General features: G+C 56.0%; 58 protein-coding genes and 1 tRNA gene (2 of these 59 running past the window's edge). 23 read left to right on the top strand and 36 right to left on the bottom strand.

Annotated features, from left to right (window positions below; genetic code table 11):
- Positions 1-217, top strand: partial view of a hypothetical protein gene (locus tag BGP77_RS04695; protein WP_108163569.1) — the 3' portion only. 50 nt of this gene lie to the left of the window's left edge; only the last 217 of its 267 coding nucleotides appear in the window; its start codon lies off the left edge, out of view; its stop codon occupies positions 215-217.
- Between the two features lie 4 nt (positions 218-221).
- Here the strand turns inward: BGP77_RS04695 and tatC are convergent, their stop codons facing one another.
- From tatC to ubiE, 7 genes are all read right to left on the bottom strand, one after another.
- Positions 222-980 carry a twin-arginine translocase subunit TatC gene (gene tatC, locus BGP77_RS04700; protein WP_233252300.1) on the bottom strand — a complete coding sequence of 253 codons (759 nt, stop codon included), beginning with the start codon at positions 978-980 and terminating at the stop codon, positions 222-224.
- Positions 961-1,287, bottom strand: coding sequence for a Sec-independent protein translocase protein TatB (gene tatB, locus BGP77_RS04705; RefSeq protein WP_108163570.1), 327 nt, complete (start codon positions 1,285-1,287; stop codon positions 961-963). Before tatB ends, tatC begins: the two co-directional genes overlap by 20 nt.
- A gap of 12 nt (positions 1,288-1,299) precedes the next feature.
- On the bottom strand, positions 1,300-1,557 hold the full coding sequence (gene tatA, locus BGP77_RS04710) for a twin-arginine translocase TatA/TatE family subunit (RefSeq protein WP_108163571.1): 258 nt from the start codon (positions 1,555-1,557) through the stop codon (positions 1,300-1,302).
- A 66-nt stretch (positions 1,558-1,623) separates the two neighbouring features.
- Positions 1,624-1,953 (bottom strand): phosphoribosyl-ATP diphosphatase, encoded by a 330-nt coding sequence (locus tag BGP77_RS04715; protein WP_370446826.1) that lies wholly within the window; start codon positions 1,951-1,953, stop codon positions 1,624-1,626.
- 34 nt (positions 1,954-1,987) lie between these two features.
- Positions 1,988-3,613, bottom strand: a complete 1,626-nt coding sequence (gene ubiB / locus BGP77_RS04720) for a ubiquinone biosynthesis regulatory protein kinase UbiB (RefSeq protein WP_108163573.1) — start codon at positions 3,611-3,613, stop codon at positions 1,988-1,990.
- Positions 3,610-4,263 (bottom strand): SCP2 domain-containing protein, encoded by a 654-nt coding sequence (locus BGP77_RS04725; RefSeq protein WP_108163574.1) that lies wholly within the window; start codon positions 4,261-4,263, stop codon positions 3,610-3,612. Before BGP77_RS04725 ends, ubiB begins: the two co-directional genes overlap by 4 nt.
- A complete protein-coding gene (gene ubiE, locus BGP77_RS04730; protein ID WP_108163575.1) occupies positions 4,260-5,009 on the bottom strand; it encodes a bifunctional demethylmenaquinone methyltransferase/2-methoxy-6-polyprenyl-1,4-benzoquinol methylase UbiE in 750 nt (249 codons plus the stop codon). The genes BGP77_RS04725 and ubiE overlap by 4 nt, the downstream gene beginning before the upstream one ends.
- A gap of 147 nt (positions 5,010-5,156) precedes the next feature.
- Between ubiE and hemB the strand changes: the two genes are divergently transcribed.
- The 3 genes from hemB (at position 5,157) to rho (ending at position 8,047) form a co-directional block, all read left to right on the top strand.
- Positions 5,157-6,155: a porphobilinogen synthase gene (hemB, locus tag BGP77_RS04735; protein ID WP_199224196.1), complete on the top strand. Its 999-nt coding sequence runs from the start codon at positions 5,157-5,159 to the stop codon at positions 6,153-6,155.
- 151 nt (positions 6,156-6,306) lie between these two features.
- Positions 6,307-6,633 (top strand): thioredoxin TrxA, encoded by a 327-nt coding sequence (trxA, locus tag BGP77_RS04740; protein ID WP_108163576.1) that lies wholly within the window; start codon positions 6,307-6,309, stop codon positions 6,631-6,633.
- 157 nt (positions 6,634-6,790) lie between these two features.
- A complete protein-coding gene (rho, locus tag BGP77_RS04745; RefSeq protein WP_108163577.1) occupies positions 6,791-8,047 on the top strand; it encodes a transcription termination factor Rho in 1,257 nt (418 codons plus the stop codon).
- 150 nt (positions 8,048-8,197) lie between these two features.
- Here rho and BGP77_RS04750 read toward each other — a convergent pair whose 3' ends face one another.
- Both BGP77_RS04750 and BGP77_RS04755 read right to left on the bottom strand, forming a co-directional pair.
- Positions 8,198-8,773, bottom strand: coding sequence for an ATP-dependent Clp protease proteolytic subunit (locus BGP77_RS04750; RefSeq protein ID WP_108163578.1), 576 nt, complete (start codon positions 8,771-8,773; stop codon positions 8,198-8,200).
- Positions 8,774-9,007: 234 nt separating this feature from the next.
- A complete protein-coding gene (locus BGP77_RS04755) occupies positions 9,008-10,915 on the bottom strand; it encodes an ABC-F family ATP-binding cassette domain-containing protein (protein ID WP_108163579.1) in 1,908 nt (635 codons plus the stop codon).
- A gap of 62 nt (positions 10,916-10,977) precedes the next feature.
- Here BGP77_RS04755 and BGP77_RS04760 point away from each other — a divergent pair, with 62 nt between their 5' ends.
- The gene (locus BGP77_RS04760) at positions 10,978-11,406 is read left to right on the top strand and encodes a DUF2390 domain-containing protein (protein ID WP_146171193.1); all 429 of its coding nucleotides are present in this window, start codon (positions 10,978-10,980) and stop codon (positions 11,404-11,406) included.
- Positions 11,407-11,416: 10 nt separating this feature from the next.
- Here the strand turns inward: BGP77_RS04760 and BGP77_RS04765 are convergent, their stop codons facing one another.
- The 4 genes from BGP77_RS04765 to rsd form a co-directional block, all read right to left on the bottom strand.
- On the bottom strand, positions 11,417-12,562 hold the full coding sequence (locus BGP77_RS04765; protein ID WP_199224197.1) for a histone H1-like repetitive region-containing protein: 1,146 nt from the start codon (positions 12,560-12,562) through the stop codon (positions 11,417-11,419).
- A 194-nt stretch (positions 12,563-12,756) separates the two neighbouring features.
- Positions 12,757-13,497 (bottom strand): ParA family protein, encoded by a 741-nt coding sequence (locus BGP77_RS04770; protein ID WP_108163581.1) that lies wholly within the window; start codon positions 13,495-13,497, stop codon positions 12,757-12,759.
- 101 nt (positions 13,498-13,598) lie between these two features.
- Positions 13,599-14,582, bottom strand: coding sequence for a WD40 repeat domain-containing protein (locus tag BGP77_RS04775; protein ID WP_146171194.1), 984 nt, complete (start codon positions 14,580-14,582; stop codon positions 13,599-13,601).
- A 19-nt stretch (positions 14,583-14,601) separates the two neighbouring features.
- Positions 14,602-15,066, bottom strand: coding sequence for a sigma D regulator (gene rsd, locus BGP77_RS04780; RefSeq protein ID WP_108163583.1), 465 nt, complete (start codon positions 15,064-15,066; stop codon positions 14,602-14,604).
- A 217-nt stretch (positions 15,067-15,283) separates the two neighbouring features.
- On the opposite strand from rsd, the gene BGP77_RS04785 reads away from it, so the two are divergent.
- The gene (locus BGP77_RS04785; RefSeq protein ID WP_108163584.1) at positions 15,284-15,712 is read left to right on the top strand and encodes a flagellar basal body-associated FliL family protein; all 429 of its coding nucleotides are present in this window, start codon (positions 15,284-15,286) and stop codon (positions 15,710-15,712) included.
- Positions 15,713-15,732: 20 nt separating this feature from the next.
- Here BGP77_RS04785 and rmf read toward each other — a convergent pair whose 3' ends face one another.
- The 3 genes from rmf to BGP77_RS04800 form a co-directional block, all read right to left on the bottom strand.
- Positions 15,733-15,945, bottom strand: a complete 213-nt coding sequence (gene rmf, locus BGP77_RS04790; RefSeq protein WP_108163585.1) for a ribosome modulation factor — start codon at positions 15,943-15,945, stop codon at positions 15,733-15,735.
- A gap of 156 nt (positions 15,946-16,101) precedes the next feature.
- Positions 16,102-17,652, bottom strand: coding sequence for a glutamate--cysteine ligase (gshA, locus tag BGP77_RS04795; RefSeq protein WP_233252301.1), 1,551 nt, complete (start codon positions 17,650-17,652; stop codon positions 16,102-16,104).
- A 113-nt stretch (positions 17,653-17,765) separates the two neighbouring features.
- Entirely contained in the window at positions 17,766-20,084 is a 2,319-nt protein-coding gene (locus BGP77_RS04800; RefSeq protein WP_108163587.1) for a Tex family protein, read from the bottom strand.
- A gap of 189 nt (positions 20,085-20,273) precedes the next feature.
- Between BGP77_RS04800 and selD the strand changes: the two genes are divergently transcribed.
- The gene (gene selD, locus BGP77_RS04805) at positions 20,274-22,436 is read left to right on the top strand and encodes a selenide, water dikinase SelD (protein ID WP_108163588.1); all 2,163 of its coding nucleotides are present in this window, start codon (positions 20,274-20,276) and stop codon (positions 22,434-22,436) included.
- Positions 22,437-22,465: 29 nt separating this feature from the next.
- Positions 22,466-23,563: a tRNA 2-selenouridine(34) synthase MnmH gene (mnmH, locus tag BGP77_RS04810; protein ID WP_108163589.1), complete on the top strand. Its 1,098-nt coding sequence runs from the start codon at positions 22,466-22,468 to the stop codon at positions 23,561-23,563.
- On the opposite strand, the gene BGP77_RS04815 is transcribed toward mnmH, so the two are convergent.
- Together BGP77_RS04815 and BGP77_RS04820 are read right to left on the bottom strand one after the other, a co-directional pair.
- Complete coding sequence (locus BGP77_RS04815; protein ID WP_108163590.1) at positions 23,542-24,039, bottom strand: acyloxyacyl hydrolase; 498 nt, start codon at positions 24,037-24,039, stop codon at positions 23,542-23,544. The two genes, mnmH and BGP77_RS04815, sit on opposite strands and share 22 nt — an antisense overlap.
- A 91-nt stretch (positions 24,040-24,130) precedes the next feature.
- Positions 24,131-25,321 carry an aminotransferase class V-fold PLP-dependent enzyme gene (locus BGP77_RS04820; protein WP_233252302.1) on the bottom strand — a complete coding sequence of 397 codons (1,191 nt, stop codon included), beginning with the start codon at positions 25,319-25,321 and terminating at the stop codon, positions 24,131-24,133.
- Positions 25,322-25,471: 150 nt separating this feature from the next.
- On the opposite strand from BGP77_RS04820, the gene BGP77_RS04825 reads away from it, so the two are divergent.
- Positions 25,472-26,824, top strand: a complete 1,353-nt coding sequence (locus BGP77_RS04825; protein ID WP_108163591.1) for an FAD-binding oxidoreductase — start codon at positions 25,472-25,474, stop codon at positions 26,822-26,824.
- 81 nt (positions 26,825-26,905) lie between these two features.
- Here BGP77_RS04825 and pdxH read toward each other — a convergent pair whose 3' ends face one another.
- From pdxH to radC, 5 genes are all read right to left on the bottom strand, one after another.
- Complete coding sequence (gene pdxH, locus BGP77_RS04830; protein ID WP_108163592.1) at positions 26,906-27,547, bottom strand: pyridoxamine 5'-phosphate oxidase; 642 nt, start codon at positions 27,545-27,547, stop codon at positions 26,906-26,908.
- Positions 27,548-27,567: 20 nt separating this feature from the next.
- Positions 27,568-28,386: a bifunctional DNA-formamidopyrimidine glycosylase/DNA-(apurinic or apyrimidinic site) lyase gene (gene mutM / locus BGP77_RS04835; protein ID WP_108163593.1), complete on the bottom strand. Its 819-nt coding sequence runs from the start codon at positions 28,384-28,386 to the stop codon at positions 27,568-27,570.
- Between the two features lie 137 nt (positions 28,387-28,523).
- Complete coding sequence (rpmG, locus tag BGP77_RS04840; protein WP_108163594.1) at positions 28,524-28,679, bottom strand: 50S ribosomal protein L33; 156 nt, start codon at positions 28,677-28,679, stop codon at positions 28,524-28,526.
- 11 nt (positions 28,680-28,690) lie between these two features.
- Positions 28,691-28,927 carry a 50S ribosomal protein L28 gene (gene rpmB / locus BGP77_RS04845; protein WP_108125694.1) on the bottom strand — a complete coding sequence of 79 codons (237 nt, stop codon included), beginning with the start codon at positions 28,925-28,927 and terminating at the stop codon, positions 28,691-28,693.
- 218 nt (positions 28,928-29,145) lie between these two features.
- Positions 29,146-29,823 carry a DNA repair protein RadC gene (gene radC, locus BGP77_RS04850; protein ID WP_108163595.1) on the bottom strand — a complete coding sequence of 226 codons (678 nt, stop codon included), beginning with the start codon at positions 29,821-29,823 and terminating at the stop codon, positions 29,146-29,148.
- A 91-nt stretch (positions 29,824-29,914) separates the two neighbouring features.
- Here radC and coaBC point away from each other — a divergent pair, with 91 nt between their 5' ends.
- Both coaBC and dut read left to right on the top strand, forming a co-directional pair.
- Complete coding sequence (gene coaBC, locus BGP77_RS04855) at positions 29,915-31,141, top strand: bifunctional phosphopantothenoylcysteine decarboxylase/phosphopantothenate--cysteine ligase CoaBC (protein ID WP_108163596.1); 1,227 nt, start codon at positions 29,915-29,917, stop codon at positions 31,139-31,141.
- A complete protein-coding gene (dut, locus tag BGP77_RS04860) occupies positions 31,138-31,596 on the top strand; it encodes a dUTP diphosphatase (RefSeq protein ID WP_108163597.1) in 459 nt (152 codons plus the stop codon). The genes coaBC and dut overlap by 4 nt, the downstream gene beginning before the upstream one ends.
- A gap of 19 nt (positions 31,597-31,615) precedes the next feature.
- On the opposite strand, the gene BGP77_RS04865 is transcribed toward dut, so the two are convergent.
- The 3 genes from BGP77_RS04865 to chrA form a co-directional block, all read right to left on the bottom strand.
- A complete protein-coding gene (locus BGP77_RS04865) occupies positions 31,616-32,476 on the bottom strand; it encodes a hypothetical protein (protein ID WP_146171195.1) in 861 nt (286 codons plus the stop codon).
- Between the two features lie 269 nt (positions 32,477-32,745).
- Positions 32,746-34,668 (bottom strand): bifunctional 2',3'-cyclic-nucleotide 2'-phosphodiesterase/3'-nucleotidase, encoded by a 1,923-nt coding sequence (locus BGP77_RS04870; protein WP_108163599.1) that lies wholly within the window; start codon positions 34,666-34,668, stop codon positions 32,746-32,748.
- A 163-nt stretch (positions 34,669-34,831) separates the two neighbouring features.
- The gene (chrA, locus tag BGP77_RS04875; protein WP_108163600.1) at positions 34,832-35,998 is read right to left on the bottom strand and encodes a chromate efflux transporter; all 1,167 of its coding nucleotides are present in this window, start codon (positions 35,996-35,998) and stop codon (positions 34,832-34,834) included.
- Positions 35,999-36,152: 154 nt separating this feature from the next.
- On the opposite strand from chrA, the gene BGP77_RS04880 reads away from it, so the two are divergent.
- From BGP77_RS04880 to BGP77_RS04890, 3 genes are all read left to right on the top strand, one after another.
- Positions 36,153-37,541 carry an ATP-binding protein gene (locus BGP77_RS04880; protein ID WP_108163601.1) on the top strand — a complete coding sequence of 463 codons (1,389 nt, stop codon included), beginning with the start codon at positions 36,153-36,155 and terminating at the stop codon, positions 37,539-37,541.
- Positions 37,538-38,212, top strand: a complete 675-nt coding sequence (locus BGP77_RS04885; RefSeq protein WP_108163602.1) for a response regulator — start codon at positions 37,538-37,540, stop codon at positions 38,210-38,212. The genes BGP77_RS04880 and BGP77_RS04885 overlap by 4 nt, the downstream gene beginning before the upstream one ends.
- Before the next feature lie 113 nt (positions 38,213-38,325).
- On the top strand, positions 38,326-38,775 hold the full coding sequence (locus BGP77_RS04890; RefSeq protein WP_108163603.1) for a hypothetical protein: 450 nt from the start codon (positions 38,326-38,328) through the stop codon (positions 38,773-38,775).
- Between the two features lie 147 nt (positions 38,776-38,922).
- Here the strand turns inward: BGP77_RS04890 and BGP77_RS04895 are convergent, their stop codons facing one another.
- From BGP77_RS04895 to BGP77_RS04910, 4 genes are read right to left on the bottom strand one after another with little or no spacing between them, the layout of a single operon-like run.
- Positions 38,923-40,110 (bottom strand): AGE family epimerase/isomerase, encoded by a 1,188-nt coding sequence (locus tag BGP77_RS04895; RefSeq protein ID WP_108163604.1) that lies wholly within the window; start codon positions 40,108-40,110, stop codon positions 38,923-38,925.
- A gap of 10 nt (positions 40,111-40,120) precedes the next feature.
- Positions 40,121-41,071: a carbohydrate kinase gene (locus tag BGP77_RS04900; RefSeq protein ID WP_108163605.1), complete on the bottom strand. Its 951-nt coding sequence runs from the start codon at positions 41,069-41,071 to the stop codon at positions 40,121-40,123.
- Positions 41,068-42,084 carry a substrate-binding domain-containing protein gene (locus BGP77_RS04905; RefSeq protein ID WP_108163606.1) on the bottom strand — a complete coding sequence of 339 codons (1,017 nt, stop codon included), beginning with the start codon at positions 42,082-42,084 and terminating at the stop codon, positions 41,068-41,070. Before BGP77_RS04905 ends, BGP77_RS04900 begins: the two co-directional genes overlap by 4 nt.
- Before the next feature lie 60 nt (positions 42,085-42,144).
- Positions 42,145-44,583: a glycoside hydrolase family 2 protein gene (locus tag BGP77_RS04910; protein ID WP_108163607.1), complete on the bottom strand. Its 2,439-nt coding sequence runs from the start codon at positions 44,581-44,583 to the stop codon at positions 42,145-42,147.
- Between the two features lie 251 nt (positions 44,584-44,834).
- On the opposite strand from BGP77_RS04910, the gene BGP77_RS04915 reads away from it, so the two are divergent.
- The gene (locus tag BGP77_RS04915) at positions 44,835-45,482 is read left to right on the top strand and encodes a hemolysin III family protein (RefSeq protein ID WP_108163608.1); all 648 of its coding nucleotides are present in this window, start codon (positions 44,835-44,837) and stop codon (positions 45,480-45,482) included.
- Positions 45,483-45,548: 66 nt separating this feature from the next.
- Here the strand turns inward: BGP77_RS04915 and BGP77_RS04920 are convergent, their stop codons facing one another.
- The 4 genes from BGP77_RS04920 to BGP77_RS04935 form a co-directional block, all read right to left on the bottom strand.
- Positions 45,549-45,737 carry a (2Fe-2S)-binding protein gene (locus BGP77_RS04920; protein ID WP_108163609.1) on the bottom strand — a complete coding sequence of 63 codons (189 nt, stop codon included), beginning with the start codon at positions 45,735-45,737 and terminating at the stop codon, positions 45,549-45,551.
- Between the two features lie 167 nt (positions 45,738-45,904).
- The gene (locus BGP77_RS04925; protein WP_108163610.1) at positions 45,905-47,431 is read right to left on the bottom strand and encodes a tripartite tricarboxylate transporter permease; all 1,527 of its coding nucleotides are present in this window, start codon (positions 47,429-47,431) and stop codon (positions 45,905-45,907) included.
- Entirely contained in the window at positions 47,419-47,877 is a 459-nt protein-coding gene (locus BGP77_RS04930) for a tripartite tricarboxylate transporter TctB family protein (protein WP_108163611.1), read from the bottom strand. Before BGP77_RS04930 ends, BGP77_RS04925 begins: the two co-directional genes overlap by 13 nt.
- Positions 47,874-48,851 (bottom strand): tripartite tricarboxylate transporter substrate binding protein, encoded by a 978-nt coding sequence (locus BGP77_RS04935; RefSeq protein WP_108163612.1) that lies wholly within the window; start codon positions 48,849-48,851, stop codon positions 47,874-47,876. The genes BGP77_RS04930 and BGP77_RS04935 overlap by 4 nt, the downstream gene beginning before the upstream one ends.
- Before the next feature lie 310 nt (positions 48,852-49,161).
- Here BGP77_RS04935 and BGP77_RS04940 point away from each other — a divergent pair, with 310 nt between their 5' ends.
- From BGP77_RS04940 to BGP77_RS04950, 3 genes are read left to right on the top strand one after another with little or no spacing between them, the layout of a single operon-like run.
- The gene (locus tag BGP77_RS04940; protein WP_108164364.1) at positions 49,162-50,748 is read left to right on the top strand and encodes a sensor histidine kinase; all 1,587 of its coding nucleotides are present in this window, start codon (positions 49,162-49,164) and stop codon (positions 50,746-50,748) included.
- A complete protein-coding gene (locus tag BGP77_RS04945; protein ID WP_108163613.1) occupies positions 50,745-51,440 on the top strand; it encodes a response regulator in 696 nt (231 codons plus the stop codon). Before BGP77_RS04940 ends, BGP77_RS04945 begins: the two co-directional genes overlap by 4 nt.
- Positions 51,441-51,477: 37 nt before the next feature.
- Complete coding sequence (locus BGP77_RS04950; protein WP_108163614.1) at positions 51,478-51,807, top strand: DUF3301 domain-containing protein; 330 nt, start codon at positions 51,478-51,480, stop codon at positions 51,805-51,807.
- A gap of 117 nt (positions 51,808-51,924) precedes the next feature.
- Here the strand turns inward: BGP77_RS04950 and BGP77_RS04955 are convergent.
- Positions 51,925-52,001: transfer RNA gene (locus BGP77_RS04955), tRNA-Pro, on the bottom strand.
- A 196-nt stretch (positions 52,002-52,197) separates the two neighbouring features.
- Between BGP77_RS04955 and BGP77_RS04960 the strand changes: the two genes are divergently transcribed.
- The gene (locus BGP77_RS04960; RefSeq protein ID WP_108164365.1) at positions 52,198-52,704 is read left to right on the top strand and encodes a winged helix-turn-helix transcriptional regulator; all 507 of its coding nucleotides are present in this window, start codon (positions 52,198-52,200) and stop codon (positions 52,702-52,704) included.
- A gap of 28 nt (positions 52,705-52,732) precedes the next feature.
- Positions 52,733-53,410 (top strand): OmpA family protein, encoded by a 678-nt coding sequence (locus BGP77_RS04965; protein ID WP_108163615.1) that lies wholly within the window; start codon positions 52,733-52,735, stop codon positions 53,408-53,410.
- Positions 53,411-53,485: 75 nt separating this feature from the next.
- On the opposite strand, the gene maoP is transcribed toward BGP77_RS04965, so the two are convergent.
- Positions 53,486-53,866: a DUF413 domain-containing protein gene (gene maoP, locus BGP77_RS04970; RefSeq protein WP_108163616.1), complete on the bottom strand. Its 381-nt coding sequence runs from the start codon at positions 53,864-53,866 to the stop codon at positions 53,486-53,488.
- A gap of 119 nt (positions 53,867-53,985) precedes the next feature.
- On the opposite strand from maoP, the gene BGP77_RS04975 reads away from it, so the two are divergent.
- The 3 genes in view from BGP77_RS04975 to BGP77_RS04985 are tightly spaced (at most 55 nt apart) and all read left to right on the top strand, a layout consistent with a single transcriptional unit that may run on beyond the window.
- Positions 53,986-54,843 carry a LysR family transcriptional regulator gene (locus tag BGP77_RS04975; protein ID WP_158269273.1) on the top strand — a complete coding sequence of 286 codons (858 nt, stop codon included), beginning with the start codon at positions 53,986-53,988 and terminating at the stop codon, positions 54,841-54,843.
- Positions 54,844-54,882: 39 nt separating this feature from the next.
- Positions 54,883-55,605 (top strand): gamma-glutamyl-gamma-aminobutyrate hydrolase family protein, encoded by a 723-nt coding sequence (locus BGP77_RS04980; RefSeq protein WP_108163618.1) that lies wholly within the window; start codon positions 54,883-54,885, stop codon positions 55,603-55,605.
- A gap of 55 nt (positions 55,606-55,660) precedes the next feature.
- Positions 55,661-55,998 carry the 5' portion of a hypothetical protein gene (locus BGP77_RS04985; RefSeq protein ID WP_108163619.1) on the top strand. The gene runs 7 nt beyond the window's last position, so the window shows 338 of its 345 coding nt (coding positions 1-338); it begins with the start codon at positions 55,661-55,663; the stop codon falls past the right edge of the window.

Consider the following 55,998-nt stretch of genomic DNA (forward strand, 5'->3'; position numbering starts at 1 on the left):
GGTCTTTCTGTTTTGGATTGGCTTATTTGTTTTTATGGCCGCTCTGGCCATAGGCATTGGCCTGGCGGCAATCAATGCCATTAAATTGAAACTGACGGGTCGCCCGCTATTTGCCAGCCGCTTCCGTCGTTTTTACGAACAACAGCAGCGCCGGCAATCATCACAAAAGGGCAATGTTATCGAAGGTGAAGTGGTCAATCACAACGACGATCGCTAAGCGGTTAACTCTCCGCGCTGATGTCTTCTGCCGATTTCTTCGGAATAAAGCGGCTGAACAATAAACCCAGCTCAAACAACAACCACATCGGCACCGCCAGAATTGACTGTGAAACCACATCTGGCGGTGTCACCAGCATGCCCACCACGAAGCAACTGACAAAAACGTACGGACGCTTCTTACCCAACGATTCAACCGACGCAATGCCCGCCCGGACCACCAAAAAGGTAGCGATGGGAATTTCAAACGCCACGCCAAACGCAAAAAACAGCTTCAGACAAAAATCCAGGACATTGCCGATATCCGGCATCAGGTTGATGTCTTGCGGGCCTACCGACGTAAAAAATCCAAACACCAGCGGCAACACCACAAAATAAACAAAGGCCACGCCGGCATAAAACAAAAAGACGCTGGAGATAAACAGCGGCACGGCCACCATGCGTTCGTGCTTATATAAAGCCGGTGCGATAAAACCCCAGATCTGATGCAACAAATACGGTACAGAGATAAAGATGGCCAATACAATGGTCAGTTTCAGTGGTACGAAGAAGGGTGAGGCAACACCCGTCGCGATCAGCTGACCACCTTCGGGCAGCAATATCTGCAACGGCCGGGCAAGGATCATATAAAGATCGCCGGCCAGAAAATACAGACCCAGAAACACGACAAACACCACCAGCAGCGAACGAATCATCCGGTCGCGCAATTCCTTCAGGTGCGCCACCAGCGGCATGGAAGAATCTTCAGGGTTTTCCGTCGTCATCATTACTGCCTGAGGGTGTCGACGACGGCTGCGATTGAGCCGTCGAGGTGGATGAGGGCTGACCGGTGTCGGCCGGCTCATCATTATTACGGAATGTCTGACCGCGTGTTTCGGCCATGATCTTCCGGTTCAATTCATCCAGCTTCACTTCCTGTTCCAGCTGGGTCTGCATGGAGCGCATAAACCGGCGCAGATTGCCGACCTGTCGACCGACCGTACGAGCCACACCCGGCAATCGCTCAGGACCAATGACCACCAAGCCAATCACGGCAATCAACAGCAGCTCGCTAAAACCCATGTCGAACATCGGTGAAGCCTCTTAGCGGGTTTTATCGCTTTCCTGCTTAGCTTCAGAAGCCGCCGTTTCCGAGAACTGTGCGTCCTTGGATTGCTCTTCCAGCCCTTTGGTTTCGTCGGCCTTTTCGGCTTTTTCTTCTTCGTTCATCGCCGATTTAAACGACTTAATCGCACCGCCAACATCGCCACCTAAGCCTTTCAGTCGCTTGGTGCCGAAAATCAGCACGACGATGGCCAATACGATCAGCAATTGCCAAATGGAAATTCCACCTAAACCCATCTTCCACCTCACTCGGTATTAAAGCGCTTTGGCACGGCAGCCAAAGTGCGGGATTCGTGCGCGCCCTCAGTTGGAACGGGCGGCTTTTTCATCGTGTCCGGACAGGCCGAACCGTCGCTGTAATTCTTCCAGTACCGCTTCCGGGCCTAAGCCCAGATCTGCCAGCATTACCAGGCTGTGAAACCAAAGATCGGCTGTTTCGCTGATCAGTCGATCCGCCGGATCGGTACCTGCTTTAACGTTCTTAGCGGCAAGAATAGTTTCAACCGCTTCCTCGCCCACTTTCTCAAGGATCTTATCCAGACCTTTAGCGTATAACGAAGCCACGTAGGAATCATCCGCCGCGGCACCTTTACGTGCTTCCAGCGTCGCCGCCAATTGTTGCAAAACATCCATTATATGACACCGCCGTTAACGAATTATGTCGGTCCTAAGGCCACAGCAGCAAGAGAGCGCCGACACCCAACCCGGCCCACTGCCCCGGCGACAAGCTAAGCAGCCAGGCACCTGGATCACCGGTCCAGAACACAAAGAGTAACAAAACCGTCGCCAGCAGTCGGCGCGTCAATTTGCGATTGGCGCGCTGCTGGCTGACCTGAATATCGGCCAGACGCTGCTGCAAACGCTGCTCAACCTGGCCGACTTGCCGCAAGTTAAGCAAGGTATCGTGTACCAGGTCCGGCATTTGTGGCGCCTTAGCCAGCCAGCCCGGGCCATGTTGCTGAATGGCTTTGAGCAACCGCTTGGGTCCGACCTGCTCACGCATCCAGCGTTCCAGAAACGGCTTGGCCGTCGCCCATAAATCGAGCTGCGGATACAGCTGTCGTCCCAGACCTTCAACATTCAGCAAGGTTTTTTGCAGCAAGACCAGCTGGGGCTGAACGTGCATGTCAAAACGCTGTGCGGTCTGGAACAGACGAACCAGCAACAAGCCGAAGGAAATTTCCGCCAGTGGTTTTTCGAAGATCGGCTCACACACCGCACGAATGGCCGCTTCAAACTCGTTCACTCGAGTATTGGCGGGCACCCAGCCGGACTCAACATGCAATTCGGCAACGCGATAATAATCGCGGTTAAAAAACGCCAGCAGATTCTGAGCTAAGTAGTTCTGATCTTCGCGCGACAACGAACCGACAATGCCACAATCGATACCAATATATTGTGGCGATTCCGGGTGTTCGCGACTGACAAAGATATTGCCCGGATGCATGTCAGCGTGGAAGAAAGAATCGCGGAACACCTGCGTAAAGAAAATCTCCACGCCGCGTTCAGCCAGAATTTTCATGTCAACGCCAATGTCGTTGAGTTCATCCACACTGGAGACGCCAATGCCATTGATGCGCTCCATCACCAGCACATTACGGCGGGTGTACTCCCAATGAACCCACGGAATATACAACAGCTCGGAGCTTTCAAAGTTGCGTCGAAAAGCGGCGAGGTTAGAGCCTTCACGCATCAAATCGAGTTCGTCGAGAATGGTTTTGCGGAAGTCTTCAACCACGGCCTGTGGCCGCAAGCGATGACCGTCTGGCAACATATTGACCAGCCAGGCCATCACTTCCATCAAGCGCACATCTTTGATGATGCCACTTTTAATACCGGGACGGATCACCTTAACCACAACGGAGCGACCGTCCGGCAATATCGCACTGTGAACCTGAGCAATGGACGCAGACGCCAGCGGCTCAGCATCGAATTCCAAAAAAAGTTCATCAACGGGTTGGCCTAACGCTTCTTCAATCAACGCACGGGCTTTTTTACTGGCAAAGGACGGCACGTTGTCTTGCAAATACGCCAGTTCGACGGCCATTTCCGGCGGCAGTAAATCGCGTCGAGTGGAGAGAATCTGGCCAAACTTAACAAACACCGGACCCAGGGTTTCCAGCGCACGGCGCAGCCGATAGCCTTCACTGCCACGTGCCGGAATGATCCAGCGCAACGGGAAAAACCATTGTGCCACCCGAATCGGCCAGGGAATCTGCTGGTAGCGCAGCAACGTATCCAGACGATAGCGGCTCAGCACCCAGGCGATGCGGATCAAACGAAAAATGGTCAAGAGCGCGACGTCTCCGTGTCCAGGCGTTTGGATAACCGTTCCAGACGCGCAGCCAAACGATCTGCAGCCAAACGTGTGTTATGCACCTGTTCGCTGTGTGCTTGCCACAGTGAGTTCGGTACCAGAGCGTCACTTTCTTCACGCAGGTAATTGTTCAGTGTTCGTTCGGTCGATTCACCCTGAACGCGCGCCCAGCCGGCGAAACTGCGTAAGCCTTCGGCCAGCCAGTGCGCCGGCAGATCGCCCAAACGATCACCCAACGCCATTTCCCAGTCGATTTCCAGCTCGGCAAGAATGGATTGCAAGGTAAAGAAGGTGCGGGTATCGCCTTGAATATCGATCTGATGAGCCATCATTGCCTGAGTGCGGTCGGTCGAACGCAATACCGCCAGCAAGTCTGTGGCACGACCACTGACGCGAGCGTTAACCAGTTCCGGCTCCGTGAACGCTACATCGATATGGGCGGTTTGGGTCTCAGTAGTGTCTTCTGCACCGTCGGCTTCAATCGACAAGGCAATCTTCAATGCTGGTTCGCGCATTTCCAACACCAGGCTTTGGCCAGCCAGATCGGCCAGACGACGTCCCGCATTCGGATCGTAGTGCAGCGCGTCGTTGATCAGTCGTTGCAGCGGCAAGGCCAGCAGGCTCATGGCTTGACGCCTCGGTGCAAGGCTACGATGCCACCGGTGAGGTTGTGGTACTGCACTCGTTCTAAGCCCGCATCGCTCATCATCGATTTCAGCGTTTCCTGATCAGGATGCATGCGAATGGATTCGGCCAAATAGCGATAGCTGTCGGCATCGCCAGTCACCATACTGCCCATGCGCGGTAACGCCTGGAACGAGTAAAAATCATAGGCGCGACTGAGCAAATCATTGCGTGGTTTGGAAAATTCCAACACCAACAAACGACCACCCGGCTTTAATACACGCTGCATTTCCGCCAGCGCTTTTTCTTTGTGGGTGACGTTCCGCAAACCAAAAGCGATGGTAACGACGTCGAAGCGGTTGTCATCGAACGGCAGTGATTCCGCATTGGCTTGAACGGTTTCCAGGTTACCGGCAATGCCGCGATCGGCCAGACGATCACGCCCCACCTTGAGCATGGATTCATTGATGTCCGCTAATACTACCTGACCTTCGGCGCCGACTTTGCGGGCAAAGGCATAGCTCAGATCACCCGTACCACCGGCGATATCGAGCACACTGTTACCGGCGCGAACACCAGACAGCTCAATGGTGTAGCGCTTCCACAGCCGATGAACACCAAACGACATCAGGTCGTTCATCAAGTCGTATTTGCTGGCAACCGAATGAAACACATCGGCCACCTTTTTTTGCTTATCGCCGGTCGCGACTTCTTGGTAACCAAAATGGGTGGTGTCTTTATCGGCCATCCGAACTCCGCAGCAGTAACAGGGCAGGCCGCATTGTAACGATTTCGCCTGAGCGGGGCGACCGCGCTGGCCTTGGAAACTGACCTTTACGCCCGGATAATGACGTCAGTCAAATTGCCTGCCACCCACATCAGGAGTTCCGCTTCCATGCGTCATTACCCTCAAACCCGCCTGCGCCGACTGCGCGCCCATGACTTTTCGCGTCGACTGGTGCGGGAAAACCAACTGACGGTGGACGACCTGATTTACCCGGTCTTTGTGCTCGAAGGCGAACAACAGCGCGAAGCGGTACCCTCCATGCCGGGAGTGGAACGCCTCTCAGTGGATCTGCTGGTGGTGGCGGCCGAAGAATGGGTGCAACTGGGCATTCCCATGGTGGCCTTATTCCCCGTCGTACCGGCCGAGAAGAAATCACTCGATGCCGCCGAAGCTTACAACCCAGATGGCCTGGCCCAACGCGCGACCCGCGCTTTAAAAGCGGCTTACCCGGCATTAGGCGTGATGACCGATGTGGCGCTCGACCCATTCACCACCCACGGTCAGGATGGGATCATTGACGACAGTGGCTATGTGATGAATGACGTCACCGTCCAGACGCTGGTCCGCCAGACACTGTCGCACGCCGAAGCCGGCGCCGATGTGGTCGCACCCAGCGATATGATGGATGGGCGGATTGGCGCCATGCGTGAAGCGCTGGAAGACGAAGCGTTCCACAACACCCAGATCATGGCGTATTCGGCCAAGTATGCGTCCAACTACTACGGCCCTTTCCGCGATGCCGTGGGTTCGGCTGCTAACCTGGGCAAAGGCAATAAATCGACGTACCAGATGGACCCGGCCAACAGTGATGAAGCGTTGCATGAGATCGCGCTCGACCTGGCAGAAGGTGCGGATATGGTGATGGTCAAACCGGGTATGCCGTATCTGGATATCGTGCGTCGCGTTAAAGACGAGTTCCGCGTGCCCACCTTTGCCTATCAAGTCAGCGGTGAATACGCCATGCATCAGGCGGCTTTCGCCCAAGGTTGGCTGGATAAAAACAGCGTAATGCTGGAAAGCCTGATGGCGTTTAAACGCGCCGGCGCCGACGGCATTCTCACCTATTTCGCCGTCGATACCGCCCGTTTACTGGCAAATCGGACTTGAAAACCGACGTCTAAGCGTTCATGTTAGGCGCTTCCTGAGGGAGCACCGTCCGGTGGCTCCCGGTCAATACCGCCAGTTTTGCCACTTAATCGCCAGGGCCACTGCACCCTGACTGGTCAGGAACGATTTCATTTAACGAGTACGGAACCCAATGAGCGAACAAATCAAAAACGTAACCGACGACAGCTTCGAATCTGAAGTACTGGGCAGCGACAAGCCCGTCCTGGTGGACTACTGGGCGGAGTGGTGTGGCCCCTGCAAAATGATTGCGCCGGTTCTGGAAGAAGTCGCCGATGAGTACGCCGAGCAACTCGATGTTGCCAAACTGAACATCGACGACAATCCCAACACGCCGCCTAAGTTTGGTATTCGCGGCATTCCGACACTGATGATGTTCCGTGGCGGTGAAGTTGTTGCCACCAAGGTCGGTGCGTTATCCAAAACTCAATTGATCGAGTTTATCCAGGGTAACCTGTGATGCGGTTCCGGGCCGGGAATTCCGGCCCGAATCTTTTCTGGACAGGCTAAAAAGCACCCCCTATAGTGTCTTTAATTCCAATTTCCAACGCTTCCCAACCACGTCTCTGGGCACCCCGCCCGCCCATCATCCCTATACAATCAAAACCGCTAATCCTATGAATCTGAGTGACTTAAAAACCAAACCTGTGCCTGAGCTCCTGGAAATCGCCAAGGACATGGGCCTGGACAACCTGAACCGTTCACGCAAGCAAGACCTGATTTTCACCATCCTTAAACGTCACGCCAAAAGCGGTGAAGACATCTGGGGTGATGGAGTTTTGGAAATTCTGCAGGACGGCTTTGGTTTTCTGCGATCGGCAACCGCTTCTTATCTGGCCGGCCCGGATGACATCTATGTCTCTCCCAGCCAGATCCGCCGCTTTAACCTGCGCACCGGCGATACCATCTCCGGCAAAATTCGCCCGCCGAAAGAAGGTGAGCGCTACTTCGCGCTGCTCAAAGTTGACAAGATCAACTACGAATCCCTGGAGAGCGGCCGCAACAAGGTTCTGTTTGAAAACCTGACGCCGCTGTTCCCGCAAGAGCGACTGCTGCTGGAATCCGGCAACGGCTCAACCGAAGATTTGTCCGGCCGGATTCTCGACCTGGTATCACCGATCGGTAAAGGTCAGCGTGGCCTGATCGTATCGCCACCCAAGGCCGGTAAAACGCTGATGCTGCAGCACGTAGCACAGGCGATTACCCGCAATAATCCGGAAACACACCTGATCGTATTACTGATCGACGAACGTCCGGAAGAAGTGACCGACATGCAGCGCTCAGTACGCGGCGAAGTGATCGCGTCAACCTTCGATGAGCCACCCGCGCGTCACGTTCAGGTCGCCGAAATGGTGATCGAAAAAGCCAAGCGATTGGTCGAGCACAAGCAGGATGTGGTCATTCTGCTCGACTCCATCACTCGTTTGGCACGTGCTTACAACACCATCGTACCGAGCTCCGGCAAAGTACTGACCGGTGGTGTCGACGCCCATGCTTTGGAACGCCCGAAACGTTTCTTCGGCGCAGCACGGAACATCGAAGAGGGCGGTTCACTGACCATTATGGCCACCGCTTTGATCGACACTGGCTCGAAAATGGACGAAGTGATCTACGAAGAATTCAAAGGCACCGGCAACATGGAAGTGCACTTGGATCGCAAAATCGCTGAGAAGCGCATCTTCCCATCCATTAATGTGCGCCGTTCCGGTACTCGCCGCGAAGAGTTGCTGACCAGTCAGGACGAGCTGCAACGGATGTGGATTCTGCGCAAGCTGCTGGCGGAAATGGAAGACGTTGCCGCCATCGACTTCCTGATCAACAAACTCAAGCAGACCAAGACCAACGACGAATTCTTCAAGTCGATGAAGGGGTAAAAACCCGATTGGGCCGCTACGCGGCCAAATCGGGTTTTTACGGCCGACATGGATGTCGGCCTGGACCAGTTAACAGGGATGTCCTGCCTGCCAAGTCAGCCAGCACAAAAAAATCCCGGCCAATGCCGGGATTTTTTAAATCTAAAACAGTTACACCATCTCAGAGCTGGAACGAACCACCTTACTGACGATGCCATACTCAATGGCTTCATCGGTCGTCATCCAGCGATCGCGCTCAATGTCCTTACGCACCTGCTCGATGCTCTGGCCGGTCGCTTCGCTGATGATGCGCGCCAGGCGTTCACGCATACGCAAAATCTGCTCCGCCTGAATGGCGATATCGCTGGCCTGACCACCCACACCGCCGGTCGGCTGATGAATCAGAAAACGGGTATTGGGCAGGCAGTAACGATCTTCTTTATCTGCCGCTAAAAAGATGTGCGTACCCGCGCTGGCCACCCAGCCCGTACCGATCACTTTAACGCGTGGCTCGATAAACTGAATGATGTCGTGAATGGAGTCACCCGCTTCTACATGACCACCCTGGCTGTTAATGAACAACTGAATGTCATCGCTCGATTCTTCAGCCAGGGCCAATAACTGACCAATCACTTTCTTAGCCATGGTTTGGTTGATCTCTTCACAGATCAAAACCTTACGCGCTTTTATCAGTCGATCACCGACAGGATCCAGAATTTCTTTGGTGTCTTTCTTATCGTCGCTCATCTATGTCTCCTTGGGCTGGGTCAGGTTCGCAGCGTGACAACCCAGCTTATACACAAAGTGGTTGTCTATGACGGTTAGCTGTCTTTGTTATGACAACCTCTGAAGATATATCTCTAACTTATTGATTTTCTATGTAAATTTGTCTTCTATCGAGCTTCACTGATAATGGCTCTCAACGCTGCATCCTCACGCTCTGGCAGTTGATACGAGCTTATCCAACAACTTATCCACAGCTTAGAGTGACGCTTCTGCCGCTTCTACGGTTTCACTCAATGTCAGCCATTGCGCTTCCGACTCCTGCTGACTCTGACTCAAGTTGGACTGCTCTTTGAGTAATGCCTGGAGTTCGTCTTTGCGCGAATCTTCATATAAATCGGTATCCGCAAGGTCGCTTTCAATGGCTGACAGACGTTGCTGTCGTTTTTCCATCTCTTTTTCCAGCTGCTGCAACTGACGCTTGATCGGTTTGAGCCGTTCACGTTCCGCCGCCTTTTGCTGACGCAGCTGTTTTTTATCCACCGATGCTGTGTTCTGAGCATTCGGGCTGTTTTCTTTGCGACCTTTCAGTTGCTCCGGTTGTTTCAACAGCGCCTGGAAATAATCATCCAGATCGCCACTGTATTCATCGACGCGACCTTGGTTAACCCACCAAAACACCTCAGCGGTGTTGTTCAGCAAATAGCGGTCGTGCGAGACCAAGATGACTGCACCTTCATAAGCCTGAAGCGCCAAATTTAACGACGCACGTACTTCCAGATCCAAGTGGTTGGTCGGTTCGTCCAATAGCAAAACATTCGGCTTACGCCAGGCAATTAACGCCAATGCCAGGCGTGCCTTTTCGCCACCGGAAAAATGCTCGATGCGTTCATCCGCACGATCACCATTGAAACCGTAACGACCGATAAAATTCCGCAACGTCTGGTCGCGTTCGCGAGGATCGAGCCGCTTAAGGTGCTCCATCGCGCTGGCATGACTGTCCAATGATTCAAGCTGATGCTGGGCAAAATAGCCAATGCGCAGATGCTGGCCCGAGGTCAGCTCACCGGCCATCGGCTTCAGCTCACCGGCCAGCGCCTTCACCAAGGTGGATTTACCCGCACCATTCACACCCAGCAATCCGACGCGCATGCCCGGATGCAAACTCAGGCGGATGCCTTCAATGACCGCGCGCTCACCATAACCCAGACTGACATTGCTGAGACTGAGCAATGGATCGGACACTTTATCGTGGCAGGGCAGGCTGAGGTCATAGCCGTTATCGATATGCACTGGCGCTTCCAGCGTCATGCGCTCGAGCATCTTAACCCGGCTTTGCGCCTGCTTGGCTTTACTGGCTTTGGCTTTAAAACGATCGACAAAGGACTGAATTTCAGCAATACGCGCCTGCTGCTTTTCATACTGCGATTGCTGCAGTCGTTCGTGCTCGGCGCGCTGACGTTCGTACTGACTGTAATTACCACGCCACAAGGTCAGTTGGCGCTGACTTAAACTGAGTACCTGAGTGGCAACACCGTCGATAAAGTCGCGGTCGTGCGAAATCAGCAAAACGGTACCGGGGTAACGACGCAGCCAGTTTTCCAGCCAATAACAGGTGTGCAGATCCAGGTGGTTGGTCGGTTCGTCGAGCAGCAGCAAGTCAGCCGGTTTCATTAGTGCGCGCGCTAAATTCAGCCGCACCCGCCAACCACCAGAAAAATCGGCTACGGCGCGCTCATAATCACTGGTGACAAAACCCAAACCCAGCAACAACTGTTCGGCCTGACTGGTTTTGGCGTACGCCTGATAATTGTCCAACTCGCCCAGCACGTGCGCCAAGCGGTCGTCATTGCCCGCGGCTTCGGCATCGGCCTGTTCTGCCTCCAGAGCACGAAGCTTATCGTCGCCATCGAGTACAAAATCGCGCGCCGAACGAGCGCTGGCATCCACTTCCTGCGCCATATGGGAAATACGCCAGGATGCTGGGATGGAGACACTGCCACCGTCGACCGCAAGTTCACCCTGCAAGACCTGAAACAAGGTTGATTTACCGCTGCCATTGGCACCGATCACAGCCACTCGCTCGCCCGGGTACAGAGTGATGGTGCTGTCTTCAATCAGGGGGACGCCACCGCGTTGGAGGCTGATTTGGTTAAGCTGAATCATGGCGCGGAGTTTACCAACGCTGTGTGATACTGTCTTCGTTCAATACCATCAGACTCATCAATATGACGTCTTTACGGCCAGCGCTTTGGGATTATGCCCTGTCGGTGTATTCCGCTCACAAAGAAACACTGCTGCAATGGCAGGCTGATGGTGCGGGCGTCAACGACATTCTGCTGTGCGGCTTTGCACGACACCACCAATGGTGTCTGGACTGGGGTGCCTGGCAAGCGGTGGAATCAGGGCGACCTCGACAGGTTCTGCGCCGGGTACGACACCTTCGCTTTCAACTGCCACCGAATCACCCGACACGAACACTGGCTCTACAATGGGAGTTAGCGCTGGAGCAATGGGATTTGGCGTTGTTGGCAGATTGCCTGAGACAACAAGACAGGGCGATCTCAGTCGAAAGCGCCGTCGAAGCGCTTTGCCAACACTGGCAGATAACAAGAACCCATGCGCTGCACGAGCTCGTGCAACGCCTGGGTTCTTAGGACGGCCGGATTAGGCGTCTTTTTTCGGATCGAACAGACTGCGGCCATCGCCCGATGGGACGGTATTAACCAGCGGTTTGTTCTCAGCTGGCTTGGACGGACTCTCTTCACGCTTAGGCTCTGCAGGCTTAGGCGCTTCCGGTTTCGGCGTGCTGGTAGCCGCTGGCGCCGGTGTCGGCGTAGGCTGAGCCGGTTTCGGCGCTGGCGCTGCTGGCTTCGCGCTAGTAGCTGGAGCGGCTGGCTGCTTCACCGGTGCTTTTTTGGCGGCTGTTTTCTTCGGTGCTGCGGCCTTTTTAGCCGGTGTCTTCTTCGCAGCTGACTTCTTGGCAGCGGTTTTCTTCGGTGCCGCTTTCTTAGCTGCGGTTTTCTTCGCCGTGGTCTTCTTGGCGGCTACCGACTTTTTAGCCGTCGTTTTCTTAGCAGCGGTCTTTTTAGCGGTGGTTTTCTTCGCAGCCGTTTTCTTGGCGGCGGTTTTCTTAGCTGTCGTCTTTTTCGCTGCGGTCTTTTTGGTCGCTGCTTTTTTAGCTGTCGACTTCTTCGCCGTGGTTTTCTTAGCGGCTGCCTTTTTAGCAGCGGCGGTTTTCTTCACGGCTGCCTTTTTAGCTTTCGCTGCACTTTTCTTGCTGGCTTTAGCGGCCGCTTTCTTAGCCTGAGCGGCCTGCTTCTTCTCCGCTGCCTGGCGGGCTTTGTCGACCGCCTTGTTCACCGCATCGGCTGATTTTTTCTCAGCCAGCGCAGCCGACAGGTTGTCTTTGGCAATATCAAATTCCAGCTTCAGGTCTTCAACCACTGCTTTGCTTGACGCCAAGGTGGCTTCAGCTTTCTGCAACTGTGCCTTAGCAGTTTTGGTCGCACTGGCCTTGGCACGGGCAGCGGCCGCTTTACGCTTAGCTTGCGCGGTGGCCATCTGCTTCTTGGCGGTATCCAGCTTTTTCTTCAATTGGTTGCGCAGCTTCTCGGATTCAGAAACGGCTTTGCCGCGCGCTTTTTCCAATTCGGTTTGCAGTTTTCCCAGTTCAGTTTTGAGCAACTCAACCGGTGAACTCATCGTAGCTTTCGGTGCTGCTTTACGCTTCGGTGCTGCTTTACGCTTCGGTGCTGCTTTGCGTTTGGCAGTTGTTTTACGGGCAGTTGTTTTCTTTTTTGCGGCGGCCATGAGTCTTTCCTCTCATTTAATCCCCAGTGCCCTGTACTATTGTCAGGGCGCCTTAAAAATTCAAGCCAAGACGTTCAATTCGACAACATTATTGCGCTTTTTATTCGACTATTTCCGATATTTCCGCTCGTGGTATTTGCTGAGCTCTTTTATCGAGCCTTTACTGAGCAGTAACGCACTTCTCAATCTAATTATTATTTATCTTGATCAATCCAGTCGATTAATTGCTGCCAGTCCGTTAAGTCTGCTTGCTGGGCATTATCCAGATCGTACAACCCCATGCCGTATTCCGATGCCCGGACATAAAACTGGGTATCACGGAAAGTGGCAATAAACGGAATTTTCAGGCTGCGTAAAAACAGCTCCAATTTGGAATACACCAAGGTGTTCTTGCGAGCCCGGTTCGCCAATACCGCAACACGGCGTGGCGATGAGCGATAAGCCGGGCACAGCAACAAATCTTTGATAAAGACGGTCGTGGCGCGAATATCGATTGGTGAGGGTGTTACCGGGATCAAGACCACATCGCACTCCCGGACCAGCTCATTGAGCAATGACCCGGTCAAACCAGACGGCGTGTCGATAATCACTTTGGAAGTATCGGCGGGCATATTGCGCAGATGCCAGGACCGCGTAATCTGAGTAGCGGCCCGACGAAACGCAGCAACGCCGTGAATATAGCGCTGATCGGCCTGACGCGATTGCAGCCATTGGGTTGATGAGGCCTGGGGATCGTAATCGATTAAAACGGCGGTTTCGTTGCGGCTGGCAAACAAACTCGCCAAGTTAGTCGCAACGGTGGTTTTTCCGCTGCCGCCTTTGGCATTGGCGACAAGAATTCGAACCGGTTGTGGTGCCGAAATAACGCGAGCGCTGGGTGAGGATGCCTCAGCGTTTTCGGTATTCTCCGGATTTTCTGAAGGATCAGCAGACATTCATCAGACCCCGACTAACTCCCTGGTTATTTTGCTTTTCAATGATCATTAACTGGCACACAGCGGCCACGCTTTTTGACCATTGTTGGCCTAAATCCACTTTAGAACGCATACAGATATCCATCCGAACCTAACACCAATAGTCGGTCATTCTGCCATGTCATATCAAGTACTGTCGCACTGCGGAAGGCATTTTGCCAAAAAGAACCGATTCGCCAAACGGACTGTCGTTCACCGCTGTCCAAATCATATTGCAAAATTTCACGATGCGTTGTGCCGAGCAACAACTGATTGGAGCCGACAAATCGAGCACTGTATAAACGATGCTGCTCGGTCGGTAAATCAGCCACTTTACGACGGCTCGCCAGGTTCCAAACGGACGCTATCTCGCTGGCAGGCGCCAATAACGCCAGGCGACCATCGTCACTGAGCGTCACCAGTGTCACCTGATTGGGCAGGTTAAAACGCTGGATCATTGAATTGTCACGCACGTCCCAAAGCCGCGCAGTGAGGTCTTCAGAACCGGTCAGAGCACGACTGGCATCGGCGGTGAGCGACACCGACAACACCGGACCATCGTGCAAAAATTCACGCAACACGCCGCCATTCACGGTGTCGAATAGTACGGCCTTATTGTTATTCAGTCCCAGCAACGCGAAGCGACCATCCGCGGATAAATCGACCGCCTCAATGCGTGCGGGTGCCGTCCAGAAAGACAGCGATTCGCCATTGCGGGTATCCCAGGTGACCAGGTTGTAATAGTCCGCTGTCAGAGCAACCTGACCATCGCTGGAAAACTGACTGTAGAGGATTTCGTTGTAGGCGCCGGGTTGGTGATTCCAGTCGTATTGGCGCGCGGGCGGCCGCGTTGTCCAATAACTGCCCCCTTGATGGATGGAACCCACCACCAGCCGACTGCCGTCAGCACTGAGCCCACCGCTGTAAGCCCCCTGAGTCGCCACTTCCCAGCGCTCCTCAGGGGCGTCATACCAACAGCCGGCCAAACAGCTGATCACCACGAGCAGACTCAGGTCTCTCAGGCGGGACGACCCTACCGGACGTTTCATCGCGATCAAGCGGAGCACGCGATCACAACCCGCCGTTTCAGGCGACTTGCCCACGGTGAATGTTGTGCAATCGCTCAATCAAATGATCTTCCAATTCAAAGCGTTCGGTCATTTGTTCACCCAGCTTGGACAGGTCGTCTGGCAGATCATCCGCGTGGGTCGCGCATTGCTCCGGCGTGTCGTATTTGTCGTTAAAGTAGAGAATAAATTCGGTGGTGGTTTCTAAGGCAGGGTAGAGCTTGTGGGCTAAATCCAGGCCGCCGTCGTCAAACTCACGCGCTTCACGAATAAGCTGCTCATAAATCTCAAAATGCCCGGCGGAAACATAATCCATCAGCGTTTCGCAAAAATCTTGCAGTGGTTGTGCTTGTTGGTCAGCAGCAATGTCTTTCTTCAGTTTGAAATAAGCGATCAGCGTCCGTTTGCGGTTCTCCAGCCAACGGTCGATCATTTCGTGAGTGCCGCCCCAACGCTCATGGGCTGTTTTGCAATCTTCGAGCATATTGTTTCCCACTGTCAGAGATTCGGCCGGCAACCCGGCCGTTTATTGCTGGGTTTGCTTCCTAGAAGACTCACTATAGGTCAGCCACCCACACCCGACAACTGCCCGCCGTTTCCCAGTGGGCAGTCTGCGATGTGAGCGCTAGAATAACTGGACTGATTCATATCGACGGGCCAGGATGTGACCCGTTTACATCCGTTCAGGAGACGTTGCCGACATGACAGCTCAGCCTATTTATCGACGTTACTCTGCCGCTTTATTGGCCAGCTTGACGATGCTGTTGGCGGTTATCAGCCTAACGGCATACGCAGAAGAAGAGCCGCTGGGACCCAATTATGTGGCGCTGGAACCCGAGTTCACGCTGAACTATGGCCAGGGTGATCGGCTTAAATATGTCCAGCTGTCGGTCACACTGGAAGTGGACGACAACAACGCCGCGTTGGAAGTCAACGCTCACGCCGATTCGATCCGACACGCCGTCATCATGCAGTTTGCTCGTGAAGAAGAAAGTACATTACGCAGCATCGAAGGACGTGAATTGATCCGTGAACGCTTGCTGGACCGACTGCGGGAAGTCATGGAACGCGAAGTGGGTGAGGCGATGATTCGTAAAGTGCTGTTCACCTCTATTGTGGTTCAGGGCTGACCTGAACTCGAGGGACAGACTTAGGCGGAGCGGTGGGTGTTCGACTGAGTGGCATCCGTTTCCTGCTGCTTCTGGTACTGCTCAAAACCATCATCCCAGCCGGATTCCCAAGCGGCTACCAGCACATCCATCTGATAACAGCAGTCTTCCGCACCACGACCGGTCAAACCCACCATATACCCTTGTTGGTAGGCTTTATTGAGGCTGTCCAGCGTCCAATGCGAGCGCTCCATGCGGTGCTAACCCTCTGTGCGCCTTTGCGCGATGAGCGGTAATCAGATATCAGCCGCCCGACAGGTTTAGCGCGGCCACATCGAAACAGTGATGAAGCTCACAATACTACCTCGCCCAACCGCTCAAATGTAAGGTCTTTTGCTACCAATTCTCATTTATTGGCGCAGATAACGGCTTAAAAAGGCATCAAAGTCGTCCTGACTATCTGCTTCCATCTGCGCTTGTGACGCCAGGCTGGTGGCTGCGGCCTCGCGCAGCGCGTTGAACGCTGCCCGATCGTCGGGGTCGTCCTGACTCCGATTGCTATGCAACCCCGCCAAAGCCATGCTGGCTTTGCGGAAAGACCCGGCTTCCTGAACCTGACTGAGAAACTTGGCCGATGGGGTTAAATCGGCATCGATCAACTTGGCGCGTTGCGATTCCACCGCCTCGACATACCCCGATCCAGGCGCCAGCGAATCCAGTTCGGCCGCCAGCGTTGACAGAGAATCAAGCACGCGCTTGCCTTGGTCACGCAGCCCGATGGCCTGACCGTTAAAGACCAGCTCCAGCTTGGGGTCACGCCCGGCCGCCGCAACGCGCTGATTGTTTTCCCGCAGCCGGAAACAGTCTTCGCGCTGAATCAGTGAATTGTCCTGGACCAAACACCAGAACAAGAAGAGGTCGACGAAACGCATGCGCTCGACATCGATGCCATAAGGCGCAAAGGGATCAACATCGAGACAACGCACTTCGATGTATTCAACGCCACGTTCGTTCAAGGCGTGGATCGGTTTCTCACCGCTGCGCGCCACCCGCTTGGGACGCAAGTCGCTGTAGTATTCGTTTTCAATCTGCAGGATGGCCGTACTCAGCTGGCGGTATTCACCATCTACTTTGGTGCCAATGGCTTCATACGGCGCGTAGGGCGTATGAATGGCCTCCGACAGCGTCTCAGCGTAGGTCTCAAGACTGTTAAAGCAAACATAGAGACTGCTCTGGGCGTTGTTTGAATACCCCAGGTCACTCATCCGCAAACTGGTGGCGTAGCGACCAAAGAGGGTGTCATCGCCCAGGGGCTCCAAGCCGTGATTGTCTTTAGGCAAGAAGCTGCGATCAGCCGCCGGAGACGCGCCGAACAAATACAGCAACAACCACGAATGACGCCGGAACCCGCGGATCAGACTGAAATATTCACGGTTGATAAATGCCTGCAGCGAGCCGTTCCAGCCCGAGCGCTGCGCCCAATCGGCCCAGAAATCACTCGGCATTGACCAGTTGTAATGTACCCCGGCGATGGTTTGCATGGTACGGCCGTAGCGATGCCAAAGACCGTGACGATAAATGGTTTTTAAGCGGCCAATATGGCTGCTGCCGTACTGAGCAATGGGAATCTCCGTCTCAGCAGGTAGACGAGTCGGCATCGATGCCGGCCACAATTGCTCGCCGTTAAGCTGGGTGAGGGTGTAACGATGTAACTGACCCAACTCGGCCAACGCCGCTTCGGGCTGATCGTGCACACCGGTAATAAATTCCAGCAAGGCTTCAGAATAATCGGTGGTAATTGACGCATGCGTCAGCGCCGAGCCCAGCCCAATAGGGTGCGGGGTTTGAGCGATATCGCCATCGGTGGTGGCGCGCAACGTTTCGCGTTCAATGCCACGCTGGAACTTAAGCCAGGCGGGGTTTAAATCGGTCAGCTGGCCCAAGCGAGTGAGGGTAGGCAAGGGGAATTCCTCTGTCAGGGCCCGCTCGCAACATCGCTCAGGCCATTATTCTTCGCCGTCATTGGGGCCGGTAGTGATGTTTTCCAAGCACGGCCCGCTACGTGTTCAGCCTATCAGAGCCGTCCACCCTTTTTCTGCAAGGCCTGTTGCAACTGCGCACCCATAGCCGTTTGCTGAGGCTCGGGCTGGCGTTGCCGGCGCGGTTGGCCACCGCGACTGTTCGCTGATGAGCGGCCACCATCGTTACGTTCCTGTGCGACACCCGCTTCGTCATCCAGGCGCATCGACAAAGCGATGCGTTTACGGGCGACATCGACTTCCATCACCTTCACCTTAACGATATCACCGGCTTTCACCAGCGCCGACGGGTCTTTGATAAAGGTGTGGCTCATCGCCGAAATATGCACCAGACCATCCTGATGCACACCCACATCCACAAAGGCGCCAAAGTGCGTCACGTTGGTCACGACACCTTCGAGAATCATATTCAGTGTCAGGTCAGACAGCTTCTCGACGCCGTCCTGGAAGCTGGCGGTTTTGAATTCCGGACGAGGGTCGCGACCGGGTTTTTCCAGTTCACGCAGAATATCGGTCACGGTCGGCACACCGAAGGTTTCGTCGGTGTAGTCCTCAGCCTTAAGGCCACGCAGAAACGCCGCATCGCCGATCAAATCCGTCACCTGCTTCCGCACGCTGCTGAGAATACGCTCTACCAGCGGATAGGATTCCGGGTGAACCGCAGAGGCATCCAAAGGATTGTCGCCGTTCATCACCTTGAGGAAGCCCGCCGCCTGTTCAAAGGCTTTCGGGCCGAGCCGACTGACGTCTTTCAGATCCTTACGACTGCGGAAGGCACCGTGCGCATCGCGATGCGCGACAATGTTGCCCGCGATGGTGGCGTTCAGACCGGAAACCCGGGTCAGCAACGGAATAGACGCCGTGTTCAAATCCACACCCACGCCGTTCACACAGTCTTCGACCACCGCATCCAGCTGCCGCGCCAACGCCACCTGGGAAACATCGTGCTGGTACTGACCCACACCGATGGATTTCGGATCGATCTTCACCAGTTCCGCCAGCGGGTCCTGTAAGCGACGGGCGATGGAAATAGCCCCCCGTATGGTCACGTCCAGATCGGGGAATTCCTTGGCGGCGAATTCTGAGGCTGAGTACACCGATGCACCGGACTCATTTACCATCACGGCCTGTGCGTTTAACTGCGGATGATCTTTGAGCAAGTCTTTGACAAAGCGCTCGGTTTCGCGGCTGGCGGTGCCGTTGCCAATGGCAATCAGCTCAACCTGATACTTGGCGCATAAAGCCGCCAGTACCTGCGCCGATTCCCGCGTTTTATTCTGCGGCGGGTTGGGAAAGATGGCGCCGTGATCAACCACCTTACCCGTGGCATCCAATACCGCCACCTTCACACCGGTACGCAAACCCGGATCCAGACCGATGGTCGCTTTAGGCCCGGCGGGTGCCGCCAACAGCAGGTCTTTCAGGTTCTTGGCAAATACATCGATCGCGGCCTGCTCGGCGTCTTCGCGCACACGATTGAACAAGTCGGTCTCGATGTGGGTCAGCAATTTTACGCGCCAGGTCCAGCGCACCACTTCCGCCAGCCAACCATCGGCCGGCCGGCCTTTGTCGGCAATGCCAAAGCGCTCAGCAACCAGCACCTCACCCTGACTGGCACCGCGTGGCACTTCGCCTTCCAGACCCAGAGACAGTTGCAAAATCCCTTCATTGCGGCCGCGGAACATTGCCAGTGCGCGGTGGCTGGGCACCTTCTTAATCGGTTCGTCGTGTTCGAAATAATCCTGGAACTTGGCGCCTTCCTGCTCTTTGCCGTCCACCAGACGGGCACGCATTTCACCATGCTGCCAAAGGTAATCACGCAACTGACCGATCAACGCGGCATCTTCAGCAAAGCGCTCCATCAAAATCGCGCGAGCGCCATCGAGCGCAGCTTTGGTGTCGGCAACGCCTTTGTCGGCGTCTACGTAGCTGGCCGCTTCGCTCTGCGGGTCCAGCGTCGGGTCGTTAAACAACCCATCGGCCAACGGTTCGAGGCCGGCTTCAATGGCAATCTGGCCTTTGGTGCGGCGCTTGGGTTTGTAGGGCAGATAAAGGTCTTCGAGCTCTGTTTTGGTATCGGCACCCTTGATGGCTCCGGCCAGCTCATCGGTCAGCTTACCTTGCTCGTCGATGCTCGACAGAATGGCGGTGCGGCGCTCTTCCAGTTCGCGCAAATAGCGCAGCCGGTCTTCCAGGCTGCGCAGCTGGGTATCATCCAGGCCGCCGGTAACTTCCTTACGGTAACGACTGATAAAGGGAACGGTCGCGCCTTCATCGAGCAGCGCAACAGCCGCGCTGACCTGACGTTCGTTCACCTGAAGTTCGGTGGCAATGCGGCTTTCAATAGACGGCATGGACGCTTCCGCTGTGGCTGGATTTGAAGCGCGCATCATTAGTCAAAGCGGCCCCTATTTCAAGGCTCGAACTGTGAGCTAAATCCTTGATTCGACAAAGAAAAGACAAAGACCTTTCCGGGCGTGGTTGTGACCACGCCGAGCGCCGCCCATAATCGCCTGCCAACCCTTACGCAGCCTCGGCGCTTTATGAGCGAACGCGATCTTGTTCTGATCGGTGGTGGTCACTGCCATGCCCTGTTGATTCGCCGACTGGCGATGAAGCCGCTGCCCGGCGTGCGGGTCACGCTGATTTCTGAGCACAGTGAAACGCCGTATTCCGGCATGCTGCCGGGCTTGATAGCCGGTCATTACGATGCCGATAACATTCATATTGATCTGAATCGCTTATGTCGCTGGGCCGGGGTGCGTTTTATTCGTGGCCGGGTGAACGGGCTCGATGCCGACGCCAAACGCATCCAGATCGAAAACCAGCCCGACGTCAGTTACGACAAAGTCAGTATTGATACCGGTTCCACGCCCGATCTGTCTGTCCCTGGGGCTCGCGACTTTGTGGTCGGTGTTAAACCGGTGAGTCGTTTCTATGCGCGTTGGAAACGCTTACTGAAAAACGCCGGGCAGCCCGGCCATTGGGGCGTGGTGGGCGCCGGAGCCGGTGGCATCGAATTGATCCTGGCAATGGCGCATCGGCTGGGCCCAGACCGTTCGATTACCTTGCATCTGATTCATCATGGCGCAGCCATTCTGCCCGGTGCGCCCAAAACCGTCCGGCGCCAGGTCGAAGCGGCCTTGCAGCGCCACGGCATCGTGGTTCACCGGCAGTTCCGCGTGCACAAAGTCACCGCAACCTCGCTGGTGGGTAATGACGACCAAACCTTGGCGCTCGATCAGATGCTGTGGTGCACCTCGGCCGCCGCGCCCGATTGGCCCGCCCAATCGGGATTGGCCTTGGCCGACAACGGCTTTATTGCGGTGAACCCGCAGCTGCAATCGACCTCCCATCCCGATGTCTTTGCCGCCGGTGACGTTGCTGAGCTCATCGACGATCCGCGCCCCAAAGCCGGCGTTTATGCGGTGCGCGAAGCGCCTTTTCTTTATGACAACCTTAAACGCGCCTTTGCCAGCCGCTCATTGCAACCAATACGGTTGCAAAATCGCTTTCTGTCATTGATTTCGCTGGGTGATAAAACGGCGGTTGGGCATCGCGGACCTTGGGTCATTCACGGAGCCTGGGTATGGCGCTGGAAAGATCGCATCGACCGCGCTTTTATGGATCGTTTCCAGGCGTTGGGCGCGCCCAGCGCCATGATGCAAAACGACGGCGCTGACACCCCGCATTGCGCCGGCTGCGGCTCCAAACTGGCACCGACGATACTGGCAGACACTCTGGATCAACTGCCGCGCCACAACCGGCCGGGTTTCAGTCCTGCCCTGGGTCGGGCTGAAGACGCGGCCAGCTGGCAAGCCACGCCCGGACACTTGCAGGTACAGAGTATCGATGGCTTTCGTGCCTTCAGTGATGACCTCTACCGCTTTGGCCACGTCGGCGTTTTACATGCATTGAGCGACCTACACGCCATGGGCGCCCAACCCATAGCCGCTCAGGTCTGGGTGACGCTGGCGTACCAGCATCCACGCCTGCAAAAGCGCGATTACGATCGTCTGATGAGTGGCATCGCCGATGCTCTCTATGCCGAAGACGTTGTCCTTGCGGGCGGGCACAGTACCGAAGGTCCGGAAAATCAACTCGCCTTAGTGGCCCAAGGTGAAGTCGCACCAGAACGGCTGTGGTCCAAGCAGGGCGGCCAACCCGGTGACGTGCTGGTGTTGACCAAAGCGCTGGGCACCGGTGTGATCCTCGCTGCCGATATGGCGGCCGCGGCACCCGCCAACGCAATGGAAGCTGCCTGGGCGTCGATGACGCACTCCAATCAGGAAGCTGCAGCTGCATTACGGGCTTTGCGGCCATCCGCGGTCACCGATGTGACCGGCTTTGGCTTGCTCGGCCACCTGTTGGAAATGCTCGGTGATGACGTCGGTGCCCAGCTCGAAAGCACCGCCCTACCGGCTCTGGAAGGTTCACTGGCGTTGTTTGAAGCCGGCTGGCAATCCTCTCTGGTGCCGCATCTGATGCCCTACCTGAATCATTGCCAGTTTGATGCGGCTGTGCCAACCGCATCGCGCTCCTTGCTGCTTGATCCGCAAACCTCCGGTGGCTTGTTAATCGCCCTCAACCCAACGGACTGGCCCGTCTTACAGGCCGCACTGCCGGGCTCGGTTTGTATCGGTCAATTGACTGAGCGTGCGCAACAGCCGACGGCGGTAGTGGCGAGCGCGAACCAGCCGCTATAATTGCCACCCGTTTTGGATCGAACCGCTGCATGGCTGACCGCATCACCCCCGAACAATTACGACCGCTGCTGGCGGGTGACACCACCTTTATCGATGTGCGTGCGCCCATCGAATTTGCTCAGGGCCATGTGCCCGGCGCGCTGAATCGTCCGCTGATGACCGACGACGAACGTCATCGCATTGGTCTTTGCTACAAACAGCAGGGCCAGAAAGCGGCAGTGGCGCTGGGTCACAAACTGGTCTCCGGTGACGTAAAAAGCCAGCGGGTTCAGGCTTGGCTTGATGCCGCTAACCCGCCGCAGAAAACCGTGTTGTATTGCGCGCGCGGTGGTATGCGTTCGTCGATCAGCCAAGGCTGGATGAGCGAAGCCGGTCTGGATTTGCCGCTGGTTCAGGGCGGCTATAAAACCCTCCGTCATACGCTCATCGAACAGCTGCAACGCTTCAGTGAAAGCGCTGACCTGATCGTGGTAGCCGGTCGCACCGGTTCGGGTAAAACCAAGGTCATCGAAGCGGTGAACAACGCGCTCGATTTAGAAGCGCTGGCCAACCATCGTGGCTCCGCATTTGGTCGCCATACCAGCCCGCAGCCCAGCCAGGCGAACTTCGAAAACGCCATCGCTATGGCCAGTCTGCAACTCGATCTGGAGCGGCCGGTGATTGTCGAAGACGAGTCACGCAACATTGGCAGCGTGCACCTGGCCCAGCGACTGACAGAGCGCATCAAAGTCACTCAGGTGGTGATGCTGGAGGTGTCACTGGAAGAACGTCTCGATGTGATTCTGGACGATTACGTCATCGGCTTGCAGGCGGAGTATCTGCAACAATTCGGTGACGACGGCTTTGAGCGCTATCGCGACTATATGGAAAGCGCCTTACAGCGCGTCAGCCGTCGCCTGGGCGGGGTGTTGTATCAACAGGTGCGCAGTGAGTTACAGCACGCGTTGCAGCACCAGACGCTCACCGGCTCACTCGAGGCTCACCGCGTCTGGATCGAATCGTTACTGCTGCACTATTACGACCGGATGTACGATCACCAGCTGCAAAAAGCGCCGCGTCAGGTGGTCTTTCGTGGCGGGCGGAGCGAGGTAATCGACTTTCTCAATCAGCGCCAGAACGGCAACTGATACGTCAACGTCACCATCTCGGTGCCGGGGTTGTCCAACGAGATACTGGCGTTAGACAGGTGCGCATAATGCAGGCCAATTCGGGTCGCATCGGCAAATTGCCAGATCAGACCACCACTGGATTTCAGTTCAAACACATGACCCAGATCGGTGTCTTCACCCTCGCCATAAAAGTACAACCCTGGACCAAAACTGAAGGTAAACGCCAGCCCGGTTTCACCCGCGGTAAAAAAAGACGTTCGGCTAACGCCGGTGTAGAGGTAATGCGACTGTTCACGGGTACGCATAAGACCGAGCAGGGGTTTGAAATCGTACCGGCTTAACCCTCGGGGCGACTGAATTTCCAGCCCATACTGGGTGTCCTGATTGTCGCGAAACATATCGTAGGTGCCGATAAATACCTTGGCGTACCCTTCGTCACTTTGCGCCTGAACCGAGCCCAAACAAAACACCACTACCAGCCAACAATACCGCACCGTTGTTACCTCTTTTACTGCCTTTCGGCTTACATCAACCGGCCTGAATTCTGGTTCCAGGCACCCCCAGTTTTTGCCTATTCGCCACGGCTTAACGCATCACCTCAGCGAGAATCTGTACCGCCTGATTTAACTGCTCCGCCGTCACATAAGGCGCAGGTCCCAGACGCAGTGCATCACCCCGACTGTCCGTGTAGACACCCCGGGCTTTCAACTGCTGAACAATGTCGGCAGCCTTGGGAGTATGCAGCACCAAAAAACCACCGATGTGATCGAGCGGCCTGTCCGGCAAACGCAAATGCGATGGCCAGTCACGCTGGTGCAAGAGCGTCAGCAAGTGTTGCTGCTGGGCCTTGTAATACGGGTAAAGAACCGCCGGCGTTAAGCCACGCTCGGCAAAGAAATCGAGCACCGATACCGCCCGGTAATGGCTGGTCGTGTCGTAAGTAGAGCCTTCGAACGCCCAGCGCCCACGACCATACTGGACCTCGTCACCCGGTGCCTGATTCAGCGTTGCGAATTCGGCGTACCAACCGGTCACCAGTGGTCGCCAATCGCAATTTTTAGGCACACGTAAAAAGCAATTGCCTTCACCGAACTGACAGTATTTATAACCACCGCCGACCACAAAGGCGCTTTCCAAACCCAGCTCAGCCAGCGACCAGGGCAGAACGTTCACCGCGTGATACGCATCGAGCAACAACGGCACATCGGCCTGCTCACAGTGCGCCGCCAGTTCGCCCAGTTGAGGTACGACGCGACCGCTTTTAAATAACACCGCCGAACACATCACCGCAGCGGTATTGCTGTCGATTTCTGCCTGCAATCGTTCGGCCAGTGTACTCACCGGTTCGGCAGCCACTTTAACCACCTCGATCTGGGTTTCGCTCAGCCGGTCGAGCAACCGGCGCATGGAATGAAATTCACCGTCGGTGGTAATCAGTTTGGGTTTGTCTTGCAGCGGCAACGCCGACAACCAACGCACCAACAATTCCTGAGTATTCTGACCAAGGGTGTATTCGCCGCTGGGGTCGTCCAGTAACCGCGCATAACCCGCACGCAATTGATCGGCTTTGGCAAAGGCGGCGGACCATTTGTCGTCAATGTGCTCGGCCGCGTCTTCAATCGCCTGCATCTGTCCTTCAAAGGCGACGTCCGGCCACGCCTGATGCGAATGCCCCGTGAGCAAAATGCGTTCGTCGACGCGGAATTTCTGATAGTAGCGTTGCAGTGAGCGAGCCTGGTCTTGCCAGTCGCGGGAGGCGTTCATTTCAGTGGTCATCGTACTACTCAACATCGGTTCGCCATTAGCCTAGCATCAAAACAGCACCGACCCGATTTTGAACGCTGGGTTGTGCGACTAGAAAGGCGGTCAGCGGCCCGATATGCTCGATCTCTTTGCCACCACCGCACCCTTCAGGAGCTGACTGCCATGTCCCAGCCTGAGTTTCCGTTTCAGTTACCCAGCCAACCAGAGCACGCCAATCCTCTGCCCGATGCCTGCGATGTTGTGATCATCGGCGGCGGTGTCATTGGCGTCATGACCGCCTGGTTCCTCAATCGCAAAGGGCTCAAGGTGGTGCTGTGCGAGAAAGGCCGCATCGCGGGTGAACAGTCTTCACGCAATTGGGGCTGGGTGCGTCAGCAAGGACGCGACTTGCATGAACTGCCCATCATGATGGAAGCCAACCGCCTGTGGCAGCAGTTATCGGCCGAGTGCGATGAAGAGTTAGGCTTTCGTCAGACCGGCATTCTTTATCTGGCCGAGAGTGAAAAAGAACTCGCTCAATTTGAACACTGGCACGGCCAGGCGGTTACTCAGGGGCTGGACACCCACCTGCTCAGTCCGGCGCAACTGAAAGCGCATCTGCCGAGCTACAACACGCACTGGTTTGGCGGGCTCTATACTCCTGGCGATGGCCGCGCTGAGCCGTGGCAAGCGGTGCCGTCTTTGGCACGCGCGGCGGCCAAAGCGGGAGTAACGATCGTTGAGCAATGCGCGGTGCGCACGCTGGAAACGCAGGCCGGTGAATTAACGGCGGTGGTGACCGAGAAGGGCACCGTGAAATGCGAGCAAGCGGTGCTGGCTGGCGGTGCCTGGTCGAGCCTCTTTGCACGTAACGCGGGCATTCGCATTCCGCAGTTGTCGGTCAAAGCAACGGCCGGTGCGACCACCGCATTGCCGGACTTTTACGACGGCCAAATCGGCAGCCCTGACTTTGCATTACGTCGTCGCCTGGATGGCGGTTACAACATCGCGCCGGGTTACGACCGAGGGTTTTATATCGGCCCCGATGCGTTTCGCAATCTCGGTTATTACCTGCCACAGCTGCGGCGCGATTTCTTCGGCACGAAACTCTATCCGGCAGCGCCCAAACATTTCCCCGACAGTTGGGGCGGCACGCGGCGCTGGAGTGGCGAGCAACCCAGTCCGTTTGAGCGACAACGCATTCTGAACCCCAAACCCAATTTAAACGCGTTGCAAAAAACGTTGCGGCAAATTCAACAAGCGTTTCCGGGGTTCGCCGATGCGCAGATTCGTACCGCCTGGGCTGGCATGATCGACACCATGCCGGACATCTTGCCCATTGTGGATCGCGTGCCATCTTGCCGGGGTCTGGTCATTGCCACTGGCATGAGCGGTCACGGCTTTGGGATTGGGCCGGGAATGGGTCGAGTCGTGGCAGATCTCGTGACAGAACAGCCCATCGGCCACGACCTCAGCCGTTTCCGTTTTGATCGGTTCAGTGATGGTTCGAAGGTTGAGTTGAGCCCGGCGTTTTAATGTAACCACTGCCTGAGCGCCTAGCTTGGCCGGCCCGACTGGCGGCAATGATGGGCGCGACTCACCCCGCTGATCGACAAATTACGGCTGCAACCGCTCAACCTGCCACTGAGATCCTTCACGTCGATAGATAAACCGATCGTGCAAACGTCCGCCCCGGCCCTGCCAGAATTCTATCTGCTGCGGCTCCACTGCAATGCCACCCCAAAACGGCGGTAACGGAATTTCCTGCTGGTCGGCAAAACGCGCTTCGGTGGCTGCAAACGCCGCATCCAGATCTTCACGCGAGGCAATCGGCTGACTCTGCTGGCTGGTCCAGGCACCGATCTGACTGGCGCGTGGGCGGGAATGGAAGTACGCCGCGGAGGCTTGTTCGTCGATGCGTTTGGCCGTGCCGTACACCACCACCTGACGCTCCAGTGCCAACCAGCCAAAGTGCAAACTGACCTTGGCATTGGCGTCGATATCGCGGCCTTTGTGGCTGTCGTAATTGGTGTAAAACACAAAGCCGCGCTCATCCAGCGCTTTGAGCAACACCACGCGCTGACTTGGTTGACCGGACGCATCGACCGTGGCCAGTGTCATCGCCGTCGGATCGGCACTGAGCTGCGCATCAACCGCCTGCTGCAACCAGCTTTCAAATTGTGCAATGGGATCTGCATTTAAGTCCGGACGATTCAGCCCGCCTTTTAAATAATCACGACGAATGTCATCGAGTTTCATGCACGCTCTCCTCAGTGGCGTTAACGCGGCTGGCAGCTGGGGCAATAACAGGTACTGCGGTTGTTGGTGCGCATTTCCTTGATCAGCGTTGCACACCGTTTGCACGGCAACCCCGCGCGGCCGTATACGTTTAAAGACTGGGCAAAATAGCCTGGCTTGCCATCACCACCGACAAAGTCACGTAAGGTGGTACCGCCCTGGCTGATGGCCAATGCCAACACCTGCTTAATGGTATCGACCAGCCGTTCGCACTCAGCCTTAGTGATGCGTCCGGTTTGTTTATGGGGGTAAATACCGGCCAAAAACAACGCTTCATTGGCGTAGATGTTGCCAACGCCCACCACAACCCGTGCGTCCATCAGGAAGGTTTTAATCTTGGTCTTACGTTTGCGGCTGAGTTGAAACAGATAGTCGGCGCTGAAGTCTTCGCCGAGTGGTTCTGGCCCCAAATGCGCGATCAGTTCATGACGGTCTATCGGCGCTTCGGTATAGAGCCAGGCACCAAAACGACGCGGATCGTTGTAGCGCAGCCGCACGCCGTTATCGAGTTCCAGGTCGAGATGGTCGTGTTTGCCGGGCGTCGGATCGTCGAGCAAGACACGCAAACTGCCCGACATGCCCAGATGAATGATCAGCACACCGCGCTCCAGTTGAATCAGCAGATACTTGGAGCGGCGCTCTGTACCCAGAATTTTCTGGTCCTGAACCTGCGCCGGCATTTCCGGTGTCACCGGCCAGCGTAGCCGGCCATCGCGCACGGTTAACCGGGAAATACGGCGGTTCAGAATATGAGGTTCAACACCGCGTCGCGTGGTTTCGACTTCGGGCAATTCGGGCATGAAACAATCCGCTTAAAAACAAAGGTGACGCAGCAACGCGGCGATTATGGCACGGCCGCCAAGGTCCGCTCATCCATCAGACACAAAAAAACCGACGCTGCAGAACAGGGTCGGTTTTTTTAACAGAAGGCCGCGACTTACTTGATCTTGGCTTCTTTGAACATGACGTGCTTACGTACTACCGGATCAAATTTTTTGAATTCCAATTTGTCGGGAGTATTACGCTTGTTCTTGTCGGTGGTGTAGTAGTAACCGGTACCGGCGCTGGACACCAACTTGATCTTATCACGCATGGCTAAGCTCCTTAGACCTTCTCGCCACGGGCACGAATGTCGGTCAGAACCGCTTCGATACCCTTCTTGTCGATGATGCGCATGCCTTTAGAAGAAACACGCAGTTTGACGAAACGCTTTTCACCCTCAACCCAAAAACGGTGAGTGTGCAGGTTCGGCAGGAACCGGCGCTTGGTCTTGATTTGAGAGTGGGAAACGTTGTTCCCGGTTACGGGACGCTTACCCGTAACTTGGCAAATTCTGGACATGGTGCAATCGCCTCCGATTCTTCGGTCAGACCGACGTTATAGCTCGTGAAATTGGCTTCAAACATGAAGCCGGGAGTCCGTCCGGCACGCCGCCGACTGGCCCCGATCCGCCCTGTCGATCCGGGGCCCGGATAAAATGAGGCGCGTTTTATACCAGAAGGCCTGTATCAACTCAAGCTTCCTGGCGAAACTTTGTTCACTTCTTGCGCAACACAGTATCACCGCAACCAGCCGCGTTCGGCAAAGCTGACCACCACACCGGCCCCGACCACCAAGTGATCCAGCACCCGAACCTCGATGGCCTGTAATGAATCGACCAAACGTTCGGTAATGCGTCGATCAGCGTCACTGGGTTCGGCGACACCGCTGGGATGATTGTGCGCCAGTATGACGGCAGCGGCGTTATGCGACAACGCCCGTCGCACCACTTCGCGCGGATACACCGCAGCGCCATCGATGGTACCGGTAAACAGCGGCTCATAGAGCAACACCCGATGCTGATTATCCAGCCAGATGCAGGCAAAGACCTCGTTCGGCAAGCTGCGCAATTGCGCCAGCACAAACGAACGGGCATCGCCGGGAGAGGTGAGGGCGGGGCCGGTCCGCAGTTCATCCAGCAAATAGCGCCGACTCATCTCCAGCACCGCCTGCAATTGCACAAACTTGGCGCTGCCTAACCCCTTGCCTGCGCAAAAGGCGTTTTGATCGGCCGCCAGTAATGCGGCCAGGCTGCCATAATCATTGAGCAGCGTGCGCGCCAGGTCGACGGCTGTCAGCCCCGGAAGGCCGGTGCGCAAAAAGATCGCCAACAGTTCCGCGTCGGTCAATGAGGCCGCGCCGCGCTGCAACAGTTTTTCCCGGGGCCGTTCGGCCGCCGGCCAATCCTTGATCGCCATCCCTGTCTCCTTATCGTCCTACCGTGGACTCTGAGCACAACCACCCCCATGTGGTATTCTCGCGCTCTATTTTGAAAGGTGGGCCTTGGGCATGCAAACACTGGTCGGAAAACGCATCGTGGTCGGTATCACCGGCGGCATCGCGGCTTATAAATCGGCTGAGCTGGTGCGCGAGCTGATTCGTGCCGGCGCCGAGGTGCAAGTGGTCATGACCGAAGCGGCTCAGGAATTTATCACGCCACTGACGTTGCAAGCGCTCAGCGGCCACCCGGTCCACCGCAGTCTGCTCGACGAAGAAGCCGAGATGGGTATGGGTCACATTGAGCTCGCGCGCTGGGCCGATCTGTTATTGGTTGCCCCGGCAACGGCCGACTTTATTGCGCGCCTGGCATCGGGCATGGGCAATGATTTACTGACCACCCTCTGCCTGGCCACCCGCGCGCCGCTGGCCCTGGCTCCGGCGATGAATGAAAAAATGTGGCTCAACCCGGTCACTCAAGCCAATGTTAAGAAACTGACCGACCTGCAGCCCGACACGCTCTGGTTTGGCCCCGATGCCGGTCAGCAAGCCTGTGGCGACGTTGGTCCTGGGCGCATGTTAGAACCCGTCGGTTTAGCCGAACTCACGGCCCGGGCGTTTGCGCCGGGCTTTCTCAGCGGCCGCAAAGTGGTCATCACCGCAGGCCCGACCCGGGAAGCACTCGACCCGGTGCGTTATCTGAGCAATCACTCCAGCGGTAAGATGGGCTTTGCGCTGGCGGCCGCAGCCGCCGAAGCCGGTGCTGACGTCACCTTGATTGCCGGGCCAGTGCAACTTGCCACACCGCCGCGGGTTAAACGCCTCGACGTCACGACCGCACTGGAAATGAACGACGCGGCTCAGGAGGTTCTGGAGGCGGTGGATCTGTTTATCGCCACGGCCGCCGTGGCCGACTATCGGCCGGCTGACGTGCCGACGCAAAAAATAAAAAAAGCCGAAGGTCAAAGCGGCCTGACGCTGGAATTGATTGAAAACCCGGACATCGTGGCCGGTGTCGCTGCGAGCACACAACGCCCCACCCAGGTGATTGCCTTCGCTGCGGAAACCGAGAACCTGGAAAACCATGCCCGCGCCAAACTGGAGAAAAAAGCCGTCGATTGGGTCGTCGCCAACGATGTCTCGCGCAGCGACATTGGTTTCGGCAGCGATCTGAACGACATCCTCTTGGTCAGCGCTTATGGCAGCGAACCTTTTGGCCCGGCCAGTAAAGCGCAGGTCGCCCGCTGGCTGATCGAACAATTTGCCACTCAACTGCCCCCGATACAGGACATCGAATGAAGCACCGCCTGAAAATCAAACAACTCGACGCTCGCCTGGGCGACAGCATTCCTTTACCCAGCTACGGTACCGAAGGCTCAGCAGGCCTCGACCTGCGTGCTTGCCTGGACGAACCGCTGATGCTGGAACCTGGACAAACCACGCTGGTAGGCACCGGCTTAGCGATTCATATCGATGATCCTAACTACGCCGCCATGATTCTGCCGCGCTCCGGTCTGGGCCATAAACACGGCATCGTGCTGGGCAACCTGGTCGGTCTGATCGATTCGGATTATCAAGGTGAATTGATGGTGTCGTGCTGGAATCGCGGTCAAACGACCTTCCAACTGGAGCCAGGCGAACGTCTGGCACAATTGGTTCTGGTACCGGTGGTGCAGGCGGAATTCGAATGGGTGGATGATTTTACCGCCAGTGATCGTGGTGCTGGCGGCTTTGGCCACACCGGGCGCCACTGATCCCCGTCGCTTAAAAACCTCAGGTGAACAGCGAACGCCAGTACGCATCGGCGGGCTGTTCACCCAATTGCACCAATGCCTCGTCGAGCCGTTCTGGCTGACTGCCGTAACCGGCGATCAAATCATTGATTAAAAAGAAGCGCTGCTCCAGCTTCAGACGCACGCGCATATAGGCCGGCTCTTCCACGACCTTCAGTGGATAAATTCCCGTCGATAAATAGAACCGCGCGTAGTAACTGTAATTCAGCGCCACTTCGCCCTTGAGAATTCGGCGCACGGTGCGTTGAGTCACGCTGAGAAACTCGGCAAATTCACGCCGGGTGAAACCGTTTTGGGTGATAAAACGCCGCATGGCCTCGGCAATCATCAAGTAATAGTCGCTGGAATAGAGGAAAGCGCGCGCCTCTTCCATCTCCTCGATGGAAATGTGCATCGAACGATCGATGTCGCGATGAATGGTGCGCGGGCAATCGTCAATTAAACCCCGCAACGCTTCCGTCGATTGCGCTGACGGCACCCGCTGCAGCAACAACGCCAGTTTGATCTGACGAATGTTGCGGTAATCGCCGATCGGCAAATGCCCAAAATAATCGGACTGCGCGAGGATATGCAGCGGCGACAACCCCATCACAAAGCTCCACCAGGCGATGATGTGCATGCGGTACTGGCGCTTGCCTTTTTCCATTTCCAGATAGGTTTTCTTGGAAACCGACAACGCCTTAATCAACGCCGGTATTTTTTGTTGGTTCATATGACGAACCTGCGCCAAAAATGCACCAACGTTCTCGTTGAACTGACCTTCGATTTCGTTGAAGTCCACACCTTCAGGGGCGATGGGGTTTGAGCGTGAGTTCGGATTCATAGCCACCGTTGTTGTCATCCGTTCAGATCGACCTCCGTGCCACCAGTACCATCCATTCGCAGCCGCCGTTTGGCGGCACGCTCCGTTGCAATCACGCTATCGGCAATAAGAGCCGTTCACAATACCGTCTTTGGGTAATTTGTTGTCATGCAAAACAGTTAAAACAGCCAATCGCCCATTCTAGAGCGGCTGCAAGGCGGACAGAAACGACACCTTTTTCAACAAAGAATGTTAGGAATGGATGGCCGCCTCAGGACGAGGCGGCGAAAGGGGTGTTACACCGTGCCTCAGTCGAAGCGATAGAGGACAAACCCACTGTCTAATGGCCGCACCGGCGCGACCTGTTCAGGCATCAACCGTTCGGCCTGAGGCGAGGTTTGGAAAACCACTTCAGCGTTACCCCAGTCTGCAAAACGCCAATTGTTGTCCGCTGACGGATTCAGGGTGCCCTGGCTGAGCAGATAGTTGGCCACCACGTCGCGGTTCTTATCGGGCGCATCGATGACCACCGTTGAACCATCCAGGTTCGGGAATGAACCACCGCCACCGGCGCGATAATTATTGGTCGCCACCAGAAACCGCTGCTGACCGTCCAAAGGTTCGCCTTGGTAAGTCACCTCAATAATACGGTGCTCATCACCCACTTGGTTACCCTCGCTGTCATAGCGCGGCGGAACGGTGACATCGATGCGGTAATTCAAACCATCAATGACATCGAAGTTGTAACTGGGGAAGGCATCGTTCACCAGTGACTGCTGACCACTGGCTTGTGGATCAATGGTGTTGAACTGACCCGCGGCACGTTCCAGCCATTCCACAACCTGAGCACCGCTGAGTTCAACGACTTTTAAGTCATTGGGATAGATGTACAGATCGGCGACGTTTTTCAATGCAATCGGTCCAGCAGGCACTTCGGTGTAATAATCGGCACCGCCGCGACCCCCCGCCTTAAAGGGCGCTGCTGCCGACAAGATTGGCACCCCTTCGTATTCCGTACCCGCCACAATCTGTTCGACATACCAACGCTGAGCGTTGTTGACGATTTGAATCGAGGGATCGTCCTGCACCAATGCAAAGTAGGAATTGATGTTGGCCGTGGTTTCACCGACACGCTGCGCCATATAGTCCAGTGTGCCTTCGTGGTCATCGCGAACGGCACGAACAATTTCCGGTACCGCTTCCACCAGTGCCACCGTTTCACCATCGCGTCGCTCATAAATCGGCTGCGCCTGAGCCTGGCTGGCAACGATGGTCCAGTCGCCATTTTCACCTTCGAGCGTTAAATCAATGATGCCCAGATGACTGCCCCAGAAACCCGGCATAACCGAAGGCACACCGAAAAGGGTTCCGGCTTCGGCATCAACGCCTTCAATACCGTCATAACCCGGCCCCGGAAAAACACGGTGCGAATGACCGAACATAATGGCGTCTATGCCATCGACTTGCGCCAAATACCGACTGGCGTTTTCATCACGGCCTTCGCGCACACTGCCGCTGATACCGGAATGCGGAATGGCGACAATGATGTCAGCACCCTCTGCTTTCATTTGCGGGACGTACTTTTCTGCCGTTTCAATAATGTCGCGTGACTGAACTCGGCCAGTCAGATTGGCCTGATCCCACACCATGATTTGCGGTGGCGTAAAACCGATGTAGCCAATTCGTAACCGATGCAGTTGGCCATTGGTATCGGCAACGGTTTTATCGAGAATGACGTACGGCTGAAAATAGGGCTGGTCATTACTTGTGTCGTCGTCGCCATCATCAATCACGACATTGGCAACCACATACGGAAATTCTGCGCCCGCCAGCGATTGCTCAAGAAATTCCAGGCCGTAATTAAATTCATGGTTACCGATATTGCCGACATCGTAGTCGAGCAGATTCATGGCTTTAAACGCCGGATGAATCTGACCGTCTGCCAACGCACGATCTTTGGCGATGTAATCGCCCAGTGGATTGCCCTGAATCAGGTCGCCGTTATCGACCAAAACCGAATTGGTCGCCTCCATACGCGACTGATTCACCAGCGCGGTCGTTCGCGCCAGGCCAACGGTGACGTTGGTTCGGTCGGAGTAATAGTCGTAATCGACCAGATGCATATGAATGTCGGTGGTTTCCATCAAGCGTAATTCCACCGTCGCCGCACCAGCGACACTGCTGCACCCAAGGGCGGCCAGCATGGCGAATCCTGTTGTCAGTTTGTTCATGGCGAATGCCTTTTTATCCGTTCATTGAAAACCCGGCCGCGTTGCTGACAACCCTGTGCCGAGCGTCCCATTCGACCCTTTTTGACCCCGTGGTCAACTATTGCCAAAGGAGCATCATCTTGGCAAGGGTGAATGACAAAGCGACGACAATGAGTCGTTGAGTCTATGCCCAGCCCATCCCACCGATAACGAGAGCGACGGCGACCAACACCAGCACCGGGCACCGCAACAGGCGCAAGGCCAGCAAACCGAGCAACGCCAGCGCTAGGTCACTGCTTCCATCGATGGCCGTAACAAAGACAGGCTGATATAACGCCGCCAACAACAACCCTACGACCGCCGCATTAACGCCCGCCAAAGCGCCGGCCAGTCGAGGCAGTTGCGCCAGACGCTGCCAAACTTGGGACAACGCCAGCACCAGCAAAAAGCCGGGCAAAAAGACCGCCAACGTCGCAACCACAGCGCCCCACCAGGGTTGATCCGGCTGCAACAACGCGCCCAAATACGCAGCGATGGTGAATAACGGTCCGGGCATCGCCTGCGCACTGGCATAGCCAAAGAGGAATTGATCGGCCGGCATCGATGCACCGACACCGGCCTGCAATAACGGCAGCACAACATGACCGCCGCCAAACACCAAGCTGCCCGTGCTGAAAAAGGGCAGCGCCAAATCGGTGAAATCACTGCGAACCACCAGCAGCCCAGCCACGATCACAACAAAGGTTATCAGTGGCCACCGCTTAAGCCGCCCGCTCACTGTTGCTGACTGAGCGGTATCGACCGACAACCGGCGGGCACCGACCAACCCCATCACTAACAACAACAATGGCTGAATCCAGATCCAGGGTGAAACCAACACGGCCGCGGCCGTGATAAGAGCCATTGATTGTGTCAGGGTGCGGCGGCAAAAAGATTGATACAGACCCATCACGGCATCGGCCACAACCACCAGCGCCAGTAACTTCAGCCCATCGATCACACCCGGCAGCCAGGCTTGATCCATCCAGCTTCGGCTGCCGACCGCGATGACCGTCATCAACAGAAAGGACGGCAGCGTAAAACCAATAAAGGCGGCCAGACCACCGAACAGTCCAGCACGCTGCAAACCGATGGCAAAACCAACCTGACTGGACGCAGGCCCTGGCAGAAACTGCGCCAAGGCGACAAGACGCGCATAACCGTCATCGTCGAGCCACCCCAGACGCTGAACAAAAGTACGACGAAAATACCCCAGATGCGCGGCCGGACCACCAAAGCTCAAACAACCGAGCACGAGAAAGCGCAGACCGACATCCAGTGCTCTTCGGGCAGTTGATAAACCTTGTGTCATCGATCTCACCCTTGTCTGCTCGATGGTCTATTAGCGAATCCAACCGCTCACTATTGCGCATAACCATGACCTTTTTATGGCGTTCGGCACTCCACATCGGCTGCACAATCTCAGACTATGCTGAGCACTGGATTCTTTTGTATGACTGACAGCCATGCGCATTCGACTTCGTTATCAGGTTCTGGCGGTTATCTTACTGGCCAATGCCCTACTGACGGTGGCCATTGTGGTCGCCAACAACCAGGCGTTCAGCACCAGCTTTGAAAACTATCAAGAGGCTGTGCAGAGCAAACGGCTGGCGCCGTTAATTGAAGCCTTGGCCGAGGACTATGTCGACCAGGGCGGCTGGCAGACGATGGACAGTTTCCGCTGGGCGACCTTAATCAAACCGTTTTTATTCGGCCGGCCGGATGCCGATGCGCCATCGACGACTCAATCATCCAGCCGACGCTTTCGGGGTCCGCCGCTGCAACTGCGTGACGCCCAGGGCGCGCTGATCGCCGGGCCGCCGATCCCTCGTCATTTCAGCACCTGGTTGCCAATTGAAAACAGCGCTGGAGAACGCATTGGCGAGCTGGGTGTTCCCACCAACTTGCGACTGACGGGTGAGTTTGATCGGGTTTTTGCCGATCAGCAACGCCGCCAATTACGCTGGATCGCCTTAGCCGCTCTGCTGCTGTCTGTCGCTGTAGCGTTGCCGTTTGCTGCCGTTTTAACGCGCCCCATCAGCCGCCTGCAACGCGCCACCCACCGCCTGGCTGGCGGCGACTACGACACTCAGATTGCAGTAAAAGGCAGTGATGAACTGGCGGATCTGGCCCGCGACTTCAATCATCTGGCCACCACGCTGGCGAAAAACCTCAATGCCCGCCAGCGCTGGATCGCGGATATTTCGCACGAACTGCGCACGCCCATTGCCGTCTTGCGTGCCGAACTTGAAGCCATACAAGACGGTGTGCGCCAACCAAACCCAGAGACCCTTTCATCGCTGTATCAGGAAATCGAGCGCCTCAGCGCTCTGGTTGAAGATTTGCACGAACTGTCACTGTCCGACGCCGGCGCGCTCAGCTATCGGCGCGAGACGCTGGAGTTCAATGAACTGATTCAAGAGGAACTCAGTCATCAACAGGCGGCGTTCGATCGCGCCCAGTTACAGCTGACCTTTCACCCAGCTGACAGTCCTGTTCTGATCGAAGCGGACAGCCACCGGTTGACTCAGTTGTTGAGTAATCTGGCGCAAAACTCACTGCGTTATACCGATGCACCGGGCGAGGTGATGGTTCGATTGAGTCGGGCGGGGCAAGTCGCTCGGCTGGAATGGTCGGATTCAAGCCCCGGTGTTCCATCGTCCGCGCTGCCCAAACTGTTTGACCGCCTGTACCGCGTTGAAGACTCGCGTAATCGCGCCAGTGGTGGCTCCGGCCTCGGCCTGGCCATTGTGCATAACGTCGTCAGTGCGCATCAGGGCAAGGTCAGCGCACAGAATTCACCGCAGGGTGGGCTGTCCATTATTGTTGAGCTGCCGCTGAGGAAAACCGGATGAGCAACTTAATCCTGATTGTTGAAGATGAGGCCAAGCTGGCTGAGGTGGTCCGCGACTATCTGCATCGCGATGGCTACGACACCCATTTGTGTCACCGCGGCGATGAGGTTTTAGACTGGCTCGCCGATCACCAGCCGGCATTGATCCTGCTCGACCTGATGTTGCCCGGTCTGGATGGCCTGACACTGTGCCGTGAAATTCGGAAAAAAATGGCCACGCCCATCATTATGACCACCGCTCGCGTTGAAGAAATTGACCGCCTGCTGGGTCTGGAGCTCGGCGCTGACGATTACGTTTGCAAACCTTACAGTCCCCGGGAAGTGGTCGCTCGCGTCAAAGCTGTGCTGCGACGCACTCACCTCAATAATGGCAACGAATCGGATACAGAATTACGACTGGTGTTACCCGAAGGCGCGAATGAAGCACGCTTTGGTGAGCGCAAGGTGGAACTGACGGCGCTCGAATCCCGACTGTTGGCTGAGCTGATGCGTCACCCAGGACGGATATTCTCACGTGATCAACTGATGGACGCCATCTACCCGGATCGCCGTCTGGTCAGTGACCGCACCATCGACAGTCATATCAAAAACCTGCGTCGTAAATTGCAGTTACTGGCACCGGAAGAGGAGTTTGTGCGTTCGGTTTATGGCGCCGGCTACAAGTACGAATAAGCCTCTTAGGTAAAGGTTATGTCGTGCATCCTGGCTCCACATTCGCTGCGAATAAGGCAACGACACTGATCATCACCGGGGCATCCGCCCTGTGATATTCAGGAGCACAGACCATGAAAAAGACACATCGCAATACCTTCATCGCCACGGCTCTGGCTGTGGCTCTGACAGCAAGCGCTAGCGGCGCATTCGCCTGGGGCGGCAATGATCGCGGTCAGGATCCCAGTGAGCGCTTCAACTACATCTTCACCGAACTGAACCTGACTGAAGACCAGGCTGAAGACGTGCTGGACGTTATGCGTACCTTCCGTGATGACCAACGCCAGGCCATGCAAGCCCGTCGGGATTCCGGTGCCGGCCGCCCCTCAGCAGAAGAGTTTGCTGACCTTCGTGCTCAGGCACATACCGCCTTATCCGACCAGCTTGGCACCGTTCTCAGCGCCACGCAGGTCGAAGAGTTGATGACCTATTTGGAATTCCACGGCCCCATGATGGGCGGTGGCCGTCACCACGGCCGTGGCCCGCAAGATGGCCAACCCATGCCGCCGGCACCGGCCGAATAACCGCTGCGTAACCGATCGACCGATTCCCCAAAACCGGTCTTCTCTTTACCCGCCATCCGGCGGGTTTTTTATTAAAAAAAGGCGCCCAAGGGCGCCCTTTTTCAGGTTATTGCGTCTTCGTGATGGTGCTTCGCGAGTCGGCTTTACTCAATCCGGCTCGACTTGAATTCCCTGAACTCGCAACACTTCCAGACAAGCACCCAGAGTGTGGTAATCACACTTCGCACCCGCAGCGCTTTTCTCTGTAGATACTTTGGTGTTGTCACGGGTCAGCAAGCGGAACCAGGCACCGTTGTCATGATCGACAAAGTGATCCCAGCTGTATTGCCACAGCTTTTGATAGTGCTCCAGGTATTTGTCGTCGTTTGTAGCCTGATGCAACAAGGCTGCGGCGGCGAAGCTCTCCGCCTGCACCCAGAAATATTTGTCATCGTCACACCAGTTGCCGTCCGGATCGAAGCCATAGACCAAGCCACCCTCTTGGGCATCCCAGGAGGTTTCCCAGGCGCGATCAAATAACGATTGAGCGCGTTCGACCATCCACGACTCTGGCGCATGGCGATGCAGCATCAACAACAGCTTGGTCCACTCAGTCTGATGGCCCGGCTGGACCCCCCAGGGACGATAGAGGTTTTTCGGATCGTCCTTGTTGTAATCCCAGTCGATGTTGAAGTTGGCCTGGTAGTGCTCCCAGATCAACCCATCGGTCTGGTCGGCCTGGCGCACGGCGATGTTGTGTGCCAGCGTTTTGGCCCGTTCCAGATAGCGACGTTCACCGGTGGCTTCAAAGGCAGCAATCATCGCCTCACACAGATGCATATTGGCGTTCTGACCGCGGTAATCGCTGAGCACGCCATCGGGGCTGATTTCATCTGCGTAGAGTCCGTACTCGGCTTGCCAGAAACGCTGCTCAAGCCGCTCATAGGTTTGCGCTAAGGGGGCGTCATCGACCAACCCGGCCTGACGGGCAGCGGCATAAGCCAGCAACACAAAGGCATAACCGTATGCTTGTTGCGTCATGTCTTCGGGTTGATGATCGCGCAGCGTCCAAGCATAGCCGTCCGCTTCTTCTCGCCAGTGTACCCGTTCCAAATAGTCCAGGCCGTGCTGGGCGATGCTCAGGTAGTCGGTTCGATTAAAGAACCGACCGGCCTGCGCGTAGTTCACAATGATGCGCGTCGATGACACCAGTTGACGGAAACCCGGATCGAACACAGTGCCGTCGTCATGGTAGTTCTGATAGTAGCCACCACCGGAATCGACAACGCGCGGGTCGTAAAACGCCAGGATGGACTTCAGGTGCTCCACCAAAAATTCGGTTTCAAAAAAGTTCATGGCGGATTCCTCAGGCGTCAAACGGCCAGTGATCACTGACTTCCGACCAGGTTGGCAAAGAGGGGAGCGCACCTGCGCGGCTGACCGCTTTGGCGCCACAGGCGGCAGCAAACTGGGTAATCTGCTCCAACTCGTTTTGACTCAAATGGCTCAGTTCTCGACCATTGAGCGCCCGCAATAAGCCACCGCTAAAGGCGTCGCCACCCGCGGTCGTATCGACCGCTTTCACCGCCGGTGGAGTGACCAGCAAATCGCCAGCGCGCGTCAGTACACGGATGTCGCCACCGCCATCGGTGACCCAAATGGCTTTAACGGTGTCGAGCCATTCCTCAATGGGGAAACCGGAGGCTTCGATCCAATCGGCTTCCTCTTTGGAGACTTTGACGATGTCAGCCAGGCGCAAAAAGCGATCGATTACCGCAGGATCGACCGTGGTTTTCGGCCAGAGGTTATGACGCAGATTCACATCAAAACTGATGGTGGCGCCGACACGACGCGCCTGCGCGACCGCCGCTTCCGTGGTGCGTGCGATGGCAACGTCAGTCAGAGTATTGGAACAAAAATGAAACAGGCCGGCGCCTTCAAACGCCGGGATCGGCAAATCTTCCGGCGTCATCAACACATCCGCCGAGGCTTTGCGCAGGAATTCGAAGCTGCGCTCACCATCGTCATCGAGAAAGACATAGGCCAGCGGTGTATGAGCGCTGGGGTGTACGCCCAGGTACGTCATATCAACACCCAGTTGCACCATGGCGTCGGTGAGAAAGCGACCGAAGCGGTCGTCGCCAACCTGACCGACGAATCGTGCCGGGGCCTCCAGACGAGCAACGGCTGCAGCAACATTGGCCGGCGCACCACCGGGGTATTGACGAAACTCGGGCAGGTCAAAACCGCCTTCGTGGGCGCTGTTAAAATTCAGAAAATCGATCAGCAATTCGCCGAAACAAAGTATGGGTTTCATCTTATTGTTGGATCCGTACGGTTGATAAAGCAGGCGGTATCGATCACCTGGAGTTCATTCATCGGAGCGTCCTCCGACAAAGCGGCTAATAATACCCGACCCAGTTGGCGACCTGTGTGATGCAGGTCTTGTCGAAAACCATCGACCGGGTGGTGAAAATAATCCGCCAGCGTTGAGGTCTCTAACGCTACCACATCTGCGCGGTGTCCGGCATCGCCAAGGCCGGCGAGCAAGCCCATGGCGGTGATTTCATTGCCGCAGATATACGCATCGGGGGGTGTTTCGCTATCCGCCAATTGACGCGCCAGGGCGCGCGGATCCAGATCGTTCGTTTGTGGCACCAGTTGAAGCGATTCATTCACTGTTAGGCCTCTGGCTTGATGCGCATGCATAAACCCCAGCCGCTGATGCCAAGCAAACAGATACCGTGAGGGTGGCAGTAACAGACACAGTCGCTGGTGACCCCGATCGAGCAGATGATCGGCGGCGCGACGGCTGAAATCGACGTTATCGATATCGACATAAGGGTGCTGTAGCGCCAGCTCGGTCCGACCAAAGGTCACAAAAGGCACCCCCGCCTCGGCCAGAAACCGCACTCTGGCGTCCTGGCTTTCAGTCAGGGTTAATACCACGCCATCGGCCAGACCTTGCTCCACCAAAGTACGCACGGGCGCCAATTCATCCTGTTCACTGCGGCTGGGAATCACCGTCAGTTGATAAGGCGTGTCCGACAACGCCGCAGTTAGCCCTTCTATTAAGGGCCCGGTGCCTACATCACCGACCACTTCGCCCGGTTTCAGCACCGGCAAAATCAGCGCAATGACGTGCGTCTTACCGGTTTTCAAACCAATGCCGGACTGATTGGGGCGATAGCCCAATTCAGCGGCCGCCGCTTTCACCCGCGCGATGGTTTCCGGGCGAACTTCCGGCCCGTCTTTCAGCGCCCGGGACACGGTCGTAATCGACAGCCCCAAATGTCGGGCCAATGTTTTTAATGTGGTACGGGCGCGCATCACGCGAGCGTTCTCCCCGGCGTTGTTTGAGCGATCCGACTCAGCAACCGTGTCATAAAATCAGTTCCGGTAACTGCGTTCTAAATGATCCACCCGCAGCTCTGCGGAGTTTAACGATGCCTCACCGTGCCAATACAGCCGGCGCGGTTCTCCCGGCAACAGGGTCAGGCTGTTATCACTCCAGTGCCCTGCGGTCGGGGCAGACAGCGTGACAAAGTGCGCGGGGCGGTCACAACTGAGCTCCACCCATGACTGGCCATTACACTCGCCGTATTCTGCGCGGACCTCTGCCTGCGGAAAATCAAGCGCCTTCCACAGAGCAAAATAACCGGTGGCATCGCATTTAAATGATTGGTCGCCGAACTGAGCGTTTGCCTGAGCCACAACAAATTGCTGTTCGGGGTGTTCCGAATGAAGGTCGGCAATCACCACGCTTTCACCGGCGGCCAAGGTCTGTTCAATCGCCCCACGGCGCTCCGTGTTTCCACCCAGCGATAACAGGCGCCAATGACCGCTCAGTTGAGCGGGTTCAGCGCGATCGTTGACGGCGACCAGTTGTTTTTGCGCGCCTTCACCAATAAAAAACAACTGAATTGGTTGGTAAAACCGCTTGGCGTGATAGTGCAGCTGCTTCCAGCGACCGCCATATTCCAGGCTGCTCCAGGAGGCCACCGGCCAAGTATCGTTCAATTGCCAATAGAGCGTGCCCATGCAGTGGGGCCGCAGTGAACGCCAGTATTCCACAGCGGTTTTAATCGCCAGCGATTGCTGCACCTGACTGAGATACAAGAACTGATCGAACCCCACCGGGAAACGAAAATAGCGGGTGAACATTTCCACAATGCGCGAGTTGCCCCCGTCATTTTTCTGGTGAGCCTCCATCACCGGACTGGTGACGTTGCGATCAGCCGGATCAGTGATCGATTCAATCAGCTCCAGCGAGGGAAACGATTGATAGCCAAACTCTGAGCAGAAACGCGGTTTGATGTCGGTGTAAGCAGAAAAGGATTGTCCCTCGTGCCAGACATCCCAAAAATGCATATCGCCACGGTCATCGTCGTGCCAGGCATCGCCGAAATCCAATTCGCCATTGCACGGCGAACTCGGCCAGAATTTTCGGCCCGGATCGGCCTTCGCCACGGTTTCATCCAGAACGCGGTTGAGCCGATCGTAATTCACCAGATACTGATCGCGATTGTTTCGGGATACGTCAAACCAGTCGATAGCGCCAATGACTTCGTTATCACCACACCATAAAGCGATGCAGGCGTAAGACTGCAGACGACGCACTTGGTAATCGACTTCCGGGCGGATGTCGTCGATGAAGGCGGGCGTGCTCGGATAGAGCGCACAGGCAAACATCAGATCGTGCCAGACGAGAATGCCCAATCGTTCGCAGGTATCGTAAAAGGCATCGTGCTCATAAAACCCACCGCCCCAAACGCGCACCATGTTCATATTGGCGGCGACCGCATCGCCAAGCAGTTGTTGGTAGCGCTCAGGCTGATGACGAGCGGGAAAGGCATCGGCTGGTATCCAATTGGCGCCTTTTGCAAAAATATCGACACCATTGACCACAACCGCCATGCGATTACCCGCGCCATCTTTACTGAGGTCCCAGTGCAGCGATCGCAAACCAATATCGCGCTGCCACTGATGATCGCCCAGGCGGGCGGTCAACCGATAGAGAGGCTGTTCTCCGTATCCGGCCGGCCACCACAGTTGCGGATGCTCAACAACCAGTGTTGCCTGAGCCTGATGCTGACCCGGCGCCAGGGTGAGGTGAACCGGCTCGACACCGGTCAGCGACAGTTCGATCTGCTCATTGATTTCGGTCGGGCCCGTGGTATCGACTGTGACACTCAAACGGACACAATCGGCTTCATGCTGCTGGTCCACCCGGACGGTATCCAGACGGCGGCCCGAATGCAGAATCAATTCCGGCGCCGCATAGACGCCGGTAGAGAGCAAACACAGCCCCCAATCCCAGCCGGCATCGCATTGGGTTTTACGCACCAGATTCATATGCGGAATCTGGTTGTTCATTTCCGCCCAGGGCACCGGAAAGGGCTGCTGCTCGGCAAGTTTTGCAGCGAGCGCCGCATTGTTATGCAGGGTAATGGTTAACCGGTTGGTGCCGACCCGCAGTGCTGAACGGATATCCAGATCAAAACGCCGGAAGAAGTTAGACAACTCACCCACTGGCTGATCATTAATGGTCACACGGGCATGGGTATCGACAAAGGCCAGGCGCAAGGTGACCTGATCGGCCAGATCCGTTTCATGAATCTCAAAGTCGGTTTCGAGCACCCAGTCGTGCTGATGCACCCACTGAACCTCGGCTTCGTTTTTGCGCAGATATGGATCAGGAATATCACCGGCATCGAGCAATATCTGATGAACGTCGAGAGGTATAGCCGCTGCATAAACCGACCGCTGTTGATCCGCGCGGTACAGCGACCAACCGTCCTGCAACAGACGACTCGATGTAGACACCATGGTTTCACCTCTGACTGATTGAAAATCTTAACGTTACGATTTTCGGATTCTGCCACTCTAATTAGTGCAATAAAAGCACAATGCCCGAGTCTTAACGTTTCGATCTGCTGATTCCCGCTCGTTCTTAGCGAACAGATGATCGGGCCGGGGCGCTCATTGTGTCCTGATTGCGAAAAATCAGACGGCTGTCATTGAATTTATACAGAAAGCGAGCACTCTATAGACGTCTGAATGACTCTCGGAAACAACCCATGTCCACCTCTGCATTACCCACGTATTCCATACTCGAAGAGTGGGCCAACAGCCTGACGCACGGTATCGGCGCTGTTTTATCCATCGCCGGTCTGATTGTTCTGGTTGTCTTGGCCAGCCTGTATGGCGATGCTTGGCAAATTGTCAGCGCCAGCGTCTACGGCGCCACTCTGATTCTGTTGTACAGCGCATCGACGCTGTATCACGCCATTCAGGCGCCGCGCGTGCGTCAATTGATGCGCCGCTTTGATCACATTGCCATTCTGTATCTGATTGCGGGCACTTACACACCCTTCACGCTGGTAACATTGCGCGGCCCCTGGGGCTGGACCTTGTTCGGTATCGTCTGGGGTTTAACGTTGCTCGGTACAGTGGTTCACCTAACATCACTGCGCCGCTTTCACTGGCTGATGGTCGGCCTTTATCTGTTTATGGGCTGGTCTGTGCTGATCGCTATTCGGCCGCTGATTGCGACCTTGCCACCGGCCGGTTTGAGCTTATTGGTGGCTGGCGGGCTGTCGTACACGCTGGGCGTAGTCTTCTACGGCATGAAACGACTGCCGTTTAACCACGCCATCTGGCATCTGTTTGTCTTAGCCGGCAGCGCTCTGCATTTCTTTACGGTGCTGTATTACGTCATCCTCTGAGTAACATGGCACCCATAAAAAAACCCGGCCATGGCCGGGTTTTTTATGGACGAACGCTGGCAGGTATCAGGCTGCCGTAAAATCAGCGGTCGCCGCCCATTCGAATTCTTTCAGCAGCTGCTTACAACTCTGACCACAGGAACCACAGTCTGTTGCCACGCCCAGTTCACGCCGGATGTCGCTGTAATCGGCGCCTTCGATGGCGAGGTTTTCGATGTCGCGGTCAGTGACCCCTTTGCAAACGCAGACGTACATCGTGCAGATCGACCCTGTTAACGCTGAATAGTGAATAACAAATCTAATACGAATCGTTATTATTAACAAGCGTTTCGCGTTCTCGAAACTGTAAGTTTTTGTCGCTTCCTCGGGTCAAAAAAAAGCGGCCCATAGGCCGCTTTTTCAGAGCAGTAACACGCCTCAGCTCAGTCGCTGGTCTGGCTTTCGGTCATGCTTTGACGCATACGACGTCGCAGAATCGGACCCACCAAATACGGCAGGACCAAGCCCAGTGCCGCCAGAATCCACAAGCCTGCCGCCAACGGACTGCCCCAAAGGATGGACCAGTCGCCGTCTGATAACACCATGGCGTGCCCCAGGTTCTTCTCCATTTCCGGTCCTAACAACAGACCCAAAATGATCGGCACCAACGGAATCTCCAGCTTACGCAGCAGATAACCGGCGATACCAAAGGCCACCATAAAGTAGAGATCGAACGTTGAGTGGCTAATCGAGTAGATACCAACGAAAGCGACCATGGTCACCACCGGCAGTAAGTACATCGGCGGTACCGACAGCAGCTTCACGAAGAATCCCACCAGCGGGATGTTCAGCACCAGCAACACCAGGTTACCGATCAGCAGGGCGGCGATAACGCCCCAGACGATGTCGGCATTCTGGGTGAACATCAGTGGACCGGGCGTAATGTTCAGCGAGATCAACATCGCCAGTAACACCGCGGTGGTTCCACTGCCAGGCACGCCCAGCGTCAACATCGGTACTAACGCCCCTGAGGAGGCACCGTTGTTTCCGGCTTCCGGTGCGGCAACACCGCGGGGATCACCTTCGCCAAACCGGCCCTTTTTACCCAGGTACTGCTTCTCCAGCGTGTAGCTGATAAAGCTGCCCAGAGACGCACCGGCACCCGGCAAAACGCCAGCGATAAAGCCCAGAACGCCGCCACGCATGGACGTTGGCAAGGTCGCCACAATCTCTTTCGGGCTCAGCATCAGCTTGCCGACTTTGATCAACTTACGACCGGCACCGGCGCGCTCCTCAATAAACAGCAGCAGTTCGGAGATAGCGAACAAACCCACGATGGCGAGAATAAAATCGACGCCTTCGTAGAGTTTCAGCATGCCAAAGGTATAACGCTGAGTGCCGGTGGAGATATCGATGCCCACCGTGGAGATCATGATGCCCAGAGTCGCAGCAACAATGGTCTTCACCGGGTTCTTGCCGGTAATGCCACCCAGAGTCGCAAACGCCAAAACGAACAAGGCAAAGTATTCCGCCGGACCAAAGGTCAGCGCAAAGCGAGCCAACAGCGGTGCCAGCAGAATCAAGCCGAACGTACCGACCAAGCCACCCATAAAAGAAGCAATGGCTGAAATCGCCAGGGCTTCGGCCGCTTTGCCTTTCTGCGCCATTGGATAACCGTCCAGACAGGTCATCATGGCCGGTTCATCGCCGGGAATATTCAGCAGAATCGATGAGATACGCCCGCCATACATGGCACCAGCGTAAACCGAGGTCAGCAAAATCATGGCGGTATCGGCGGACAAGCCGAGGGTGAAGGCCAAAGGAATCAAAATAGCGACCCCATTGGCTGGCCCCAGACCCGGCAAGGCACCAATCAGCGTACCGACAAACGCACCAAACAGCGCAAACATCAGGTTTTGCGGCTGCAATGCAACGGCAAACCCTTGCATCAGGAAATTCAAGGTATCCATCGTTCAACCTCCAACAGGCCGGCTGGCAACGACAACTCCAGCAAGTGGTTGAACAAAATGAACACCGCCACTGCGCCTATCAGTCCGGTCAGAAACGCGCCTTTGGGACGAGCACCCATGCGCCAGCACAGTGTGCCGACCGCTGCAGTCGTCGCCAGGACAAACCCCAGCACTTCCAACAGCAGCGCATAAGCAATCAGTACCAAGACAGCCACAGCCAGCTCCACCAACGTATGGCGGCCTGGCCAATCGGTATCCGGGTCCGGCTTGGCGATCAGATAACAACTTGATAACGCCAGTATCACCGACAGGATAGTTGGAAAGGTATCCGGTCCAACCGCCTCTTGGCCGCCGAAGGGCGGCGGCCATTGTTGGGCGGCCCAACCGTAGGCTACGGACAGGACCAACAGGACCAGGCCGAGCAAACGATCTCCGCGTGCGGTCATCTCAGCAATCCGATCTCACGTGACAGTTGTTCGATGTCGGCAACCTGGTCGGTGACAAAGCTTTCGAATTCATTCGCCGGCGGATGGAACGGAATCAGGCCATTACGCGCCATGACCGCTTCCCATTCTTCGCTGGCATAGAGCTCGTCAATCGCGGCAACCCAGTATTCCTGAGCTTCCGGATCGGCATCGGCCGGCATATAGAAACCGCGCCAGTTCGGGCCCAGGGCATCAATGCCTTGTTCACGCGCTGTCGGGATATCACTCAGGCGACCCGGCAGACGCTCTTCAGCCAACACCGCCAGCACACGCAGATCACCCGATTCAATAAAGCCCGTGGCTTCACTGATGTCACCGGTAAAGGCATCAACGTGACCACCGATGACCTGAGTCATGGCTTCGCCACCGTTGTTGTAGGACAGGTAAGGAATGCGCGGCAGGTTCTCAACGCCCGCAGCTTTTGCAGCGATCAACGCTTTGAGGTGATCCCAGCCACCGTTGGCACTGCCACCGGCAAACTTGACCGAACGCGGATCTTCTTTCAGCGCGTCCATCAGTTCGTTCAGGTTCTGGTATTCAGAATCGTTAGCGACGGCAATGATGCCGTAGTCTGCACCCAGGGCGCCGACCCACTTAACCATGCCTGCGTTCATACCAGGGAACTGCTGCTGAGCCAGACGGGTGGTGGTTGCGGTTGAAGCAGCAACCAACAGTTGGTCGTCTTCGCCACGCTTACTGACGGTATGAGCAAATGCCACACCGCCGCCAGCACCGGCCATGTTAGTGGTCTGAACGTTACCTGGAACTAAGTCCAGTTCTTCCAACACCTGACCCACACTGCGGCAGGTGAAATCCCAGCCACCGCCCGGATCCGCCGGTGCGATGCATTCAACGCGGCCACTTGGCTCCCAGGCCAGGGTCGTTGCACTGACGGCGAGTGCCGCCAGCAAAGAAAGACTTTGCTTGAGCTTCATTGGGTTGTCCTCTCGTTGTTGTTTTAGGCTGCCAGTCGCAACCGGCCACTGGCCGAGGTGCGGCCGTGGCCTGACGGGACGTTAGGTCGAGCAACGAATGGCGGCCAGCTTATGGACGTAAAGCCTTTATCGGTTATAAAGACACTTAAGTTCATTTTGTTCACGGGCAATCAAAAAGAGCTTCCGTTACCCTTAATCAGCGCTCGGAACCGTGATCGAACACCCAACCGACTGGCTGGGCTCCTCCGACTTAAGACGAACAACAAAGAAGCGCGCTGTCGTGTTTAAAAAACTCAAGCTGAAAACCCGCATGATATTGGTACTGGGCCTGGTTAGCGCCGCCCAAACCGGGCTGATTGGCGGGTTTGCCTGGCAGTACCTCAGCCGCTCGCTGGACGACCAGATTGGTCAGCGTGCCTTGATGGTTGCCAAAACCATCGCCGCCATGCCCGGCATCATCAATGGCATTGAACAACGAGACACCGCAGCACTGCAGCGACTGAGTAAAAAGCTCGCCCGCACCAACGAAGCGCTATTCATCGTCATCGGCGATGCCAACAACATTCGACTGGCTCACCCCAATCCCGATCGCATTGGTCATTCCATGGCCGACGATGATGGTGATCGTGGCGAAATCGCCTTACTCGATGGCCGTGCCTATGTGAACAAAGCACACGGCAGTCTGGGCGAGTCGATGCGCGGCAAAGCGCCCGTGTTCGACAACAGTGGCAACACCATCGTTGGATTGGTATCGGTGGGTTATTCGCTGGATCAGGTCCGCGCTACCATAAATCGCTACAAACTGGTGCTGATTGTCGCCATGACCTTAATGCTCATGGCCAGTGTGGCGGCGGCTATTATCATTGCCGGCCGCTTTAAAAAGGCGATTTTTGGGCTCGAGCCAGAGCAAATTGCCCGGTTGTTTGAAGAGCTCGACGCAACCTTACAGTCGGTGCGCGAGGGCATTGTTGCCGTCAATCGTGACGGCCAAATCACCACCGTTAACCGCACCGCCATTGAAACCCTGGGACTGGCGCCAGATACCGCCCTGGTCGGAACAAAGATCGACGAAATCCTACCGGACAGCGGTTTACTGCCCATCCTCGACAGCGGTGAATCTCAGTTTGACCAGGAAGTCTGGCTCAACGGTCGGTTGATGATCGTTAATCGTCTGCCGGTAAAACAGGAGGGCGAACTCATCGGCGTGGTGTCGTCCTTCCGCCTACGTGACGAGCTCGATCAGGTCAGTCGCCAATTGACGCGCATTCAGCAATACGCCGACACCTTACGCTCACAAACTCACGAATACTCCAACAAGCTGCACACCATTGCCGGACTGATCCAACTCGGCGCGCACGATGAGGCACTGGCGCTGATCGGCAGTGAAGTGAGTGATCACCAGGCGTTAATTCAGTTGTTGCTGGAAGCTGTGCCCGATCCGGTACTGGCCGGCTGCCTGCTCGGCAAATACAACCGAGCGCGGGAGATGGGCTTGTTGCTGATCATTGATCCGGACAGCCGAATGACCGAACTGCCCGACAGCCTGCCGCGTGACCAATTGGTCAGCGTCGTTGGCAATCTGATCGACAACGCCCTGGAAGCCACCCGCCAATCCAGCCCCAACGGCGGTCAGGTGCAACTGAGCATGACCGACCTGGGGCACGACTTAATATTCGAAGTCGAAGACCAGGGTCCCGGCATTCCCAATGAACAACGCGAACGCATTTTTGAAAAAGGTGTCACCACCAAGAGCGACAACAATCACGGCCTGGGCTTACACCTGGTGCGTTCCTTTGTGGCTCGCTGGGGTGGCTCGATCACGGTGGAAGTGTTGCAAACCGGCAGTCGCTTCACCCTATACCTGCCAAAACAACCGGACGGGGAGGCTGATGCGTGAGACATCTGAAATTGTTGATTGTCGAAGACGACCCACAAATTGCTGAAATTCAGCGGCGTTTCGTCGAGCGATTGGGCAACGTTGAACTGGCTGGCATCGCCCATAACCTGACGGATGCGGAAGATCTGGTCGATGTACTCCAGCCCGACCTCATGCTGCTGGACGTCTTCTTTCCGGACGGCAATGGCCTCGACTTATTGCGCCGCTTGCGCGCTCGAAATGGCCACACTGACATTATATTGATCACCGCAGCACGCGAAGTCGAAACGCTGCGCTCCGCGCTGCACGGTGGTGTCTTTGATTACATTCTCAAACCCTTGGTCTACGAGCGCTTGGAAGAAGCCATATACAATTATCGACAGCACCGGGACCGGCTCGACAACCTCGAAAGAGTGGCGCAAAAGGAAGTGGATGCGCTCTTGCCCCGCGCGCACAACGAGACCGGCAACGAGCCGGAGCGACTGCCCAAAGGCATCGATGCACTGACGCTCGACACCATCCGCAAGGTATTGCAGGAAGATGGCAATTGGAGCGCCGACGCCGTCGGTCAACGCATCGGCGCTTCGCGCACCACCGCCAGGCGATATTTGGAATACCTGGTCAGCGCCGGGGAATTGATTGCCGAAGTGAACTACGGCAGCGTTGGCCGGCCGGAACGGCGTTATCGATTATTACCTAAGGACCCCGCCTAATCACTGGCATCGCGCTTTATTTGAATGGCCATTAACCATGCTGAGCTCTGAACAACTTCTGCTGATCCTCGTCTTTGCCGTCATCAGTGCCTGGTGGTGGCGGCACTTAGGCATTCGACAACTCGCGCTGGCGCACGCACGCAAAGCCTGCCAAAAAGCCAACGTCCAACTGCTGGATCAAAGCGTATACCTGCGCAAAATCCGCCTGGCTCGTTCACCCGTCAGCCTTGTTACGGTGGAACGCAGTTACGAGTTTGAATTCAGCACACGCGGCGACCGGCGTTTTCTGGGCTGGGTGGTATTAACAGGCCGTCGACTGCAACGACTCGAACTACAGCCCTACAGTGACGACAACTGGCTGCAATAAATCGCTGAATGCTTTTCACAAGAACGGATAGGTCGACATAAACGGGCCGGCCAGCGGCTGTGACCCTCGGGTCGCTCATACGAGGTCGATTGGATGCTTTAACGTTCAGGCGGGGATTGGTCGGAGAGACAGGATTTGAACCTGCGACCCCTACCTCCCGAAGGTAGTGCTCTACCAAGCTGAGCTACTCTCCGACACTGGATGCCTGGGGTAAGGCATGAACGCAAACCCTTGATTTCACTGACCTTTGCGGACAATACCAGGGGGCTGGCGTTCGAGCTGCGCAATAGTACGGAGTCCGGTCAACGGCGTCAACCATTGCCAGACGCCAATTGCCGCCACGCCAGCGGCTCGGTTATGCTGCGAGCTCCTTCCCCGGTAAATGCTGCGATGACGGACAGCCAAAACGCTCGCAAACTGGATCGGCTGGACCTAAAAATCCTCCGTGCGCTCCAGGAAAATGCTCGCATCTCCTACGTCGATCTCGCAGGAAAAGTCGGATTGTCGACCACGCCCTGCATGGATCGAGTCAAACGCCTTGAACGCACCGGTTTTATCCAAGGCTATCACGCCAGTATTGACCCGCTGGCGCTGGGCTTGTCGCTACTGGTCTTCGTCGAAATCACCTTATCGAATCAGTCACCCGACGCCTTTGATGAATTTCGAGCGGCCGTCGACGGGCTCAGTTATGTCCAAGAATGCCATCTGGTGTCTGGGCAGTCCGATTATCTGATTAAGCTGCGCCTGACTGACTTGGCCAGCTACCGAAAATATCTGGGTGAAATGCTGCTGGCGCTGCCGTATGTCCGTGAATCAAAAAGCTATATTGTGATGGAAGAGGCAAAGCAAACAGCCCTGTTGCCGTTAGACTTAATCAGCCACCGATTTAAACGCTAAGCCATTGGCTCTTGAGAGGAATCCATTCATGAAAACCTGGAAGACGTTGGGCTGGTCACTGGCGCTGAGCAGCGCCCTCTTGACCGGCTGTACCTCCCTGGAGGCCTTCACCGGCCAAAACCAAATCAACAACACATCGCGCGGTGCCATTGCCGGCGGTTTGCTTGGCGCAGTCCTTGGCGCAGCTACCGCACCCAAGGACGAACGCATGCGTCGTGCCTTGATCGGCGCGGGCATTGGCGGCGTTGCCGGTGGGGGTGTTGGGCTCTACATGGACCGGCAGGAAGCCGAACTGCGCCAGGAATTGGTCGACAGCGGTGTCCAGGTGCGCCGGACTGAAGAAGGCCAGATTGACCTGATCATGCCCGGCAATATCACCTTCGACACAAACAGCGCCACCGTTAAAGCGCAGTTCACCAATACACTGGAATCGGTTGCCAAGGTTCTGCAGGAATATGAAAACACCCTGGTGACGGTGGAAGGCCACACGGACAGCACCGGCAGCGAGAGCTACAACCAGCTGTTGTCTGAACAACGGGCATCAAGTGTTGCTGAAGTGTTCCTGAAAAATGGCGTTGCTTATGAGCGCGTGGCCGCTATCGGCTATGGCGAAGCCCGACCGGTTGCCAGCAACGCTACCGATGCCGGTCGTTCCGCTAACCGCCGTGTTGAAATCAGCCTGGAAGCCATTGTGGCTGACCAGTAATACGACCGATAAAAACACTAAGGCGGCCTAGGCCGCCTTTTTTATTGGGTTGCACGTGTCTGGGATCACCGGGCGTTAATCACCAAAGTCCGCGGAAAAATCATCGTCGGGTGAAACGATGTTGTTCGCGCCTTTGGCATAGTAATAACTGGCGGTAAAAGAGAACGATGCGCGCGACTTGCCTTCCACCCGGGCCCGGTATTTCAGCCAGAGCTTCTCACAGTCGGTGGTCGCTTCTTTTTCACCACGAATCATCTTCAGAAACTGTTCTTCCACTTCATTCACCGCTGCATGATCACCCACTTCCAGGCGACGAAACGTCTCACCCAGGCGACGCAGCAATTCAGCTTCGCGAATGGAGAAATCACCGGACCGTTCCAGCCCATAGGGGTAGTGTCGGTTATCGGTGAATGCCTTATATAACGTATAGCCTTCTGGGCTGATTGCTTGGGACATGACAACCTCCGCAGTCCTGCTCACATGCGCGCATTCATAAAGACTGTACGGCCGGCTGTAAAACGAGTAATTTTTGCCGCGTCGATGCAGTCTTTTAATCAATGAATGAAGCCGCTGGCGTGACGACCGCGACTTCGCAGGGCGAGGAATCAGCCTTGGATCTGCAGCAGTTAAAAACCTTTCTCGAAGTCTGTCAGACCCGCCATTTCGGTCATGCTGCGAGCAACCTCTATCTGACACAATCCGCGGTCAGCTTTCGCATTCGACAGCTGGAAAACCAGCTGGGCACAACGCTCTTTGTGCGCCATCGCAACAACCTCCAACTCACTGCGGCCGGCGAGCGACTTCAGCATCATGCCGAGAGCATTCTCAGCCTTTGGGAACAGGCACGGCAGGACGTCGCCAGCCAGCAAGATCGCGCCGCCACCTTGACGCTGGCCACAACGCCAGCCATCTCAACGGCCTGGCTGGGTCCGGCCCTGCTGGACATGCACCAAACATTAGCCGATCGTTTTTGGCGCAGTGAAACCCTGACACCCGACCAGATCAGTCGACGCTTACTCGATCGCAGCCTCGACCTGGCCGTTTTACCGGTTTCGTTAAAAGTGGACGAACTCACCAGCCGCCTACTCACGCCATTAACGCTGACCTTGACCAGCGCCAATGGGGTCCGCACCGAAGACGCGGTGCAGCGCAGCTACGTTCAAATCGACTGGGCAGCAGGATTGCCCATTCACCCTGGCGCTGATCTCAACTCAATGCCAAGCCTTCAGACTAGCGATTTTCAACTGGCAATCAATTGGCTACAACGCTATTCCGGCGCTGCAATGCTGCCAGAAAACCTGGTTGATCAAACCCAGTGGCAACTCAGGGCCGACCTGGCAACGACGTCGTTGCCGCTCTATTTGATTCATCACAGCCAGCATCCCGATCTTGCCAACATGAATCCGGTGATCGACTACCTGCTGCAGCGCTGATTGATTAGAATCGGGTTTTCAAACGGTACGGAGTCTCTTATGAAGGTCGCCATTCTGGAAACCGATATCCTGCGTGACACCCTGAAACCAACCTATGTTGGCTATGGCCGCATGTTTCAGCAGCTGTTTGATCGGGTTGGCGCCGATTGGGAAATGCCGATCTTCTCGGTTATCCAAGGAGAGTATCCGGAAACAATCGACGACTTCGATGCCTACCTGATTACCGGCAGCAAGCACGATGCCTTTGCGGATGACGACTGGATCGTCCGGTTACGCGAATACAGCCAACAGCTGTTCGCAGCCGGCAAACCCATGCTCGGCATCTGTTTTGGGCATCAGCTGTTGGCACACGCACTGGGTGGTCGTGCCGAAAGAGCCGGATCCGGCTGGGGTTTGGGTGTTATGCATTATCAACTGGATGAACAACCTGGTTTTATCGACAGTGCTGATGACGTCAGCTTATTGGTCAGCCATCGCGATCAGGTGACGGCCTTACCGCCGGGCGCCAAGCCTTTGTTAAGCAGCCACTTCTGTCCAATGGCAGCCTTCTTTATTCCCGACCAGGTGCTGTGTTTCCAGGGCCACCCTGAATTCAGCAAAGATTACGAACAGGCGTTACTCGAATACCGCGAAAATGACGTCAGCGCCGAGCAGATGAAACGTATCCGCGCCAGCCTGGATGACGTCCATCAGGGCGAACGCATTGGTCTGTGGATGAAGAGGTTTCTTGAGCAGGCAAGCCGCGCGCCTTTACAGCACTGAGCCGAACCGACAGAGTGGACTCCGTTTTGATGGTCAGCTTTGTACGGAGTCCTTCATGCTGTTTCGTTTCCAGGATCGACTATTACGCACGCTCTATCCCGTCCGACCCGCGGCGGGATGGCTACTGTGGCTCGGCATCCTGTCTTTTCCCGCCTTATTTGCCGTCGCCGTATTCCGACCGCAAACCGACACCGGCTTACTGTTCATCGGTCTGGTGTGTGGCTTAAGCGTCGTGCTCTTCGGGATTCTGGTCTCAATGAGCCGCCCAGAGGCCGCACCCAAACAAGGCCTCAGCAACCGGTTACGACGGTTCTGGGAAGGCTTGGTATTCTGGGGTTGGCTGGCCTGCCTGGTTCTGGTGGCCAGTCTGGCGATGAAGATCGTCAGCTTCAG

It is taken from the genome of Saccharospirillum sp. MSK14-1 (assembly GCF_003054965.1).
Taxonomy (GTDB): domain Bacteria; phylum Pseudomonadota; class Gammaproteobacteria; order Pseudomonadales; family Natronospirillaceae; genus Saccharospirillum.

What these genes read in the sequence shown, in the direction of transcription:
- BGP77_RS04785 (WP_108163584.1), top strand. Translation starts at nt 15,284, where the DNA reads ATGACAGCTCAGCCTATTTATCGACGTTACTCTGCCGCTTTATTGGCC.
- pdxH (WP_108163592.1), bottom strand. Translation starts at nt 27,547, where the DNA reads ATGAAACTCGATGACATTCGTCGTGATTATTTAAAAGGCGGGCTGAAT.
- BGP77_RS04725 (WP_108163574.1), bottom strand. Translation starts at nt 4,263, where the DNA reads ATGAGCCTGCTGGCCTTGCCGCTGCAACGACTGATCAACGACGCGCTG.
- mutM (WP_108163593.1), bottom strand. Translation starts at nt 28,386, where the DNA reads ATGCCCGAATTGCCCGAAGTCGAAACCACGCGACGCGGTGTTGAACCT.
- BGP77_RS04885 (WP_108163602.1), top strand. Translation starts at nt 37,538, where the DNA reads ATGAGCAACTTAATCCTGATTGTTGAAGATGAGGCCAAGCTGGCTGAG.
- BGP77_RS04950 (WP_108163614.1), top strand. Translation starts at nt 51,478, where the DNA reads ATGCTGAGCTCTGAACAACTTCTGCTGATCCTCGTCTTTGCCGTCATC.
- BGP77_RS04800 (WP_108163587.1), bottom strand. Translation starts at nt 20,084, where the DNA reads ATGCCGTCTATTGAAAGCCGCATTGCCACCGAACTTCAGGTGAACGAA.
- radC (WP_108163595.1), bottom strand. Translation starts at nt 29,823, where the DNA reads ATGGCGATCAAGGATTGGCCGGCGGCCGAACGGCCCCGGGAAAAACTG.
- chrA (WP_108163600.1), bottom strand. Translation starts at nt 35,998, where the DNA reads ATGACACAAGGTTTATCAACTGCCCGAAGAGCACTGGATGTCGGTCTG.
- BGP77_RS04765 (WP_199224197.1), bottom strand. Translation starts at nt 12,562, where the DNA reads ATGGCCGCCGCAAAAAAGAAAACAACTGCCCGTAAAACAACTGCCAAA.
- BGP77_RS04900 (WP_108163605.1), bottom strand. Translation starts at nt 41,071, where the DNA reads ATGAAACCCATACTTTGTTTCGGCGAATTGCTGATCGATTTTCTGAAT.
- BGP77_RS04750 (WP_108163578.1), bottom strand. Translation starts at nt 8,773, where the DNA reads ATGAGCGACGATAAGAAAGACACCAAAGAAATTCTGGATCCTGTCGGT.
- BGP77_RS04965 (WP_108163615.1), top strand. Translation starts at nt 52,733, where the DNA reads ATGAAAACCTGGAAGACGTTGGGCTGGTCACTGGCGCTGAGCAGCGCC.
- rmf (WP_108163585.1), bottom strand. Translation starts at nt 15,945, where the DNA reads ATGGAGCGCTCGCATTGGACGCTGGACAGCCTCAATAAAGCCTACCAA.
- coaBC (WP_108163596.1), top strand. Translation starts at nt 29,915, where the DNA reads ATGCAAACACTGGTCGGAAAACGCATCGTGGTCGGTATCACCGGCGGC.
- BGP77_RS04760 (WP_146171193.1), top strand. Translation starts at nt 10,978, where the DNA reads ATGACGTCTTTACGGCCAGCGCTTTGGGATTATGCCCTGTCGGTGTAT.
- BGP77_RS04755 (WP_108163579.1), bottom strand. Translation starts at nt 10,915, where the DNA reads ATGATTCAGCTTAACCAAATCAGCCTCCAACGCGGTGGCGTCCCCCTG.
- rpmG (WP_108163594.1), bottom strand. Translation starts at nt 28,679, where the DNA reads ATGCGTGATAAGATCAAGTTGGTGTCCAGCGCCGGTACCGGTTACTAC.
- hemB (WP_199224196.1), top strand. Translation starts at nt 5,157, where the DNA reads ATGCGTCATTACCCTCAAACCCGCCTGCGCCGACTGCGCGCCCATGAC.
- BGP77_RS04905 (WP_108163606.1), bottom strand. Translation starts at nt 42,084, where the DNA reads ATGCGCGCCCGTACCACATTAAAAACATTGGCCCGACATTTGGGGCTG.
- BGP77_RS04880 (WP_108163601.1), top strand. Translation starts at nt 36,153, where the DNA reads ATGCGCATTCGACTTCGTTATCAGGTTCTGGCGGTTATCTTACTGGCC.
- maoP (WP_108163616.1), bottom strand. Translation starts at nt 53,866, where the DNA reads ATGTCCCAAGCAATCAGCCCAGAAGGCTATACGTTATATAAGGCATTC.
- BGP77_RS04770 (WP_108163581.1), bottom strand. Translation starts at nt 13,497, where the DNA reads ATGTCTGCTGATCCTTCAGAAAATCCGGAGAATACCGAAAACGCTGAG.
- BGP77_RS04715 (WP_370446826.1), bottom strand. Translation starts at nt 1,953, where the DNA reads ATGGATGTTTTGCAACAATTGGCGGCGACGCTGGAAGCACGTAAAGGT.
- tatA (WP_108163571.1), bottom strand. Translation starts at nt 1,557, where the DNA reads ATGGGTTTAGGTGGAATTTCCATTTGGCAATTGCTGATCGTATTGGCC.
- BGP77_RS04980 (WP_108163618.1), top strand. Translation starts at nt 54,883, where the DNA reads ATGAAGGTCGCCATTCTGGAAACCGATATCCTGCGTGACACCCTGAAA.
- BGP77_RS04930 (WP_108163611.1), bottom strand. Translation starts at nt 47,877, where the DNA reads ATGACCGCACGCGGAGATCGTTTGCTCGGCCTGGTCCTGTTGGTCCTG.
- BGP77_RS04895 (WP_108163604.1), bottom strand. Translation starts at nt 40,110, where the DNA reads ATGAACTTTTTTGAAACCGAATTTTTGGTGGAGCACCTGAAGTCCATC.
- selD (WP_108163588.1), top strand. Translation starts at nt 20,274, where the DNA reads ATGAGCGAACGCGATCTTGTTCTGATCGGTGGTGGTCACTGCCATGCC.
- BGP77_RS04910 (WP_108163607.1), bottom strand. Translation starts at nt 44,583, where the DNA reads ATGGTGTCTACATCGAGTCGTCTGTTGCAGGACGGTTGGTCGCTGTAC.
- BGP77_RS04925 (WP_108163610.1), bottom strand. Translation starts at nt 47,431, where the DNA reads ATGGATACCTTGAATTTCCTGATGCAAGGGTTTGCCGTTGCATTGCAG.
- ubiE (WP_108163575.1), bottom strand. Translation starts at nt 5,009, where the DNA reads ATGGCCGATAAAGACACCACCCATTTTGGTTACCAAGAAGTCGCGACC.
- BGP77_RS04935 (WP_108163612.1), bottom strand. Translation starts at nt 48,851, where the DNA reads ATGAAGCTCAAGCAAAGTCTTTCTTTGCTGGCGGCACTCGCCGTCAGT.
- BGP77_RS04820 (WP_233252302.1), bottom strand. Translation starts at nt 25,321, where the DNA reads ATGACCACTGAAATGAACGCCTCCCGCGACTGGCAAGACCAGGCTCGC.
- BGP77_RS04940 (WP_108164364.1), top strand. Translation starts at nt 49,162, where the DNA reads ATGATATTGGTACTGGGCCTGGTTAGCGCCGCCCAAACCGGGCTGATT.
- BGP77_RS04870 (WP_108163599.1), bottom strand. Translation starts at nt 34,668, where the DNA reads ATGAACAAACTGACAACAGGATTCGCCATGCTGGCCGCCCTTGGGTGC.
- rpmB (WP_108125694.1), bottom strand. Translation starts at nt 28,927, where the DNA reads ATGTCCAGAATTTGCCAAGTTACGGGTAAGCGTCCCGTAACCGGGAAC.
- BGP77_RS04920 (WP_108163609.1), bottom strand. Translation starts at nt 45,737, where the DNA reads ATGTACGTCTGCGTTTGCAAAGGGGTCACTGACCGCGACATCGAAAAC.
- BGP77_RS04865 (WP_146171195.1), bottom strand. Translation starts at nt 32,476, where the DNA reads ATGACAACAACGGTGGCTATGAATCCGAACTCACGCTCAAACCCCATC.
- BGP77_RS04890 (WP_108163603.1), top strand. Translation starts at nt 38,326, where the DNA reads ATGAAAAAGACACATCGCAATACCTTCATCGCCACGGCTCTGGCTGTG.
- BGP77_RS04915 (WP_108163608.1), top strand. Translation starts at nt 44,835, where the DNA reads ATGTCCACCTCTGCATTACCCACGTATTCCATACTCGAAGAGTGGGCC.
- BGP77_RS04960 (WP_108164365.1), top strand. Translation starts at nt 52,198, where the DNA reads ATGACGGACAGCCAAAACGCTCGCAAACTGGATCGGCTGGACCTAAAA.
- BGP77_RS04825 (WP_108163591.1), top strand. Translation starts at nt 25,472, where the DNA reads ATGTCCCAGCCTGAGTTTCCGTTTCAGTTACCCAGCCAACCAGAGCAC.
- rho (WP_108163577.1), top strand. Translation starts at nt 6,791, where the DNA reads ATGAATCTGAGTGACTTAAAAACCAAACCTGTGCCTGAGCTCCTGGAA.
- tatC (WP_233252300.1), bottom strand. Translation starts at nt 980, where the DNA reads ATGACGACGGAAAACCCTGAAGATTCTTCCATGCCGCTGGTGGCGCAC.
- dut (WP_108163597.1), top strand. Translation starts at nt 31,138, where the DNA reads ATGAAGCACCGCCTGAAAATCAAACAACTCGACGCTCGCCTGGGCGAC.
- mnmH (WP_108163589.1), top strand. Translation starts at nt 22,466, where the DNA reads ATGGCTGACCGCATCACCCCCGAACAATTACGACCGCTGCTGGCGGGT.
- rsd (WP_108163583.1), bottom strand. Translation starts at nt 15,066, where the DNA reads ATGCTCGAAGATTGCAAAACAGCCCATGAGCGTTGGGGCGGCACTCAC.
- tatB (WP_108163570.1), bottom strand. Translation starts at nt 1,287, where the DNA reads ATGTTCGACATGGGTTTTAGCGAGCTGCTGTTGATTGCCGTGATTGGC.
- trxA (WP_108163576.1), top strand. Translation starts at nt 6,307, where the DNA reads ATGAGCGAACAAATCAAAAACGTAACCGACGACAGCTTCGAATCTGAA.